Raw genomic sequence first — 55,246 nt, forward strand, 5'->3', positions numbered from 1 at the left:
TCTGCGACTTGGTGGCGGAGACCAGGACATTGTCCAGCTGGTCGCCCAGGGCGGCCTTCAGCGCGGTGTACTCGGGCTTGTCGCCTACCGGGGTGGAGGTGGCGTGCGCGTTCACGTGCACCACGTCCTCCGGCTGGATGCGGCCGTCGTACATGGCGGCCTTCAGCGCGCGGGTGGCGCCCAGGCCCTCCGGGTCCGGCGCGGTGATGTGGTAGGCATCGGCGGTGACCGACGAGCCTGCCAGCTCGGCGTAGATGCGGGCGCCGCGGGCCAGCGCGTGCTCCTCGGACTCCAGCACCAGTGCGCCGGCGCCTTCGCCCATCACGAAGCCGTCGCGGTCCACGTCGTACGGGCGCGAAGCCTTGGCCGGATCGTCGTTGCGGCGCGAGAGGGCGTGCATGGAAGAGAACGCTGCAATCGGCATCGGGTGGATGGCCGCTTCCGCGCCGCCGACCATGACCACGTCGGCCTTGCCGGCGCGGATCAGCTCCATGCCCACGTGCATGGCCTCGGTGCCCGATGCGCAGGCGGAGACGGGGGTGTGGGCGCCGCCGGCGGCTCCCAGGTCCAGCGACACCGCGGCGGCCGGCCCGTTGGGCATCAGCATCGGCACGGTCATCGGCAGCACGCGGCGCGGGCCCTTTTCCTTCAGGGTGTCCCAGGCGTTCAGCAGCGTCCAGACGCCGCCGATGCCGGTGGCGAAGGCCACGGCGAGCTTGTTGCGGTCGACGTCGTCCTTGGACAGGCCCGAGTCGGCCCAGGCCTCGCGGGCCGCCACCACGGCGAACTGCGTGGACGGGTCCATGCGCTTGGTCTCCGGGCGGGTCAGCACCTCGGAAGGCTGCACGGAGGCGCGGGCGGCGAAGGTCACCGGCAGGTCGTATTCCTCGACCCAGCTGTCTTCCATGGTTGCGGCGCCGGAAACACCCTTCAGGGCGTTCTCCCACAGGGTAGGGACGTCCCCGCCGATGGGGGTGGTGGCTCCGAGACCGGTGATCACTACTTTGCGCGCCATCATCAAACTCTCTACTGGGGTACAACTTTGCTGTCTAAAATTTGTGGGGGCCGGCTTGACGTACCGGCCGGTGTGCACGGCTTGCCCGCACAACGGTGTGCCAGCGAAAAGTTCGCTGGCGGAATGCTGCTAGGCCTGGGCGCCGGCGATGAAGTTCACGGCGTCGCCCACGGTCTTCAGGTTCTTGACTTCCTCGTCCGGAATCTTGACCTCGAACTTTTCCTCGGCCTCAACGACGATGGTCATCATCGAGATCGAGTCGATGTCCAGGTCCTCGGTGAAGGACTTGTCCAGCTGCACGTCTGCTTCGTCCAGGCCGGTCTCCGAGTTAACGATTTCGGCGAGGCCTGCCAGGATTTCTTCGTTGCTAGCCATGGATGGCTCCTTTTCTCATGATGCCGGAGGGATCCGGTCGTTGCTCTGGATTCATGCCCGCGGTAACGGGCCGTGATCCGACTGTTCGAAACCCTCTCCGCGTCCCGTGCGGGGCACGGACAGGGTTTCACCGCTTAAAGCTTAGGCCAGATGGCCCTCGCCGGTTGGGCGATGACGCGTCAAGCGGGCGAAAAATTTCAGCTGGCGCGGTGCGGCGCCTAGTTGGCGGTGTGCTCGGCGATGAACTCGCGGGCGGCGTCCAGGTCCGCGGGGGACTTCAGGGCCATGCCCTTCACGCCCTTCAGTCCGCGGCGGGCCAGGCCTACCAGGGTGCCGGCCGGAGCCAGCTCCAGGATGCCGGTGACGCCCTGGGCTGCGAGGGTCTGCATGCACAGGTCCCAGCGGACTGGGCGGGATACCTGGGCCACCAGGGATTCGAGGTTGGCCGCACCCGAGGCGACAGCCTGGCCGTCGTAGTTGGACAGCAAGGTGGTGGCCGGCTCGGCTGGAGCCAGGGTGTCTGCCAGTTTCTGCAGCACGCCGACGGCCGGGGCCATGTGCGCGGTGTGGAATGCGCCGGCGACCTTGAGCGGGATCACGCGGGCCTTGGCCGGAGGGTTCTCGCCCAGCGCCGCCAGCTGCTCCATGGTGCCTGCGGCGACGGTCTGTCCGCCGCCGTTGGCGTTGGCCGGGGTCAAATCCAGTTCGGCCAGGCGGTCAAGGACCTCCTGCGGGTCGCCTCCGAGCACGGCGGCCATGCCGGTCGGGGTTGCCGCGGCGGCTTCGGCCATGGCGTTGGCGCGCACGCGCACGAAGTTCATTGCGTCGTTCTCGCTCAGCGCGCCGGCCAGGGCCGAGGCGGTGATTTCGCCGACGGAGTGTCCGGCCAGCACGGAGTTGGCCGGAAGCTGCTCGCCGAACAGCGCGCGGGCGGTGATCAATCCGGCGGCCACGATCAGCGGCTGCGCCACTGCGGTGTCCTTGATGGTCTCCTCGTCGGAGACGGTGCCGTGCTCGATCAGGTCGCGGCCGGTGATTTCGCTCAGCGAGGCAAGATGCTCACGCACGCCGTCGACGTCGAGCCACTCGGAAAGAAAACCTGGGGTCTGGGAGCCCTGTCCCGGGCATACGATTGCTAACACTCTTACAGCTTTCCAAAGATTGCGGCCTCGTGGCGCGTGGTCACGCACCAAGCTCGCGGTCACGGATTGTAGGTTTCCTACAAAAGCCTAGCGCATGGGGGAGGCAAAAACCCATGTAACGCCGTTGCATGACGCTCCGGCAACTGTGCGGAACCGCCAAAAGTGCTACTGGCCCGAGTCAGCCAGGCGCCCCACCACCAGCGCGCTTTGCAGCACGAAGGCGTCGCGCGGGGACAGCGGATCCCAGCCGGTCACCTCGGAGACGCGCTTGAGCCGGTAGCGCACGGTGTTGGCGTGCACGAACAGCCCGCGCGCGGTGCCTTCGAGCGAATGGCCCAGTGCCAGGTAGCTGGACAGCGTTTCCAGCAACCCGTTGGAGGCCTGCTGCAGCGGCCGGTAGACGCGTTCGAGCAGCGCGGTGCGCGCCAGCTCGTCGCCGTTGAAGGCGCGTTCAGGCCACAGGTCATCGGCCCCCACCGGGTTCGGCGCCTGGGGCCAGGCGCAGGCGGCGGCGTAGCCCGCGATGGCTGCCTGCGCGGCCTGCGGCATGTCGGTGACCGTGGCGGCCAAGGGGGAGTAGACCAGCGGGCCGGGCCCGAAGAAGCGGGCGAGCCGGCCCAGGTCTGCCTCCTCGAACTTGGTGTCCGAGAGCATCAGCACCGAGCGGTCGCCCAGCACGCTGACCAGCGAGTCGCGAGCGTATCGGGTGGCCAGGCGCCGGATGGCGGAGACGAAGCTGACCGAGTTCGAGCCCGGGGTGGCGCCGACCAGGATCCGGATGTTGCTCTGCGACTTCCAGCCGATGGCGGCCAGCCGGGAGGAGAGTGAATCGTGGCCCTCGCCGTGGAGCACCGCATCCACCACGTGGGCCTCCAGCCGGGAGTCCCAGGCGCCGCGGGTTTCGGCCGCGCGGGCGTAGACGTCGGCGGCGGCGAAGGCGACCTCGCGGGAATAGCGCAGCACCGCTTCGCGCAGGGCCGCCTGTTCCTTCTCCGGGGCGATGTCCGGGACTTGGGATTCGACGACCTCCACGATGGTGCGCAGCAGGCCCAGCGCTTTCTGCAGCGAGATGGAGCGGGTCAGCTCGGTAGGGGCGGCGCCGAACACGTCGGTGACCACCCAGGACGGGGTGGAGGAGGGGTCCTCGTACCAGGTGACGAAGGTGGAGATGCCCTTCTGCGCGATCAGGCCCAGGGCCGCGCGCTCGTTCGGCTCCAGCGAGCGGTACCAGGGCAGCTGCTGGTCCAGGTACTTCAGCGCGGTCGTGGACAGCACGCCGATGTGGTTCTTGAGCCGCTTGACGGTTTCGGCGCTCGGCGCAGGGCGGGCTGCCCGGGTGCGCGCGGCGGCGATCGATTCGGTTTCTGGGGCCATGCCTTCAAGTTTAGCGTTGCGCCTTCGCCTCAGATCCAGCGGTGCCCGAGCCAGCGGTTAACGGCAAGCTGCCCTGCCCGAAACTTGTTCGGGCAGGGCAGCTCATTCGCGTTCGAGGTGGACGATTCCCGCTTAGGCGTCGCCGCCGGCGTTGCCGGACTTGCCGGCGTTCGGGTTGTTCAGATCGTACTTGGCGTGCGCCTTGATGGCCGAGTCGGCCGCGATCTCGCCGCGCTCAACCAGCGAGTGCAGGGTCTGCACCACCAGCGAGTGCGCGTCGATCTTGAAGAAGCGGCGCGCCGCCGAGCGGGTGTCCGAGAAGCCGAAGCCGTCGGCGCCCAGGGTGTGGTACTCGCCCGGGACGTACGGACGGATCTGCTCCGGCACCGCACGCATGTAGTCCGTGGTCGCGATGAACGGACCGGTGGCCGAGGACAGCTTCTGGGTCACGTACGGCACGCGGCGGGCCTTGGACGGATCAACCAGGACCTGCTCGTCGGCGTGCAGGCCGTCGCGGGTCAGCTCGTTCCACGAGGTCACGGACCAGACGTCTGCGGACACGCCCCATTCGTCGGCCAGGATCTTCTGGGCTTCCAGGGCCCACGGCACTGCCACGCCCGAAGCCAGCAGCTGCGCGCGCGGGCCGTCGGTGGTGGCTTCCTTGAGCAGGTAGATGCCCTTCTCGATCCCCTCGACGTCCACGTTCTCCGGCTCGGCCGGCTGGTGGATCGGCTCGTTGTACACGGTCAGGTAGTACATCACGTTCGGATCCTCGTGGGTTCCGCCGTACATGCGCTCCAGGCCGGAACGCATGATGTGGCCGATCTCGTAGCCGTAGGCCGGATCGTAGGTGATAACCGCCGGGTTGGTGCTGGTCAACACCGGCGAGTGGCCGTCGGCGTGCTGCAGGCCCTCACCGGTCAGGGTGGTGCGGCCGGCGGTGGCGCCGATGATGAAGCCGCGGGCCATCTGGTCGCCGGCGGCCCAGAACTGGTCGCCGGTGCGCTGGAAGCCGAACATCGAGTAGAACACGTAGATCGGGATCAGCGGCTCGTTGTGGGTCGAGTAGCTGGTGCCCGCCGCGGTGAACGCGCCGACGGCGCCGGCCTCGTTGATGCCCGGGTGGATCAGCTGGCCCTGCGGGGATTCCTTGTAGGCCAGCACCAGGTCGCGGTCCACGGACAGGTAGTTCTGGCCGCCCGGGTTGTAGATCTTGGCAGTCGGGAAGAACGCGTCCATGCCGAAGGTGCGGGACTCGTCGGGCACGATCGGCACGATGCGGTGGCCGAATTCCTTGTCGCGCATGAGGTCCTTGAGCAGGCGCACGAAGGCCATGGTGGTGGCCGCCTGCTGCTTGCCCGAACCGCGCTTGGCGATGGCGTAGGCCTTCTCGCCCGGCAGGGTCAGCTTGACGTCGGATTCCTGGCGGCGCGACGGCACGGAGCCGCCGAGCTTGGCACGGTGCTCCATCATGTACTTGTACTCGGCCGAATCCTCGGACGGGCGGTAGTACGGAGGCAGGTACGGATCGGCCTCGAGCTGCTCGTCGGTGATCGGGATGCGCAGGTGGTCGCGGAAGCCCTTGAGGTCCTCGAGGGTCAGCTTCTTCATCTGGTGCGTGGCGTTGCGGGCCTCGAAGTGCGAGCCCAGGCCGTAGCCCTTGACCGTCTTGGTCAGGATCACGGTCGGCTTGCCCTTGAACTCGGTGGCTGCCTTGTAGGCCGCGTACACCTTGTGGTAGTCGTGGCCGCCGCGCTTGAGGTTCCAGATCTCATCGTCGGTGTAGTCCGCGACCAGTTCCTTGGTCTCCGGGCGCTGTCCGAAGAAGTGCTCGCGCACGAACGCGCCGGACTCCGCCTTGTAGGTCTGGTAGTCGCCGTCCGGGGTCTGGTTCATGACGTCGACCAGGGCGTTGGTCTTGTCGGCTTCGAGCAGGGCATCCCACTCGCGGCCCCAGACGACCTTGATGACGTTCCAGCCGGCGCCGCGGAAGAAGGCTTCCAGTTCCTGGATGATCTTGCCGTTGCCGCGCACCGGGCCGTCAAGGCGCTGCAGGTTGCAGTTCACCACGAAGGTGAGGTTGTCCAGCTTCTCGTTGGCCGCCAGCTGCAGGAAGCCGCGCGACTCCGGCTCGTCCATTTCGCCGTCGCCCAGGAAGGCCCAGACGTGCTGCTCGGAGGTGTCCTTGATGCCGCGGTTGTGCAGGTAGCGGTTCAGCTGGGCCTGGTAGATCGCGTTGGCCGGGCCGATGCCCATCGACACGGTCGGGAATTCCCAGAAGTCCGGCAGCGAACGCGGGTGCGGGTAGGAAGGAAGCGCGTGGCCTTCCTTCGACTTCTCCTGGCGGAAGCCGTTCATGTCCTCTTCGGACAGGCGGCCTTCGAGGAATGCGCGGGCGTACATGCCCGGCGAGGCGTGGCCCTGGAAGAAGACCTGGTCGCCGCCGCCCGGGTGGTTCTTGCCACGGAAGAAGTGGTTGAAGCCCACTTCGTACAGGGTCGCGGCGCCTGCGTAGGTGGAGATGTGGCCGCCGACGCCGATGGAAGGCTCCTGGGCGCGGTGCACCATGATGGCGGCGTTCCAGCGCATGAACGCGCGGAAGCGGCGTTCGATCTGCTCGTCGCCGGGGAACTCGGGCTCCTGGTCGACGGGGATGGTGTTCACGTAGTCGGTGGTGGTCACCATAGGCACGCCAACGGACTTGGCGCCGGCACGCTGCAGGAGCGAGCGGATGATGAACTGGGCACGCTCGGTGCCCTGGGTTTCGACGAGTGCGTCGAACGAGTCCAACCATTCCTGGGTTTCCTCGGGATCCCGATCGGATAGCTGGTAAGTCAAACCACTACGGATCTGGGAGATGTGTTCCTCTACAGCCACTGAAGCTCCTTGATTGAAATTGCGGCTCCGCCGCGGTGCAGACATTTTTCTGCCGTGCAGCGGGATGGGACATCGGGTGCAGTAACACTGGAGTGGTGTGTCCTGCTCGGTTCACTGCCTACTCTAATGAATCGAAAGCCGAAAAATCGACGAGATTTTTGGGCAAAATAGCATTAAATAGGCTATTTTAGGTGACTTATGCAACAGTGTGCAGGAGTCAACGCTAGATTGACCCTGTCAAATTGGCCTGCATCACTTTTTGGCGGGCGATATTCGTTCGGCGTGTTATTGCCTTAGCGCTTGAATGGAGCGACGAAACGGTGTTTCGTTGGTAGTAACGCTTTGCACCATCAGGAGGAATGAAGTGAGCGACGCCGTATCGGCAAACCTGGAGTCCGTTAAAAAACTGGGCTTCAAGAATGAAGACCTTATCCAGGAACTGGGTTACGACGATGACGTGGACTACGATCTTCGCGACGCGATCGAGGACACTATTGGTTCAGAGCTGCTCACCGAAGAGGATCACGACGTCGTTGATGCAGTGATTTACTGGTGGCGTGATGGTGACGGAGACCTTGTCGACGCGCTGATGGACTCGCTGAGCAACCTTGGGGAGGGTGGCATCGTATGGCTGCTGACCCCGAAGCAGGGTCGCGAGGGACATGTGTCCCCATCGCTGATCCAGCAGGAAGCTCCGAGCGCCGGGCTGCACGTGACTACCACCGAGGGTGTCTCGGCCGACTGGTCGGCCATTCGTTTGGCACCGCGCAAGAAGAACTAAATGATCGAAACGGGTTCACGCCTGTTCGACTTCTCGCTGGAAAATCAGTACGGCGAAATGATCACCAGCACCGGGCTGTCCGACGGCCGGGTGCTGGTTGTCTTCTATCCGTGGGCATTTTCCCGCGTCTGCGGCTCGGAATTGGCGCAGCTCCAGGAGCATCTCGAGTACTTCGCCAACCGTTCGGTGCGGGTTGTCGCGATTTCGGTGGATCACAAGTTCGCGTTGCGAAATTATGCCGAGGCGTTGGGGATCCAGTTCGACCTGCTGGCCGATTTCTGGCCTCATGGTCGAGTGGCGCGGCTAGCCGGCGCGTTCGACGAGCGGCAGGGCGTGGCGACACGGCTGTCGATTTATCTTGAAGACGGGATAGTGCGTCGAACTTTCACCAGTGAAATGACCCAGCCGCGCAGCCTGGAGGACTATCGGAGCGCCATCGACAAAGCGTAGAAGCATTGCGGCGCGTTCGGGAAACGCCCCGATTTGCGCAGAGCTGGAAAGCTCTGTAAAGTAATTCCTCGTTGGCTTGCAAAAGCTGATGTGGTTAGGGCCTTTAGCTCAGCTGGTAGAGCGTCACGTTTACACCGTGAATGTCATCGGTTCGATCCCGGTAGGGCCCACCAAAGAATAACCCGCTCCCACTAGCCTGTTTAGGTTGTGGGGGCGGGTTTTTTCGTGTTTCATGGGTCGCTCAACTTAGGCCAGTTTGATACTGTTTAACACCATTTCAGACGGCTAAACACGTAAGAAAAACGTAAGCTACTCGTAAGTAAAACGTAAGGCTACGCCGCCGCCGGCAACTGCGGGTGAACAATCCGCTGCAATCTCACGGCCAAGTCGTCGAGATCCTGGTCGAATAATCCGGCGTACGTGTCCAGTGTGATGCTGGCCGTCGCGTGTCCCAGCTGGCGCTGCACCGCTTTCACCGAGGCACCCGACTGCACCAGCAACGAAGCCGCGGTATGGCGGAGATCATGCACCCACATGCTTGTCGGTATCGTCACCGGGTTCTTCGTGCCGCGCGCCCGGGCCGCTTTCGCCGCCTTGTTCACCGCTGCCACCGCATCATCGAACTGGCGCCGCTTGAAGTTGTTCGGGCGGATCTGGCAGCCGCGCACCGTCGTGAACACCAGATCATTCGGCCGCTTGTGCTCGATAAGGTCGCCCAGCATGCCGACCATGAACGGCGCAATGGACACGGTACGAGCCTTGCCGTTCTTCGGTGGGCCAACCACTGGCGGTCCACCTTTCACGAACACCACGGCACGTTCGATACGGATCCTGCCCCGGTCCAGCTGCAGGTCTTTGACCCGGAGCTCCGCAGCTTCCCCGATGCGGAGTCCACAAGTCGCCAGCAACCACACCAGCACCCGGTACAGTTCGTCCATTTCCTTCACCAGCGCAGTCACCTGCTTCACAGACAAGAACACGTGCTCCCGGGACAAGCCCTGCGGCAGGTTCACTTTCGACGCAGGGTTTTGCGCCAGAATCTTCTCGTCAACACACCATGTCAAGAACGACAGAAACCGGCCGTGGATGCTCGCAACCGTGCGCGGGGCAAGCTTCATCCCGGACACCCACGCTTGCACGTCACGCTTGCGCACAGCGCCGGCCGTGCAGTCGCCCCAGTATGGGCGCAGGTGCGCGCGCACATCTGATTCGGCCGCGTTGCGAGTCGACGCTTTCCAGTGCACAGTCGTCGCCAACCATTCATCGAGCAGGTCGGTGATGAACCTGTCCGCAGCGCGCCCGTTCACGTAGTTGCCGGTCATCTTGTCCGCGGTCACGTGGTCCAGGTGGGCCTGAGCTTGTTCCTGGGTGGCGAACTTCTTGGACCGGGCCACCCCGTCGGTATCGTCCCATAGCGCCATCCATCGGGCGCCGACACCGTAAGTGGACTTCCGAATGCGTTTCCCGTTGGCGTCTTTTTTCTTCGACAGCCACCGGTCTTCTACTCGGGCAACCATTGAAGGTCCTCCTGTTTTTGGGTACGCCGAATATGGCGTATGTAGGCTTGGACGTCGCGGGGGAGAACATCGAGTTCCGCGGCGATAGCGGTTGCGGTGTCGTGGATCTTGCAAGCCGCAACGAACAGCTCATGCCGTATCAGCCATGAAGCGCTGAGCTCTTCGGCTTTGCGCTCTTGGCGGGGGCTATGACCGGTGTGACCTAGGACCGCGTGTGCAGTCTCGTGAGAGAGCGTGGAGCGTTTCTGGATGGGCGCCAGCATGGGGCGCAGGTGGATGGTGTTTGTAGTTAGGTCGTAGGCTCCCCACCACCCGGGAGGGAGCTCACTTTCTTTGATCTGCGGCTTCAGCCGTGACAGCACTTCTTCGAACATGAGTCCGAATATAAGGTACGTCACCTACATTAACGGAATCCGACCGAGTAATTATGGAGTGTGTGGCAGGTCGTCGTGCTCGAATGTCCCACCCTCGCCCTGGCGGCCCGACGTGTCAGCTGCGAGGGTCACATCGGAACGCTTCGTCCCGGTGGCGGCCTGTAGGCGTTCGATGACTTCCTTGGAGATGGCGAGGTCCGACTCGATATGCTCCAGATCATGTTCGGTGCGGGCGAGCTTGTTCTCTGTCTCGGCGAGCTTGTCTTGTGCGCGGTCGATCTTCAGTTCGTACTGCTCATGCCACCAGAGCATCTGGGTCGCCATGTTGATAAGCATGTCCTGGGACTCTTTGGGTAGAGTCTTGCCGTTCTGGATGATGAGGTCCGAGGATCCGTAGGGGTTCGGGTCGAGTCCCACGCTGACGGCCGTTGCGGAGACTACGGCGCCGATGGAGACTTTGAGTCCGCGCGCTAGGCCTAGGAGTGTCTCTGTTGATGGGAAATCGACAGGGTCTTTAGTTGCGAGACGCTGCACCGTGGCGCGGTTGTTGAATCCACATTCGCGTGCGAGTTCGGCGTAGGTCCGGCCGTTGAGGTGGTCTCGGATGAGCGCCTGGAGGTTCTGGTTTTCTGGTTGGTTTGCCATGTCCCTAATGTGACTCCCGTGTCTCGCGGTAGCAACGTTCGTCAAATGTGACGTGTTTACTGTTAGATCTTACCTTTCCTAGCCTTTCTCTTTACTAACTTTTTCCCGTAATTCCGGGGCAGACCGCTAGTTCTAGGGAAAAGATGTAAGTTTGAGATTGACACTTGTTTACTTAGATGTGACACTGGTCCTACCGAAACAATCCACTCGTCATTACTGAAAGGCAAATCATGGGGTCGCCATTCCGAACACCAAACCCTTGGAAGGGGGTCGATTACATGCAGCTCCGATCCAAGGAAGCCTTCCGCACCTTCGTTTTCACCAAGGAAGACAAGGAAGCAATCCTCGCCGGCAAGCCGTTCGATGGAAAGAAGATGCGGCAATGTGTAGTCGCTGAACGCGCCGGAGTATCGCCGGCGTTCATTGCCCATCTCGCATCCGGTTACCGAACCTCATGCAAGCCTGAAACCGCTCAAGCAATCGCAGATGTTTTGGGCGTGAACCTCCTGGTTCTTTTTGAACCCAAGATGTCAATTTCAAAACAACAAGCGTCAGACCAAAAACAGCGCACCGGCCGTGCGCGTGTCCCGATGAAACTCGCAAGCTAGGAGCGTCATGCCAGATCTGACAGTCGAAGAGACCGCGCTGGAGCTCAAGCAGTCCACCACGATGGTCCGGAAACTCGCCAACCGAGGGAAGCTCCCCGGCGCATACAAGGGCGGTACCGGCGGACGGACCTCAGCTTGGCGCATCCCACACCGTGCACTGGACCTCTACAGGAAGTCCCAGCCCGGAGGGTACCGGCCATGAACAGGTGGGCCGCGCGCAACGGGTTGAAGCTCACCAAACGCTGGGAGCACGTCACCACCGCCATCGCCGGTGTCGCAGTCACATCATTCATCGTCCTCGCCTTCGTGCTGGACGCAGTCATCAAAACCAATCTTGGAGCCTGATCATGAGCCTCACATTCAAGGAATCCTCGCACCGCTACAAGCTGGACGGCCAGCACGTCACTGGCGTCACGACCATCCTCAAAGGCGGCATCCCCGCCCCGGCACTCGTTTGGTGGGCTGGCGGTGTAGTCGCCAAGTGGGCGATGGACCCGGCCAACGACGGCACCCTTGCCCGGCTCCGCGACGGCGACTACGACGAAGGCGTGAACTACCTGCAGCTGCTCCCGAACCGGGAGCGTGACGAAGCGGGGGAGAACGGCACCGCTGTGCACGACATGGCCGAACGCCTGATCCAGGACGGCACCGTCAAAATCCCAGCCGAGTTCGCCCACCTGACCAGCCACGTCGAAGGGTACGCAGACTTCCTCGACGCATGGCAGATCACCCCGGTGCTGGTGGAGCGGATCCTCGCGAACCGCACGCACTGGTACTCGGGCAAGTTCGACCTGTACGCCACGTCGCCGCTGCTCATGTCGCAGGCTGACATCGCCGCGGGGAAGGTCGTGCAGATCGACCTGAAAACGTCGAAGGGGGTCTACGGGGAGACCGCGCTGCAGACCGCGGCATACGCCCGGGCCGAGTTCTACATGGACGACTACGGCAACGAATCGCCACTGCCCGAGGTTGTGAAAACGTTCGTCGCACACGTCACCCCGAACGAGCGGGAGTCCGAGGTTGGGAAGCGGTACGACGGGTGGCCGCTCGGCACCAGCCTGTACCAGCTGGCCGGGTCCCCGGCGGAGATCGACCAGCACTTCGAAATGTTCTTGCATGCCAAGGCGGTCAAGGACGACGCGAAGGCCCGGGACAGCATCATCGGTGAACCGCTGCAGCTACCGGCCATCCAGGACGTGGCGGCATGAGCGCGCACACCGTCGACATTTACCCGCCGTACACGCCGTGCACGGACCTCCGATACACGCGGCGGGAGGTGAACAAAATGAACGGCCTCACCCCAGCGGAAGCCGCGAAAGCCGCCATCGCACTACTCAGCGATGCGACCCGCGACTGCGAAACCGGATACCCCGACGAGCACTACCGCAACGCAATCCTCGAACTCGAAACCCACCTAGACGACAACGCCTAGCAGACCCCAAAGGAGTCACCATGAGCAACACCCCAGCAGTACAAACCGACGGCTCGGACATCCAGCCGCTCAGCTTCGCCACCAGTGCCCCAGCCGTGCAAACCGCCGGCATGGTTCAACTCGAAGAATGGGCCGCGGAACTCGGATACGCCCACAAGATCGCCCAGGCGATGGCGCACTCGAACTTCCTGCCGAAGTCGCTCCGCGAGAAGGGCCGCGGAATTGTGAAGCCCATCGAGGAAATGGCCAACGACGCAGCAGTCGTGATCCTTGCCGGCAAGTCCGTCGGACTCGACCCGTTGCAGTCAGTGCAGAACATCTTCCCGGTGCACGGCCAGCCGTCCATGTACGCCCGCACTATGGGCGCACTGGTCGTGGCTCAGGGCCACGGTGTACGGCGTATGTCTGCCACCGAGGAGGCTGTGACCTACGCGGTTCGGCGCAAGGGCGACGACACCTGGGAGGAATTCACCTGGACGATCCAACGCGCACAGAAAGCCGGATACACCAGCAACAGCAAGTACGGGAGCGACCCCATCGCCATGCTCGGTGCCAAGGCCCTCGCCGAAGCTTGCCGCACCGTGTTCCCCGACGTGCTTCTCGGCATGGCATACAGCGTGGAGGACATGGAACTGGAAGACATGGGCGAAACCCCTGCCACTGCCGCTCCCGCCGCCGCGAAGACGATCACTCGGAAGCCGAAAGCGCAGGCCGCGGAGCGTCCGACGCGTCCCGCCCAGACGCCGGCGCCCGCCCCGGCCGAACCCGCAGCGCAGGATCCTGTCGCCAACACCGCCGACAGCGTGGACACGGCAACCGGGGAGATCATGCCCGAGGATGCGCCGGAAGCGCCAGTCGACTTCCTCGCCGAATGCGAAACCCGACTCGGCGACAAGAAAGCGCTCGGCGAACTCGGCAAGCAGGCCCGCGCCGCCGGCGCCAGCGAAGACATCATCGGCGTCATCACCGAAGCCTGGAAAGACGCAGCCTAACCCAACCCCGGCGGGGCGCAAGCCCCGTCACCACCAACACAGGAGTCACCATCATGAAGGTCACCAAGCTGATCAACAGCAACTACAAGAACGCCCGCCGCGTCGAAATCGTCCCCGACGCTGACGGAAAGCTCGTCATCATCGAAGGCAACAACGGCGCCGGCAAGTCCAGCGTCCTGGACAGCATCGCCGCAGCCCTCGGCGGAGTTGATTCGAAGTCCACCCCGAAGCCGATCCGCGACGGCCAGTCCAGCGCCGAGATCATCGTCGAAACTGAGGAGCTGACCGTCACCCGCCGGTTCACCCCGTCCGGGTCCACCTTGTCGGTCATGTCGAAGGACGGGGCGAAGTTCCCGAAGGGGCAGGCGAAGCTCGACGAGCTGGTCGGCAAGCTCAGCTTGGACCCGTTCGCGTTCACCCAGCTCGACGACAAGAAGCAGCTCGCCCAGCTTCTCGACCTAGTGGATCTGCCATTCGACCCGGCCCAGCTGGAAGCGGAACGCAAGGCTGTGTTCGACGAGCGTACCGCCGTGAACCGGGAAGTGAAAGAGCTCACCGCCCAGCTGCAGGCGTACGGCGACACCCCCGAAGGTTTGCCGGAGTCGGAGGTGTCCGTCGCCGAACTGCTGGGTGAATACCGTGCGGGCGAAGCCGAGAACGCGAGGATCCGTGAGGCGAAGAAGAAAACCGCCGAGTGGGCACGCCATATCGCGAAGCTCGAAGAGGAGCTGGAAACCGCACGCTCCTACTACGAGGACGCGGCCAACGACCCAGACAATAAGCGCGAGGAAACCGACCTCACCAGCATCCAGTCGAAGATCGACGGAGCGGAGGAAACGAACCGCCAGGTGCGTAAGGCGCAGGAGCGGGCGGCGCTGGCCGAACGCCACACTGCGACCGCTGACCGCGCCGCCCAGCTGACCGCGAAGATCGAAAAGATCGACACGGACAAAGCCGACATGCTCGCATCCGCCACCTTCCCAGTCCCCGGACTCGGCTTCGACGAGAACGGCGTCACTTACAACGGTGTCCCGTTCAAGCAGGCATCCACCGCCGAGCAGATCCGCGTCAGCATGGGCATGGCCATCGCACTGAACCCGAAGCTGCGCATCATCCGCATCGCCGACGGCTCCCTACTCGACCAAAACAGCCTCGCCCTCGTCGAAGAAATGGCCACCAAGCACGACTACCAAGTGTGGCTCGAATGCGTGGGAGAAGGTCGCGACGGCGCTTTCACCATCGTGGACGGAGAACTGGCATGAGCACCCCAGTCCACGACACCGAAACCACCATGGCCCTCGCCACCTACACGGTGGAAAAGATCAAGCCACTCGCAGACCGCATCCCCACCGGAACCGTCAGCATCCGAATGTTCCTGGGGGACTCGTTCTTCACCGTCCCCTGGTCCGTCGACGTCGTAGTGAACCGGCGCGACGTCCCACATGGATCGGAAGCCGGCACCGTCGCATACCGCACCTCCGCCACCAAGACAGAGGACATCGACGGGCTCGCCGCCGAACTCACCCAATACGTCAACAACCTAAGCCAGGCGAACGCAGCATGAGCACCCCAATCACCACTACCAGTGGAAGCAAGTTCTGGACCGACGAGCACAACGGAAAGAACGTCCTCAAGGGCGTCACCGTCGACGGCATCACCGCTGAAATCGGCACGTTCGACCTGTATCCCAGCGGCAACGTCTTCGCGTTCACCCCACGCCGAAGCGTCCTAGCATCGTTCACCGCATCCGCGCTGCGAGCCATCGCAGACCTCATCGACCAAACCACCAACGAACAGGAGAACCGATAACCATGGCCGGAGAGACAGTTATCACCGTCATTGGAAACCTGACCGCTGATCCCGAGCTCCGTTTCACCCCGTCCGGTTCTGCGGTAGCGAACTTCACCATCGCAAGCACCCCGCGGGTGTTCGACCGACAGACGAACGAGTGGAAGGAAGGCGAAGCACTATTCCTTCGGGCCAGCATCTGGAAGGAAGCCGCGGAGAACGTCGCCGAAACCCTGACCAAGGGAATGCGCGTTATCGCTCAAGGCCGGCTCCGGTCGCGTTCCTACGACACAAAGGAAGGCGAACGCCGCACCGTCATGGAGCTGGAGATTGACGAGATCGGCCCGTCGCTCCGGTTCGCTTCCGCCAAGGTCACTCGAACCCAGCGTTCCGGCGGTGGCGGTGCTGGTGGGTTCACGAACTCCGCACCGCAGAACACCCCGCAGCAGGGCGGTGGCTGGAACGCCCCAGCAACGGACCCGTGGAACACCGGGGGAGCGTCCAATGACGAACCTCCGTTCTAACCCGGCCGCGGTCTCTGAGCTCCGCCAGGCGCAGCAGCTCATCCACAAACTTGACCGGCTCCGCAACGACCAGAACCGGTCCAAGAAAGTCGGGTACGGCCCACGCACCCGCATCACCAGCACCGACCTCCGCCGGCGCGAACTCAACACCAAAATCATCTACCACCTTCACCAAGCGAAGGTCCTCAACGAACAGGAGACCCTACCGTGACCCGCAAAGTAACCGTCTACTCCAAGAACCCGTGCGGACAGTGCACCCTCACAAAGAACACCATGAACAAGCAGGGCGTGGAGTACGAAGAGATCCGCGCCGACCTGCCAGGCATGGAAGAACTCGCCGAATCGATCCGGGACCGCGCCAAGGAGCTCGGCGTCACCGGGACCATGCCCTACGTCACTGTGCACGACGCGAATAACCAGCTGATCGCCGACTGGTTCGGGTTCATCCCATCGAACATCACCGACCACGCCGCAGTCCGCGACGACGACGAAGCCGACGCAGCATGACCACCGCAATCCGAGACCCGCACCTCATCGAGTACCTGCAGGGCCGGCACCGGCGCCTGTCGGCACCAGCGAACCAGATCATCGCTGAAGCGCAAGGCGAAGCCCGCAGGATCCTAGCCGAAGCGTACGCACAACGCGACCAGGTCCTCGGTGACATGAATGCCACGTTCGAAGCCAAGAACCGCGAACTGAACAACCTCCGAGCCAACATCTCCAAAGCCCGCCGGGAACTCGCCGGGTGCAACGACAAGCTCACGGAGAAGGCGCGCCGCGAGGGCCACGCCAGGCTGCTGATCGTCACCGCTGAAGCCTGCAGGTACGACCGGACCGACAGGAAGGTGACGTCGTGAAAGGCGAAACCTGCCAGCGCGCATGTTGCTGGACGCCATTCTCAGTCTGCGCGCGTCAACACAAGTGCGGCTGCCACACAGACCGCAACGCAGCGCAACGAGCCGTCCGGCAACTCAACTGGAACATGGCCGAACTGCGACTCGCAGCACAACTCCAGAACAGGAAAACGAACACCAAATGACAACCATCACCGACATGTTCTGTGGAGCAGGCGGATCCTCCACCGGACTCTTGGAAATCCCGGGCGTGACCGTCCGCACCGCCATGAACCACTGGTCCCGGGCCATCGAAACCCACAACACCAACCACCCTGAAGTGGACCACGTCTGCGCAGACATCCAAGTCACTGACCCGCGCTATATCGCCACCTCCGATGTGCTGTGGGCCAGCCCCGAATGCACCAACCATTCGGTGGCGAAGGGCCGCAAGCGCATCACGAACCAGCCGGACCTGTTCGGTGACACCATCGCCGACGAGGCTGCCGAGAAGTCCCGCGCCACCATGTGGGACGTGCCCCGTTTCGCGGAGCACCACAAGTACAAGATCATCATGACGGAGAACGTCGTGGATGCCGCAAAGTGGGTGATGTTTGAAGCCTGGTTGCACGCCATGGAACTGCTCGGCTACGAGCACCACATCGTGTACCTGAACTCGATGCACGCGCAGCTCGGCGGGCTCCCCGCCCCGCAGTCCCGGGACCGCATGTACGTGGTGTTCTGGCTGAAGGGGAACCCGAAGCCGGACTTCGACAAGCTCCGCCCGGAAGCGTACTGCCCGACCTGCGACAAGACCGTGCGCGCGATCCAGCACTTCAAGAACGGGAAGCGGTGGGGACGCTACCGCGCCCAGTACGTCTACCGCTGCCCATCCACGAGCTGCCGCAACCAGATCGTCGAGCCCGGCTGGCTCCCTGCTGCGTACGCCATCGACTGGTCCATCCGTGGCCAGAAGATCGGGGACCGCACCCGCCCGCTGGCCGACAAGACCATGGCCCGCATCAGAGCCGGACTGGAGAAGTACGGCAATGCCAGGATCTCCATCGACGCAGTGCGCGGCGCCCCGATCCTGTCGGACGTGGACTCGGAGCCGTTCGCCACGCAGACCACAAGCTACACGCGTGGGCTGATGATTCCAGTGGAAGGTCGCGAGGGAAAAATGGCCCAGCAGATTAGCGATGTCATGCGAACACAGACCACCCGCAACGAAACCGGTTTGCTTGTTCCTGCCGGTGGCACCTGGCACGACGCTGCGCACTCTACGGATGATGCGTTGCGGACGCTGACCACACGTGAGGCTCATGGTCTGCTGACCACGCCAGGCCACCACATGCTGATGGAGTACTACGGCAACGGCGGCACACGTGGAGTAGACCAGGCGATCCCGACCATCCCCACCGTGGACCGGTTCGCCATGATCACCACCATGCGCGGCACCAGCGCCGGACACCTCGCCAGCAGTTCCAAGCCCGCCACCGACCCGCTCGGCACGCTCACCGCTGGCGGTAACCACCACGGCCTCACCGAATGGACTGCTGAGGACATCAACCAGTGCGAGTTCCGCATGTTGGAGCCACACGAAATCATGGCCGGCATGGCGTTCCCCAAGACCTACCAGATGACCGGGAACAAACGTGAGCAGGTCAAGCAGTCCGGCAACGCAGTGACCCCGCCCGCGGCCCGAGACATCGGAACCGTCGCCATCGCATCACTGGCCACAGCATGACCAGCCGATTCGAAGCACAGCACCCACGCTGTGGGCATTGCGGGGCGTGGGGCAAACGGTACGGCGACAAAGTGCAGTGCAACAACCCCAGTTGCGCCCGGGTCAGCACGTACACGGCACCAACCGAACCGCTCAGCTTCGCCACCGGGTACCGGCTACCGAAACCCAAGCGTCGACCCGTGCAGGTCAAAGACCATCCACCCATGCAAGACCAACTCGAACTGGAAGGAGACGAACCATGCGACGAGTAATCATCGAATCCCCATACGCGGGGGACATCGAACGCAACACCGTCTACGCGCGCCGCGCGGTCGCCGACTCGCTGGCCCGCGGCGAAGCGCCCATCGCTTCCCACCTGCTCTACACCCAGCCTGGCATCCTCGACGACACCGTGCCGGGGGAGCGCGCCAAAGGCATCGAAGCCGGACTCGCCTGGGGCGCTGCCGCCGAAGCCACCGTCGCCTACATCGACTACGGCTTCACCGACGGCATGCACTTGGGCCTCAACCGGGCACAAGCCGAAGGCCGCACCATCGAATTCAGGCACATCGGAGACAACCAGTGAAAACGTACCTCGATTTCATTCGCGCCAAAGCCGACTTCGAGAAGTCCTACGGACAGCCCGTCGAAGCTGGCGCCGTGAACCCGATCCTCAAAGAGCATCAGGCGGACATTGTCCGGTGGGCTGTGGAAGGCGGACGCCGCGCCATCTTCGCAGCATTCGGCCTTGGAAAATCAGTGATGCAGCTGGAAACCCTTCGCCTCACGCTCGCGCATGCTGGCGGGTCCGGGCTGATCATCGCACCCCTCGGAGTCCGCGGCGAATTCATCCGCGACGGCCGAATGCTCGGCATCGACGTGAAGTTCATCCGAACCATCGCCGACATGACCGGGCCCGGCATCTACGTCACCAACTACGAATCAGTGCGTGACGGGAAACTCGACGTCAACGAATTCACGGCCGTGTCACTGGATGAAGCTGGAGTACTGCGCAGCTTCGGATCCAAAACGTACCAGACGTTCCTCACCCTATTCCGTGAAGTACCGTACAGGTTCGTTGCCACCGCCACTCCATCCCCGAACCGGTACAAGGAACTGATCCACTACGCCGGGTTCCTCGGTGTTATGGACACCGGCCAGGCACTCACCCGGTTCTTCCAGAGGGACTCCACACAGGCGAACAACCTGACCCTGTACCCGCACAAACGGGACGAGTTCTTCATGTGGCTGAACTCGTGGTCGATCTTCCTCCAGTCGCCGGCCGACCTCGGCTACGACGCGACCGGGTACGTCCTCCCACCCCTGACGGTCGAATGGCATGAAGCGCCAGTCGACCACTCCACCGCAACGGTGGACAGGGACGGGCAAGCACACCTGTTCCGTGGTGGCGCGAAAGACCTGAAGAACATCGCAAAGGAGAAGCGTGACAGCCTAGGCTCACGCATCACCCAGATGATGTCCATCGTCGATAAGCACCACGCGCAAAACGACGGGCAGATCATCCTCTGGTGCGACCTGAACGCTGAACAGGACGAGATCGAACGGCAGCTGCGCATGCGCGGCCTGACCTACAGTTCCGTCCACGGTTCCCTGGACCCGGACGAAGCGGAACGACGCATCGACGAATGGCGCGACAAGGAAACGTACGCGCTCATCGGCAAACCAGTCCAGCTTGGGCAGGGCCTGAACTTCCAGCAGTGCAACACCGCAGTATTCGCGGGAGTCACCTACAAGTTCAATGACACGTTCCAAGCTTGGCACCGTATCCAACGCTTCGGCCAGCAACGACCCTGCACTATTCACATGGTCCACGCTGAATCCGAAACCGAGGTCGTCGCCGCACTCAAACACAAGTGGACCCAACATGAGGAGTTGACCAGCACGATGACCGACATCATCAAAGAGTACGGGCTCTCACGCAACAGCATCACCGACGCCCTCACCCGCAGCCTGGGTGTCGACCGCATCGAAGCCCGCGGAGAGAACTGGACCCTCGTGCACAACGACTGCGTGAACGAAGCGCAGCGCATGCCCGAGAACAGCATGGACCTGATCGTCACGTCCATCCCCTTCGCCAACCACTACGAATACACGCCCAGCTACAACGACTTCGGACACACCGACGACAACCGGCACTTCTGGGACCAGATGGACTACCTCACCCCGAACCTGCTGAAAGTGTTGAAGCCCGGCCGGATCTACGCCTGCCACGTGAAGGACCGCATCAACTTCGGTGCAGTCACCGGCGCCGGCATCCCCACCAGCTCGCCGTTCCACGCCGAAGCGATCTTCCACGCCATCAAGCACGGGTTCGACTACATGGGCATGATCACCGTCATCACCGACGTCGTCCGGGAGAACAACCAGACGTACCGGCTGGGCTGGTCGGAAATGGCGAAGGACGGCACCAAAATGGGGGCAGGCTCCCCAGAGTACGTCCTCCTGTTTCACAAGCCGCAGACCGACCGCTCCCGCGGCTACGCCGACACCCCCGTCACCAAGGACAAGGCCGACTACACGCGGGCCCGTTGGCAGGTCGACGCTCACGCGTTCTGGCGGTCCGATGGGAACCGTCCCCTCACCCCGGACGAGCTGGCCAGCCTGCCCGTGGAGCAGCGTTCCCGACTGTTCACCGAGCAGACCCTGCAGCAGGTGTACGACTACGAGTCGCACATCCAGATCGGGGAGCAGCTCGAAGGGAAGGGCGCGCTGCCGGCTACGTTCATGTCCCTCGCCCCGGGGTCCTGGCACCCTGACGTGTGGCATGACGTGAACCGCATGCACACGCTGAACGGAGAGCAGAAGCGCCGGAACGTGCAACTCCATTTGTGCCCTTTGCAATTTGATATCGTGGACCGGCTCATCGAACGGTATTCCAACCCGGGCGACACCGTCTACGACCCGTTCATGGGCTTGGGCACCGTCGCACTCCGCGCCCTGAAAAAGGGCCGCAAAGGGTACGGGTCCGAACTGAACCCAGGCTACTGGGCCGACTCGGTCAAGTACCTGGAAGCTGAGGAACGCGCGCAGGAAATGCCAACGCTGTTCGACCTCATCGGTGACGACGAGAACGCCGCGTGAGTTGCGATGCGACGGGGTGCACGTGTGCAGATCCAGTTGCCGAGGTGCCCGGACGAGTACTGCGACAAGGTATGGGCTGCTGACCGGCGAACAGCGAGCGAGCTGTATCGGGCGGTCGTGAACGCGACTGGCCATCAGAACCCGGTGCGCTTCTATGAGCATTCCGGTGGATGGCATTGGACCAGTGACGTTGACGGTTCTCGTCGTCCGACGGGCACCTGAGTAGATGTTGTGGGCGTGGGGATAACTGCGCCCACAACGTCAATCTGAATATGACACATGTAATTTCAAATAAGCTAGAATTGGGATAGGCAAGGAAAGGAAACCGCTGCCGTGTACGAATACCGACCAACACCAGTCCGGATCAAATACCAAGACCTCGCAGACCACATGAAAGACAACCCCGGCGTATGGGTCAAAGTCCGCACCGCCAACACCGAAGCCGCAGCCTGGGCCGCCGCCCAGCAAATCAAAACCGGCCGCCGCGCAGCCTTCCGCCCCGCCGGCGACTACGACGCATACACCCAAGGCTGCGACATCGTCGCCCGCTACACCGGAGGGCAGGAATCGTGAACAACTGGAAGCTGGGGGATCGGTGCACTTTCACCCACCGCCTCAACAAGCAGACCTGGGACCCGGAAACCTATCGGAAGTTCACCATCGACGGGAAGTACTCCGGCGCAACAGAAAAGCGATGGGTGCCCATCCCCGCACAGCATGAGGGTGTGATCGTCGGACAGCGCACTGTGCAAAACAACTGGGTCGACAGCGCCGGCGAATACCTGAACTATGCCGTCCCGACCAAATACATCAGGGCCTACCTCGTCGCTTACGACCTCCGCAAAAACCCCGTCTACGTCCTCCCCGAACACATGGAGCGCATCCCGTGACCATCCGATATGAACTGCACCCCAACCCGCCTACCAAAGAAGAGCTCGGTGCAGCTGTTGACCTCACCGACTATGTCACCACCGACGGCCTGCAAATCGACCCCGAATACGACACCGCAATCGAAGCATTCCGAACCGCGTTCCAGCACACCATCGACGTCACTGCCGACGACCTGCAGAAGCTCGTAGAGGAATTGGGCGCCCACGCTTTCACTGCACCACTCACCGCGCGCCGGGCCATGAACACCGACATGCGATACCCCACCAGCACCCCACCATGGAAACGAGGCCGAAAGTGAACACCATCATCTACCTCGACGTGGACGGCGTCATCAATGCGATCCGCAACGGCACCCCGTCGCAGAAGCGAACCGGGTTCAAAGACTTCCGGCGACAAGTAGTCCGCGGATACCAGATCCAATATGCGCAGGAACTCGTTGACTGGCTCAACACCCTGGCCATGCGCCCAGGCGTCACTATCAAATGGCTCACAACGTGGGAGCATGACGCCGCCGGAATGCTCGCACCGCAAATCGGGCTGAACGGACAACTGTGGGAAGTGCTCACCGGCGACCAGCACGCATGGCAAGGCCGCAACTGGTGGAAGCTCGGTGCGATCCGAGCCGACCACGAAAAGCACAAGCCAGGTCTAGCCATCTGGATCGATGACGACATCAAGCTCGAACGCGAAGCGCTCTACTGGGCCGCCGAAACCGAAAACGTCATGGCCATCAGCCCCGACCCACTCGACGGACTCACCCACGGCGACCTCGACCACATCACCCGCGCAATCACCGGAAAGGACGGCTAACCGTGGCGCGCAACTTCGCCAAAATTCAGACCGCGATCTGGACTGACGACGACTTCCTAGACCTCACCCTGACCGAACAATGGCTCTACCTCCACATCGTCACCCACGACGACCTCACCTTCGCAGGCTCCATGGACTGGCGCCCCAAAAAAGTAGTCCCCATGGCCCACGGGCTCACACTCGGAGAAATCACCGACGCCGCCGAAGTACTCCGCGCCAAGCGGTACTTCATCATCGACGACGACACCGAAGAAGTACTCGTACGCACCTACGTCCGCAACGACGAACTGCTCCGGCAACCCAACATGGGCATCCCCGTCGGCAAGGCGTACAGGTCCATGAGCTCACGAGTCCTGCGTGGCGTATTCATCCATGAGCTGCAGCGGCTCCACGCTAAAAACCCGGACTGGAAGTCATGGGCGCACCTCACCGAGGAGCTGCAAAAGAAAGCCATCGACCCGTGGGAAGGGTACGAAGTTCCGACCCTGAAACTGCCCGAAGCGTCACTGGCAAAAGGCATCGGTTTGGGTATCGGTGAACCCGTCGAAGAGCCACCCTTTTAGGTATCAAGAAAGGAATGCGGAAAGGCATCCATAAACCCATCTGGAAGGCATCCCGAAAGGTATCCCCAAACCCATTCAAAACAGATTCGGAACCCATCCGGAAAGGGATGCCGCACACCTTAACACCTTAACACCCTCCACCTTTCACCCTTCACCAGCCAATCGTTACGTAAGTAACGCGGGCGCGTTATTGAACAGCACACCCCAAAATCGGCCAGCCCCAACAACACCACCACGCAACGCCTGGCTGAGAAATTCACCAAGGAAAACCCATGCACGAACTCACCCACACCGAAGCCACCATCCTCGCCCAACTCCTCCACCACATCCGACCCGACTGGACCCCCAACAGCCTCATCACCATCCTCGGCAACAACCGCACCACCCCATCCCTCGCAGCACTCACCATCGCAGCCACCACCAAAGCCATGGACCCCACCTGCAAAACCCCAGCCCCCATCTTCCACCCCGGCAACCACTGGCCACCCACCACACGCCACCAAATCCCCACCGGCCCAGAATGCCCCGACCACACCGGCCACCGCGCCCACAACTGCGGTCCCTGCACCATCGACATCGAACTCGGAGACCGACCACCACACCTCCACGGCAAAGCACTCCACCCACACAAACGAACCCCACCCCCAGAAGGCTGGCGCAACAACCCAACCCCGTAGGGGTACCACACAACCGCGAAACTGCGAAACAGCATCAAACACCATCAAATGACATCAAACGTGCCCACCGTGCCGAACCGGCGTAAACAGCAAGACGTGCGTCTCGTTGAAAATACTCACAGGAGCGACAGGACCATGGCTGAAATCGACGTAAACCCCGATAGCGCCCACCAGTGCCACCCCGCATTTTCTGACCCCGCAAATCGGCGTACAGCGCTTCCGGGCCCAGTGTTGGTGTTCGACGTGGAGGGTACCCCGACGCCGCAGGGCAGCAAGAAGGCTTTCGCCAGGACGAACAAGACCACCGGGAAAACGACCGTCACCCTTGTCGAGTCCGCGGGGGATCGGCTGAAAGCGTGGCGGGCGGAGATCGTCGCTGCGGCCATGGTTGCCAAGGTCAAGGCGGGATGGGCGCCGGCGAATGGGCCTGTGGTCGTGGACCTGGTGTTCTACTTGCCGCGGCCGAAAGCCCATTATGGTTCGGGTCGGAATGCTGGGGTGTTGAAGGATTCGGCTCCGTTGGTGCCGACCACGAAACCGGACGGGGACAAGCTAACCAGGGCCGCGTTGGATGCGTTGACGACGGCGGCGGTGTACCGGGATGATTCGCAGGTTGTGGATTTCCGGGCGCGGAAGGTGTTTGCGGATGGCCGGCGTCCTGGCGCGCTCATCGAGGTTACCGCGTGGTAAAAATTTCGTAGCATTGTCTTTTCAAAAACACTTGTCGTCATCTTCAACGTGACGTAAGCTATTCGCAAGCAGTAGGAAACCCCGCCGGGCGGTCAGGCCCACCGGGTTCATCACAAGGGAGGGCCGCTGTAATGGCTTGGTACCACATCGTAGGAATCGCAGTAGTTGCATGGGTCGGCTTGAGCGTCCTGCTCGCCGGCGCCTGGTCACGGTTCGCATCCCGTCGCACGACACGCGAACAGCAGATCCTCCGCAGCATGAACGATCACCCAGCCGGCACCCGCCGCACCACCAAGATTTGAGGCACCCGAAATGACTACCACCCCAGCCGAAGTCACCATCCACACGATCCTGCGCACGCCGGACATGGCCGCGGAACTCGCGCTTCCCGAACAGCTGATCCTCGCAGACCGGTGCGACCGGTGCGGCGCCCAAGCACTCCACGCGTTCGCCCACACCATGACGGACGGCGGGTACGTGATCCTCCTGTTCTGCAACCACCACGCAAGGTCACACCACAACGCAACCTGCACCTGGGCCGCACACCACGACTACCGGATGCCTATGGACGTGTGGGAGAAGGAAGCCGCCGCCCAGAAGCAGAAAGCCATCCGCGACAACTCGGGCAAAACCGACCCAAACCCACCAACCCCACCACACCTGTCCCAGTGGGACCTCGACCGCTGGGCCTAACACCCACTCGAACATCTTGGAGAACACCATGCCGAAGAAACCAGGCACGCGACGCGCCGCCAAACGCCGCGCCGCCCGCGACCGCAGCAAGAACGACATCTGCCCTACCCACGGCGACAAAGCCAGCCGGAACTACCAGTTCTACCGGTGCGGCTGCCAACGCCAGCAGGTGACAGCATGACCATCAACCTGGACACCCTACGTAAGACCGCGGAAGCCGCAACCCCCGGACCGTGGGATCTTTACTCGACGCAGGACTACGAAGTGTTCTGTGCAGCGAATTTCACGGATTCCAACTACGATCCGCCTGCGGTAACTTACGGGTCGGACCGGTCAGAGGACGCCGAGTTCATCGCCACGTTCAACCCTGAAACCGTGCTCGCCCTCCTGTCCCGCCTCGAACAGGCTGAACAGGCCGTCCAACGAGTGCGGGAGGTTATCCGCCAGTACGACCCGGATCACCTGACCTGCATGTGCAACTCGGACGGCGACTGCTGCAAGTGCACCGTAGCCGACTTCCAAGAAGCCCTGGAGGGTGACGACAATGGCTGATCTGTACGAGTTCGAAATGCAGTACACCCAAGCCGATAAGACCGGGTACTACCACTCCCGCTGGGATCAGGGTGGCGTTGCCGAAGTCATCGCATCGACCCGCGAAGAAGCTCACCAGAAGCTATTGACGCTACTGGGCAGCTGCCCCCGCGGATTCGGATGGGGCTGGGCAGTCAAAATCCTATCCATCCGCGACCACCGAATCGTAGCCGAGGAGAAAACCGATGGCTAAGCAAACCTGCAAAGCATGCACGGGGACTGGCAAGGACTTCACGGTTCTTAAGGGAGGAACTGCTGATTTTCTTGGTTGCTTCACCTGCGACGGAACCGGAACCATACACCGCACCGGCCCGTACCGGCTGACGGACGGCACCTGGTCAGACGGCATAGACCGGACGCACCAGGTGCGTGCGTATGGGTTCAACAAGGCCAACCCCACCCGCTGGACAGTGAACAGGATTGGCGAGAGCTGGGAAGCCTACCAGTACGACTCAGAACGGGAAAGCTCGAACGGCCACTTCGGAACCCACGCCGAAGCCATCCGTTACGCCGACCATCACGCCCGCACCACCAAGAACGGAGACGCGTGATGCAGGTTATCGAATCGGCTACTGGTGCGCGTGTCCTCCCTTTCATGGGTGATCAAAACGCGACGGTATCGGAATGGGCGGCACACAGTGTTCGACGCCGACCTGCGAACCAAATCATCTGTGCATAGGCAGCTAGCCAGCAAGCTACACATTCAAGGAGACAACAATGACTAGCAAGACTTTCAAGAGCGCATACCCGGGGCGCAGCAACCAATCGTTGGAGATCCTTCGAGCGGATAACCGCGTTCGGGTGTCCGTGGATCACGCATCGGACGGTGCCCGGGGAATCATCATCGCCCCGTCTGATGCTCCTGCCCTTGCCCTCGCAATCCTCGAAGCGGCGGGGTACAAGGAGCACTCGAAGGCGAACCTAGGCTCGTCTGAACTTCTCGCATCCTATGGGATGACCAAGTTACGTCAGGCTGTGCAGGCCCAAGTGCGCGAGGAATCCGAAACCAAATCCCAGGCGGAGTTGGAAGCCGAAGCGCTGATGCTGGCGAACTCTGCGGTTCTAGCGGTAGGGAATCCGCCTTACCCGTCAATTGAGCACATGAGTGATACGTCCCTACGCAAGTGGCTCGCTGTTGCCCGTAAAGCACGCGAGCTTGGCGGGAGTGCAGAGAAGTGAGCATCGAGAACCTGCAAGTCCACCCAGGCACAGTGAATCCGAAAGCCCAGATGGAGCACAAGTACAAGACCATCGGCCCCGGCATCCCAGCGTGCACCTGCGGGAGCACGTTCGAATGGCGCTACGAATTCGACGACCACCAGCGATACTACGAAAGGGCCACTAGATGAACCAGACCAAGCTAAACCCGGTCAACTTTTTTATCGCTAAATTACGCTGATGGAATTGCTTGACGAATACCGGTCTATCGGAGGCAACGTGGGCCCTGATGTCGAACTAGCCGGCGGAGATGTCGGTAACTGTCATACCGCTAACGTCAACGATATCTGGAAAGGGGGTGCCCTGTTTCTTCAGACGGTACACAGCTTCATTCCTTGCACTGTTATTCATACTGAACCACAATTTGCTTAGTCTGTTGTTGATCGCTTTGATTTCCGAAACGTCGTAGTCGTCCCGGTCCTTAGTCATCATGTGGACGCGACTAGCAAGCGAGACAAACTTCAACATGGGTTCATCGGTTTGATCCAGTTCGCGCAGGCGCCTCATCTCCATGTTGGGTCTCTTGGTGGATCGTTCTCTAATTGATTCTTCGATCGCGGAGAGCCGACTCAAGATCTGGAGATTCATCTCGGCCTGAGCAGATTCCGGATCCGCAGAACCGGTGACTGTCTCGAATGCCTCGTATTGCGTCAAAGGGGTGACGGGCTTGTAGTTGTCTCTCATGGCCTCAATTGACATCCCACGGATTGTTGTGATCGTTTCATCAACAGAGGCTGGATCAGACAAATCGTAAGCTACTACCCGCAAATCCGAAATGTCGAAGGGGATTGATTGGCCACGTTCAATCATGTGGATAACAGGTTTTTTCCAACCGTGGGCTATCGCGAGTTCGTAGAAAACGTTGGCGTTGTGATCAGTAAGGTCAGCGACGATCAGCTGGGCGTCATTTATGCGTTTGATGATGTCATGACCGATGGAATCGAGTGAAAGCGACCCGTCGCCTCGCGTGACTTCCCAGGCATCGTCCGGCAGCGCCTTCTTGATGATGTAGTCAAGTGCCAGTGTGGCCTTCCGGTGCTTTTCGGTACCAGGCGATCCGATAGGTGAAATTACAAAAACCTTCTTGAGGTCGTCGAGATTATCCGATGGTTCTGCCGGATCTTGTTTCTTATTCAATGTTTCCAATTTCTATAAAGGTGTTGCAATGAACCTTGAGCATAAACCAAATGCCTCCACGTCATATGCATTGATGACCGGGGGAAACCAAACACGGGTCGGCTCCGAATGAACAATTACCTCCGCCTGGCCGGCGCTGTTACCGCTGCAGTTGTTGTCACGTTCCCCTACTGGGCACGCAGGATCCTAACCCACATCGAAACCAGACTCTTTTAGGAATGAACCATCATGGAAACCAAACCGCACCGCGCACGAGTGTTCAAAGACCCCGACCACTGGCCCTGCTGGCAGGTCTACTACGGGGACACTTGGGTGGGGTCCGCGCATAGCAGGGTCATCGCGCATGCTGTTGCCCGGGTCGTCGTCACCACCGCCTGTGACACCGCAGAGCACAACCTCACCGGCTGGCACATCATCCGCACCGTGAACCGCGTGTTCGAGGACCTCAGAATCCCCACCATGTGGGTTCCAGGTTCCCCAGCAATCACGCATACCGCGCATCGCGAGTACATGCGGGACCATGGCCGTCGGCACCAGATCCAACACCAAGACGGGAAAGTGATCTACCAATGGGCAGCGTAACCGCGGACCTGACCCGCGCCGAACAAGCACACCTGTGCAAAACGTGTGGAAAACCATACGTCGTCCCATCCCTCGCCCGAGACTGCGAAAGAAAACACCATGGCAACTAACCCGCTCCACGACGTCCTCGTCGAACACATCGGCACCCGACCCACCGAAGGAAACCCACGCGGACGTGCCCTAACCACCCAAGAATCACACCGCCACACCGGCGCCTTCAAACCGTACGTCTACAAAGGCACCGGGCAAGACGTGCTCACCGGCCCAAAACAGCGCGCCAGGAAGGGGGAGAACACCGCACCCGCCGCCACCTAAACGCACGCCAATAATGTCTTTCTCAAAGCGACATGCGTAACACGTAGAATTACACACAAGGGCCAGCGGCCCACCAAACGTCCACGCAGTAGGGTCAGGAGGTCCCGGTGACCAACAAACAGCAACCAGGCGACAGGTGCCAAGTCGTCACAGCTCACGGCCAACGGCTAGACGCCACAATAATCAGCACCCGGGAAGGCCACGGCGGCGCACTCGTCCGCGTAGACGGATGGGTCACAGACGTCTGGGCGAAACCATCCGAGATCCGCGACAACCCCGTCAACCCAACCAGCCAGAAGCGCGGCGACTACACGCCAAACCAACTAGTAGAAGTCCAGTACACGCAAGGCCGCTGGGTCGACGGGAATTTCAGCCACTGGGAGGACGACACCCACGAACGGGCGTACGTTGCCACCGACCAGTCCGGCTTCGGATCCGACCGGTTCCACTACACCAACATCCGGCCAGCCCGTGTGGCACCAGACCCGCACTCCACCGCCTACCAAGGCGAAGTCGGCGACCACCAACCCCGCACCACCGAAACCGTTGCAAAGTATGGCCACGTCGCAACGGATGACGCTGTCGGCGTTTTCGCTGGTGGGCACATTCACCCAACCTACGCCGCCAGCGTTACCCCACACTTCACCATCCACAACGATGGCCGCGTGCAACAGAATCTCGCCATCCGCGACGACTTCAGCGAAGTAACCCTGCTTGCAGACAAACTCGCACCCCTCGGCGTCAGCTACGACGAGCAACGCAAGTTCATCGACGCCATGGCAGAGTTCGCGAAATGCGGGGTCACACCCGAACAGGTCATGGAATACGTGGACGCGTTCGCCCGCCTCATCGTCACCGGCGCTACGCCCGAAGAGGTGGAACGGTTCGCCCGCCAAACCCTGCTCGACCGAGCCAGCAACCCCGACGCGGGCCTGCACCACATCACCCGCGAGTACCGGGGTGCACGGTGAACCCCTATGACTGGAAAACCCTCGATCGACTATTCAGCTATAGCTTCTGCTATCAAGCGCTACAAGGGTCCCGCGGAGTTCGCGCCCGGGCAAACCAACGCCCAAGGCCAACTGATCTGCGGAGCCAAAAAACGCGGACGAAAAAACCAAGGCCCCGGAACGCCCTGCCAGGCAAGCCCCGTACGCGGCGGAACCCGATGCGGAAACCACGGCGGCAAATCACCCAAAGCGGCCAACGCCGCAACTAACCGAATCATGGAAGCAGAAGCCGTGGAAATCCTAGGACGCATCGACCCCGCCGCCGAGGTGAAACACCCCGTCGAACACCTGTTGAACCTGATCAACAACAAAGCCGCCGAGGTGACTTGGCTGCGCTCACTAGTCAAAGACCTCAACGAGGGCGAACTGTTCTACGGGCTCACCAAAGAAGAACGAGGCGAAGAAAAAGGCGAACCCACCGACCTCAAAACCTACGAGGCCGGCATGCACATCAAATGGCAAGCCCTCCGCCAAGCGGAAGAACAACTCGCCAAATGGACCACCATGGCCCTCCGCGCCGGCATCGAAGAACGCAAGGTCCGCCTCGCTGAAGAACAAGGCGCCCTCGTTGTCGGAGCCATCCAGCAAATCCTCGACGGCCTCAACCTCACCAAAGACCAACTGCAGCTCGTCCCCAACATCGTGCCCGCCGCGCTCCGCCAACTCACCCAGGACCCCGCATGACCGCCACCGCAACCGACGAGTTCACCGAACTCATGGAAGCGTACGACGACGCACCAGCTTGCGAGGGGACCGAACACGGAAACGGCACCTACGGGCACGTCCCCGACACCCCCGCAGAATACGCGCTCACGTGGGCCTGCCAACATTGCGACTACACCGCAACCGTCCTGAACTGTTCCGGCCGGGCCCAACACATCGTCGCAGTACTAGCCATCGTCGAACTATCCTGCGGGCACAAATCCATCAAAGAACTAGCACTCGTGCAGGTGCGGCCAATATGAGCACCCAAACCCTCGACCTCACCGAACTGCTCGCCAACTGGGATGCGAACCCTGCATGCGAAGCTGGCGGCCACCCGCAAGAAACCAACGTCCACGAAGGCGACGCGGTATGGCGGGCCCAAATGGCTGCACCCTGTTGCAAGGCCCGGTTCCCGCGCCTGTACTGCGACAAGTTCAAGCAGTGGATGATCACCACCTTGAACGGAACCATCCGGTGCCCGTACTGCAACAGGGTCACCCGGGCGATCCTCTGGCACGCGTCAGCCGTCTGGAACCCGCTATGAGCACGGCCGCCGGAACCATCGAACTCACCGACCTGCAAGCCATGCTGGACGGCACCCCACAATGCGACCACTCCGAACACACCACCAACAAGTACTCCCACGCCGGCGATGCTGCCTGGGAAACCACCACCACCTGCCCGCACTGCGACTACGTAGTGACCGGCCTGCGCTGCGACCAATGGCGGACCTACTGCCTCACCGTCCGCGGCCAAATCATCTGCACCCGCTGCAACGGATACCAACTCACCTACGACTACTACCGCAACACCCACTGGAGGAAACTGTGACCCCGCTTCAGGTATCCCTCGTGTTCCTCTCCGTCGGCTTCGTAGGCATCATCATCCTCAGCGCCACCGGCGCCTGGTGCCGCATCTTCGGCCACAACTGGCGGCGGGTCAGCGCATGGCGGCGCGACTACCAATGCCGGACCTGCCTGGAATACCGGCGATGATCTTCGACCTCGCCTGCCGCATCCTCTACCGTGCCGCAGCCATCGCCCTCACCATCCGCCACCACATCAACAACAGGAGAACCCAGTGAACGAAGAAACCCAACCCAAGACCATCAACATCGACGGTGTCGAAGTACCCGTGGCCATCCCCGAAGGTCACATCGTCACCGGGGCCGTCCTCATGGTCACCACCGCCGGCATGGACGACCTCGGCACCAGCGAAGGGTTCCTGTGCACCAGCAGCGCCATGTCGCAGGTGCAGCTCGTCGGCATGCTCCGCACCGCCACCATCGAGGTGGAGAGCGGTGTCGCGTACGGCGAATGCGACTGCGAGGAGTAGGGCGATGACTGAACTGCTGTACAACATCCTGCCGGCCGTGTGCGTGTTCGCGGGCCTGCTCGTTGGTATCTGGATCACAGGTGGATTCCGCCGCGGCGCCATCTACCTGCCGCCCCTGGTCACCGACCCGAAGCCACCCAGCCTCACAGAGCTAGAACCTTGTGAACCCGACTACAAGCCCGGCGACATGGTGCTCGTCAAAAGCCCCAGCGCCACCGAAACACTCGAACTCACCGAAACACACCCATGGTTCATGTCCGGCAAACAGCGAATCAACCCCGACCACATCATCGGCGGATACCGGCCATGACCAACCAAACCTGTAACTCCGAACCAGAAATGGTGGATCATCCGGCCCACTACGGCGGAGACGGCACCTATGAGGTGTTCAAAGTCGCCGAAGCGTGGGGACTCGACCGTGACGCGTACCTGTTCACCGTCCTGAAATACATTGCCCGAGCCGGGAAGAAAGACCCCACCAAACTCGACGAAGACCTCCGCAAGGCCCGGAACTTCCTCACCCGCCGCATCGACCACCCCAAGGAGCCGTAGTGCCTGTCCGCATCGAAGCCCGCCGGCTCTCCGGTATCGACACCGGCAAAACCGTGTCCATGTACTGCCGGGACACCCGCCGCTCCTGCACCGTCGAGATCCTCGCCATTGAGCAATGGCCAGACGAAACGATCATTCACCTACCCACCGACATCAACCAAGACCCCTACCACCTGGACCCCACGCAGACTGTCCTCATCGAAGGACAGCCAACCCCCTGAACCCCTTGGAGGAACGCCCCGTGACCGAAACCCGAGACTGCACCAGCTGCGGCCACACCATCCCCGCCAGCCTGTACCTGTGCGACAAGTGCCACACCCACCTCTGCGCCCTACTCGACCGCGTCCCCGACACCCTCGACACCGCGCAAGACACGCTCTCCAACATGAGCGTGACACCCCGGGTCGGCTCCGCAGGATCCAACCCGCCATCCGCGCCGGTGAACCTCGACATGTCCGACAAGCTCGGGAAGTACATCAAACGGCTCGTCGAGCTCGCAGTGTGGGTCAACAACACCGAAGAACCAGACCGCCTGCACATCTTCACCACACCTGAAACCGCCGGCCAGTACCTGCGCCGCATGACCAACCTCATGCGGCAACGCGACTATGTCGGCGACCTCCACCAGGAACTCCGGACACTCGAACGGCAGGTGCTCTCCACCGCGGACCGGCAGTTGGTGAAACGACCACTGGGGGAGTGCGGGGCGCTGCACCTCGACGAAGAAGGCAACATCATCAAATGCGCTGGCGTCGTCTACGGGCACGAAACCGCCACCACCGGCCGATGCAAAGCATGCAAGCGGGAGCACGACCTCACCGACCGCATCACCAGTCGTCTGGCTGAAGCCACCAACTATCGGGCGCCACTGCAGCGCATCGTGAAAGTCCTGAATGTCGCCGGTTTTCCGGTCAACTATGAGCGGGCGAAGAAATGGGCGCAGCGAGGGAAGCTCGCACCGTCCTGCGACGTGGAAACCCGGCGGGAGGGGCACACGCCGGCGGAAGTCCTCAAAGTTTTGCAAGAAATGTCAAACTAAACATGTCAACCGTCAATTCAGTATTGACAGCGTGGCGGTTTGTCCCGTACCTTGGAATCAAGATGGTTTTTCTGTATTGATTACCCGTCTGCGCGCGAGATAGTGGGCCCGTTCCTACTGCGTGGAAGGCTGAGAGCGAGCCGCATACTGACGCTGTGCGAGCCGACGCCATGACCGGCCCGGCCCACACCGCCGCACAACCGTATAGCCCTCAGGAACACGAGCTTGGGGGAGCCGGAACGCCGCACTCTTACGGAACCGGCAGCGCTGTAGCTCAACGGCAGAGCATTCGCTAAACCTCAACCCTGGCGGAAGACCCACGTTCGATTCGTGGCAGCGCACGCATTACCCGACAAGCAATGCGCTAGATGGTCTGTAGGAGGTCATCATCTCTGTTCCAGCAGCACTGGACCCGTCCTGCATATAGCGGCAGGCGGCGACCACCGCGGAGACGCGAAGGGCAACACGGCCACCCGGTGCCGAACTGAAACCGGGCAACTGGATGTAGGCCAATTGGCAGGCCGCCTGATTTGGGATCAGGAGAATGTAGGTTCGAGTCCTATCATCCGGACGGCGAAAGCCCCTGCGTACTTGTTCGGCAACGGCAAGGGCAGGCAATCCCTGCTGGTGTAACCGGCAGCACGACGGCCTTTGGAGCCGCCAGACCACGTTCGAATCGTGGGCGGGGAACTAAGCGTCTGGTCCTGACTGAAACCCAGCCAGACGCTCGGGGTGCAAGGTCAACGTCACCACCGTGCTACCAAGACACGGACCAATGGAACGAAGGTTCCGCCACGCGCGCATAGACGCAGAGAACCTGCCAACCACCCCAACCACCTTTGGTGGCGGAAGATCCGACAACACATCAGGACCCCGTGCACTACGAACCGGCCCCGACGACGGGAACCCGCCGGTCACGGCATCAGGGAAACCAACGCGGACACCGCCACCACCGACTGGCGCGACGACCGCCTAGCCATCGCCTGGGTACACCAATTGCGTCAAGATTCCACCCAGCACGGCCATAACGAGGGCACCCGCTATTCCCAGAATCCAGTAAAGTGCCTTCGACCTTCCCCGCGGCGCATCAGTAATTTCGAAGTCTGCGACGAAAGATGCTCTTACGGGCCAGAAGGTAGCTCCTCCAAGCGAAACTGCATAGAAGAAGACGCTCAGAGGCTCAACCTTCAACAGGACTAGAGGTATCGATAGGATCGCGGACCAGATGACGAAGTATACGAGGGTCATAGGTTTGCTGCGCAACCAAGCCCAAGGTGGTCTCAGTCGCCCGAGTTCTTGTTTAAACTTTGCCACTGTCGAGTGAAACCATTGTTCATTGTTGCTTTTGATTATGGCTGATAGACCCCCGTTCCATGACAGTTCCACCCGAATGGAGCTTCCTTGAGTCAAGCGGGCTACATCGATCTTGATCTTTCGCGCTCGGTGAACGTCGGGGTGGTTGAAAAGATCCTGGGGGTCGCCCGTAATGTCGATGAACATGCCTTTCGGCAACTCTAGTTGGGCCCGCATCTCTGTGTGATGCGTGGCCCGTTCAACGGATTCGCTTAGGGATCGCTTTCTCGATTCAATCTCGGCTTCGAGCTCTGGCTTGACCTTCTCAAAATTAGGATGATTCGCCCATTTATCGCGTGACGCTATTGCTGCCTGGAGCATCTCTCGATCCATTTTGGTGTCTTCATCGATCGTGCGCGTTATTTCTTCGGCTAATAGCTTGCGTAGGCTCTGGATAAAACGCGTGTATTCGTCGCGTGATGCTGAGACGAATACGGGCCGCTGATTCTGAGTTATTTCCATTCTCCCCATGAGCGAATCGTATCTGATGCGGAGGTGCAAAGTGGGTTCCGCTTTTGATTGGGCGGAATACGCCGCGCGCGCCTTCGAGAAGAAGGACACCGACTGGGCCACCCCGGGAGCTCTCGCGAAAGCGATCGAGCCGTCCACCCTGCAAACCCCAGCACTGGACCTCATCGACGAATACCTGGTGAAAGTCGAATCCGGGGAAATTGACCGGCTGATCATCAACCTTCCACCCCAGGAAGGCAAGTCCACCCGCGTCACCACCATCGGGCCGCTCTGGTTCCTCACCAAGAACCCGGACCGACGCATCGCCATCGTCTCCTACGCCCAAGACCTCGCAGACGAGTTCGGACGAAACATCCGAAACCACATCATCAGCAACGACGGTGAGGATGAAACCCTCGACCTCGGCCTGCGTGTAGCGAAAGACAACGGTGCAGCGCGGCGCTGGAAGCTCGACGGCACCCGGAGCGTCACCAGCACTAGCGGTGAGACAAAACAGGTCCCCATCAAGGGCGGTGTCCGCTCCGTCGGTATCCGTGGTGGCCTGACTGGTCGCGCCGTTGACGCACTGTTCATCGACGACCCCATCAGCAACCTCGAACAGGCCTACTCGAAAACCTACCGCGAACAAGCGTGGGGGTTCTGGCAGTCCGTCGGCCTCACCCGCCTGGCACCCGGCGCCCCAGTAGTGCTAGTGCTGACCCGGTGGCACGCCGACGACCTCGCCGGCCGCCTGCTCGCCGGTGAAGATGCCGATCGCTGGACCGTCCTCAACATTCCAGCCGAAGCAGGGGAGGACGACCCACTCGGCCGCAAACCCGGGCAGTTCCTCGAATCAGCCCGCCAACGCACCACCAAGCAGTGGGAACAGATCAAAGTCGCAGTCGGCCCCAAAGTCTGGCAGTCCCTCTACCAAGGAAACCCAACCTTGGACGACGGCGGAGTACTGCCCACCGAATGGGCGCGCTACACCCAACCAATATGGATCGACAACGGCGACGGCACCATGCACGTCCCCGGCCTCGAACGAGACGACCACGAACTCATCCAATCCTGGGACCTTGCCTTCAAGGGCGAAGACACCAGCGACTACGTAGTGGGTCAAGTCTGGTTGCGTATCGGCAACGCCACCTACCTGCTCGACCAGGTGCGGCGCCGCATGAACTTCAACGAGTCCTGCGAAGCGGTCAAAGCGATGTCCGCGAAATGGCCGCAAGCCGTCGCGAAACTCGTTGAGGACAAAGCAAACGGGCCAGCCCTGATCACGTCGCTGAAGCAGCAGATCATCGGGCTGATCCCCGTGGAGCCTATCGGGTCGAAGTACGCTCGCGTGTCCGCGGTGTCGCCGCTGGCGTTCGCCGGCAACATCATCCTGCCGACCACGGAACTGTGCCCCTGGGTGGAATACCTCACCCAAGAAGCATTGTCGTTCCCGGCCGGCGCAAACGATGACCAGCTGGACGCGCTCGCGCAAGCGAACAACTACCTACTGCTGCACGCACTGGAAGATACCGACCAGTACGTCGAACCGGACGTTTACGACGACCGGGATGACCGCGGGTGGAGCGTTTCACCTTACTGACCATTTGAAGGGGGTCTCCATTGGGCAAAATTATGGACCGGATCCTCGGCAAGGAATCAGCGGAACACCGAGCAGCTATCGCCAACGCAGAATACCGGTACGAGAAGCTGCAGGAGTCCCTCGGGTCGCTGGAGCTCGCATTGGAAGACCGAGGCTGGGAGCGGCTCAGCGCGAACGCGCAAGGCGAATTCTCCCGCGAAGGACTCCGCAAAGCCGCGGAACTGTGCCGGGTCATGTTCATCGCCAACCCGGTCATCAAGCGGGGCCTGAACGTGCGCGCCGCCTACGTGCACGGCCAAGACGTGGGCATCACTGCCCGCTCCGACGGTACCGATGATACCCAGGACGTCAACGAGGTTGTGCAGCAGTTCCTGGATGATGATTCGAACCGTGCGAACCTGACCGGCTCCAACGCGCGCATCCGGTTGGAGAACGCGCTCGGCACCGACGGCAACGTGTTCATCACCCTGTTCACGGACCCGATGACCGGCAAGGTGCAGGCCCGCACCCTCCCATTCGACGAGATCGCCGACAAGATCCTGAAGCCAGGCGACCGCGGCACCACCCACTACTACCACCGCCGGTGGACCGAGGGTGCGACGGAGATGCAGGAGCTGTACCCGGACATCCGGTACCGGCCGCTGATCCGCCCGTCGAAGGTGAAGATCGGCGACGACCTGCTACAGGTGAACTGGGATTCCCCGGTCTACCACCTGCACGACAACGGCCTAGAAAGTTGGAAGTTCGGCATCGGTGACGCGTACGCGTCCCTGCCGTGGGCTCGCGCGTACAAGGAGTTCCTCGAAGACTGGATCCTGCTGATCAAAGCTTTGTCGAAGATCGCGTTCACGATGACGAAGGACAAGAAAGCGTCACCGTCGCAGCAGGCCCGCGCTCGTGTGAACATCAACCCTGCCACTCCTGCCGGTTCTTCGGTGGAAATGTCGGGGGATCAGAAGATCGAAGCGGTCCCGAAGTCCGGCGCGACCATCGACTCGGAGTCTGGGCGGCCTGTGCTGGCCATGGTTGCTGCTGGTCTGGGCTTGCCTGTCACCACGTTGTCGGCTGACCCGGGGCAGACCGGGGCACGTGCTGTCGCCGAGACTTTGAACCAGCCGACCCGGTTGGAGTTCCAGTTGCGGCAGAAGCTTTGGTCGGAAATGTACCGGGCGGTACTGGGGTACGTCATCGACCAAGCGGTGATCGCGCCGCGCGGCCCGCTGAAGGGCACGGTGCGCCGTGAGGACGACCGGCTCGTTGTTGATCTCCGCAACGGCGACGACCGCACGCTGGAGATCGTCTGGCCAGACCTAGACGAGATCCCAATTGAAGCACTCATGGAAGCGATCAGCAAGGCGAACGACCTGGGTGTCATCCCGCAGCTGGAGATCCTGCAGCTCGCATTGCGTGCACTGCGTGTGCGCGACGTGGACGAGATCATCGAGTCCGTGAAGGACAAGGACGGGAACTTCATCGACCCGTTCGCGGAAGCAGGCCAGAAAGCAGCGGACGCGTTCCGGCGCGGTTTGAACCCGGCGACGGCTTCGGACGAGGACAGTGACGAATGATCGCAGGAATCCTGTTCCTGACCGTGTTCCTGGTGGGCCTGATCATTGGATCGATCATGGCCCGCCGGAAACATCCGCCCGTTGATTCGGCCCGGTTCGGCGCCGCAGTCCAACACCTCTATGGCCAACGCTCCCCGGACATCACCGTGAAAGTCCACTCAACCAGCAAACGGCCCATGCCAGTAAAGTGAGGTGGTTCGGTGGCTGTCACAGATGAAACACTCCGTGCAGCCGCCGACGCCCGCCGGCAACTCCGCCAGCTCACCGACAAGCAAGCCGTCGCCCTCGCCCAAGCGTGGGTAGACGCATGGGACACCCTCGCACCCATGTTCGCCGAAGCCGTCAGCGAGCTCGTCGCCCACGGCGAACGCGTGCCCCGCGCGGTGGCGGCCCGCAACGTGAAGCTGAAAGCCGCGCTCGAACAAGCGAGGGCCACGCTGGACGAGATCATCCCGTTCGCTGACTCTACCGTCACCAACGACCTCATGACCGCGGTACTCGACGCGGTATCCAGCCACCAAGCGATGGTCGGCACTCAGCTGCCGCCGAATACGGCCGGGCTTACCCTCAACGTGAACGCGCCCGCCCCGGACGCACTCAACGCGATTGTCGCCCGCACTACCGAGCAGATCCACGCGGCCACGAAACCGCTGGCGGCGTGGACGGTTCGCAAAATGAAGCAGGAACTCGTGAAGGGCATCGTCGTGGGGCAGAACCCGCGTAAGGTCGCCCGCAACCTGCTGAAAGCGACCGAGGGGCAATTCAACGGGGGACTGGCCCGCGCGATGACCCTTGCCCGCACCGAGATGCTCGACGCTCACCGGGCCGGATCATTGGCCGCGGCGAAAGCGAACGAAGACCTACTGACCGGGTGGGTGTGGATGTGCACGCTCGACCGCCGCGTCTGCCCGTCCTGCCTTGCCAAGCACGGCACCCTCCACCCTGTTGACGAGTTCGGACCCGAGGATCACCAGAACGGCCGGTGCGCCCGTATCGACAAAACCAAAACGTGGAAAGAGCTCGGCTTCGACATCGAAGAACCCGCCGACAGCATCCCCGACGCGAAAGCCTGGTTCGACAACCTCGAAGAGGAATCGCAGCTCGCCATCATGGGGCCAACCCGGTTGCAGCTGCTGAACGACGGCAAAATCCAGTGGGACGACCTCGCCACCCGGCGCAGTACTCCCGGATGGCGCGACAGCATGACCGTCACCCCCGTCCGCGACCTGCTGGCCATTGCCGGTTAGGTGCCGTCCGAAAGTGACGGCGAATAGTCCACGGCGCCACACCACCGGCACACCAGCACTAGTGACCCGCCCGTGTGTCTGAGTAGCGCCTGCCTCGGCACCCAAGAGTGCCCCGGGCACGCACCAGGTTCACTGGGCGCGTCGTTGCTGTCGTCGTATCCCATCAGACCATTTTAGGAGGGCCGTCGTGCCAACACTGATCACAGAAGCTGCCAAGGTCGCACGTAGCGGCCCCGGCAAGATCATGCTCACCATCATCACCCCCGGGCAGGGGTCGTCCGGCTACTACTCGGCGGAGACCATCAAGAAGGCCGCGGAACAACGCGCCTTCCCTGCCGGGACGCTGGGCATGGTGAATCACGCGAGCGAAGCGGAACGCATCGAACGACCAGAAGGTGACCTGCGGAATCTCGTTCTCGCCACCAACGAGGACGCATACGTCAACGCAGAAGGCGCGCTAGTCGCCGAAGCGCGGGTAGCGTCCGCTTGGGCTGATTTCGTCAACGAGTTCCACGACGTGATCGGTGCCAGCATTAGCGCATCGGCGCAGGTTCGTGACACGAAGGAAGGCCGCATTGTTGAGCGCCTTATCCCCAACCCTTTCAACACCGTTGACCTCGTGACCGTCGCCGGCCGCGGCGGCAAGCCGTCGGCACTGCTCGAATCTGCCAAGGTGATCGAGTCGCGCTCACTGATCGCCAACGAGGTCACCGCGTCCGACGTCGAAATGTACTTGGGTCGGGCAGTGCGAGACACGCACGCGGACCGGGAGAACGACTCATGGGCATGGATGCGTGACCACGACGACGCGTACGTGTACTTCGACACGGGCGGGAAGTCCTGGCGGCAGACGTACACCCGGGACGGCGTGAACGTGACCCTGACCGGCGAACCCGAAGAAGTGCTCCGCCGCACCGAATACGACCCCGTCGCCACCGAGTCCATCGAAGCCCTCGCTACCAAGCTCGAAGCCACCGGCATGGAAGCACTCAACGAGCGAACCCAAGAACCACCCGCCGCTGAAGCGGGGCAAGATTCCTCTCCGAAACTGGCCGAGGAAAACCACCAGATCCGAAAGGACACCACCATGGCAGAAATTGCCGAAGAGCGCCTCGCAGTGCTCGAAGAGTCCCACGGCCAGCTGCAAGCCATCAAGGCACGCGAAACCGAGCTGGTCGCCGAAAATACCGGGCTGAAGGAGTCGCTGGCCAAGGCCCGCGCATTCAACCGTGCCCAGGACTTCGCCAAGAGCATCATCGAAGGCGTGAACTCGGAGCTGTCCGAATCCGTCGTGGCCCGCATCGTCTCCGCATCCGTGCGTGAAGCCGACCTGCCGCTGACCGAGAACCTGCAGCTCGACACCGACGCACTCACCGAGACCGTCAACAAGGCCCGCGAAGCCGAGGAAACCTACCTCGCCAAGCTCGCCAAGGAAAACGGACTCGGCCAAGTCCGCGGCGTCGGCGACACCACCGCTACCGACGTGGCCGAAGCGTCCAACGACGACATCCGCAACGCCCTGAAGGGAGCCTACCGTGGCTAAGAACCGTCGCCTTCCCAAGGCCCTCCACATTGACCTCGCCGTCCCATCCGGCGTGAAGTCCGGCGAACCAGTCGCAGTCGGCGCATTCCGAGGCCTGGCCATCACCGACCGCGGCGCAGACGGCCGCGCCACCGTGTGGCTGGACGGCTCCGCCGAATTCACCGTCACCGGCGCCGTCGCCTCCGAAGGCCTCCCGATCTACATCACCAGCGCCCGTGCGCTGAACACCACCGCAACCGACAACAAGCTGTTCGGGTACTCCCTCGGCACCAAGGCAGCCGCCGCGGGCCCACTGGAAGTGGCCCTGCTCAACGGCCCGGCCCACGACTAGGAGACAACCACAGTGAACATTGATCTCAAAGAGATGATGGCGCACGAAGCATTCCGCACCGCGCCACACCTGCCGAACCGCATCGCCGAAGCTGCCAGCCTGTTCTACGCAGGCTGCAGCGGAAACGACGTGCTCGCCTACGCGCGCATGCACGAAGCCATGTCCACCTCGGACTTCCCGCTCCTGCTCGGCGCAGCCTTCCAGGTGACCGCCCGCGACGCGTACGAAGAAACCGTGCCGGAGTGGCAGTCCATCGCCGCCATCCGCCGCGTCAACGACTTCCGTCCCGCCAAGGACATCGACCTGTTCGGCGGCCGTGAAGCCTTCGACCGTGTCAAGGAAGGCGAAGAGTACAAGGCTCGCACCCTCGGCGAAGACAGCTTCGAATTCTCCGTGCTCAAGTACGGTAACACCTTCGGGCTGACCTGGGAGCTACGCAAGAACAACCAGTACCACCAGCTGCTGGACTTCCCCGGCCGTCTCGGTACCGCTGCTCGCGCCACCGAGGACGAGCAGGTGTTCAAGCAGTTCATCGCTGACGGCGGCCCGGTCGCTTCCTTCTTCTCCGAGCAGGGCTCCATCCCGGCCACCGCGCTGTCCCACGCTGCTCTGGTCGCCGCTTACAAGGACATCGTGTCCCGCAAGACCAAGGACAAGAAGCTGATCCGCCTCGGCGGCAAGCCTCTGAACCTCATCGTGCCGGCGCACCTGGCCATGGAAGCGGAAGAGTTCGTCAACGAGGACAAGATCCCGAACGGCTCCGGCGCGACCAAGACCAACCCGCTGAAGGGCAAGTTCAACATCGTCGTGTCGGAAGTCGCGGCAGAACTGAACTCCACCAACGGCGACACCGCCTGGTACATCCTGCCATCGAAGGACTCCAAGCATGCAGCCGTGGGCAAGGTGACCATGACTGGCGAGGAAACCCTCGACATCCGTGTTCGCCGCGACCAGGGCGAGCGCGTTGGCGGCGGCGCTATCGGGCTGGAAGACGGCTCGTACAAGGACGACACCATCGACTACCGCGGCCGACTGGTCACCGGTGGCGCGAAGCTGGACACTCTCGGCGTGTACGCGTCGAAGGGCGCCTAGCCCAACTGTGGGGGTCGCGTCTAAACGGCGCGACCCTCACCCGCAACAACAACACTGAGGGGGCCACCTGTGAACCTATCTGACGAACAGAAGCAAATCGGGCAGGTGCGCCACCTCATCGCCGACCTGGACACCAACAACCAGATCTTCACCGACGAGCAGCTGCAGACGTACCTCGAACTGAACGACTGGGACACCGGCAACAAGCCGGGCATCTACCGGGCGGCCGCTGACGCGCTCGACGCCATCGCGACCACGGAAGTACTCCTGTCCAAGAAGATCCGGACCCAGGATGTTTCCACGGACGGGCCAGCAGTCGCAGCTGATCTGAGTAAGCGGGCTGCCGCGTTCCGGGCCCGCGCAGATAAGGCCGAAGCGAAAGCTGACGCCGAAGCCGAAGCCTCCGACTCATTCTTCGACGTCGTTCCGTTTGCCTGCGATAACCCTGCCGAGGGTGCCGAACAACGCGGGTGGGGCTGGTAATGCCGCTCCCTGGATACAAGGTCATCCCTGAAGGATGGGCCGAACACCATCGGCCCGCGGCGGCGTCCACCATGACCTCTGAGTGTACTGTCACCCGGGCTACCGACGGTCCCGCGCCGTTCCCGCTGCCACCCGGGTGGACCGGTTCGCAAACCGTCTGGACTGGCAACTGCCGTTTGCAGCAGCATAACCGTGAATCAGCGGTCGACGCCGCCGGGCAAGGCGTGGAGTTGCGCCGTCACCTCATCGCGTTTCCCTACGGCCTGTCGAACCCTCTCCCAGTACTACGGGTCGGGGACTCTGGCGACGTTGTGCACATCAACGGGAACGCGTACATCCTGCGGCAACGCTTGGACGCGTCCGAGGAGTTCCAGCACGACTTCATTGCCGAGGAAAACCAGACGCAGAACAACCCGTAGGCGGTGCCCAATGATGGAATTCGACGCATCAGGACTCCGAACCCTCGGAACAGAGTTCAACCAACTGCCCAAGAAAGCGGCCCAGCTGGCGAAAGTCGTCGTGAAGAAAACCGCGAAGGACATCGAAGCATCAGCCAAGGCCATCGCCCCAGTTGACACCGGGTTCCACCGTGGCGCCATCAAGACAAGTGACCTGCGTGGGGTGTCCCAGTCGAGTCCATCGGCCGAGGTGCGGGCCAGCGCGGAATACGCCGGGTACCTCGAATTTGGTACCAGTCGCATGGCTGCCCGCCCTGCCCTGAACCCGGCAGCAGACAAGCACGAGCCGGCGTTCCTCGCAGCCATGGAACAGATCCTCAACCTCTAGGAGGCCCGAGTGTCCACGAACTATCACGAGCAGGTGGACACGCTCCTGAAGGCGGTCCCCGAGCTTGGTGGCCGCATCCATGACACCTACGTTGAGGGTCCGCTCGCGATGGAGCCTGGCGGTGTTCGCCCGCTCCCGTACGTGTTGCTCGCGTCCGGTGTCGCCAACCCTTTGGACGATGACTCGTTAGGCGGGCGCACCGACCTCACCGCCTTGGACTGGCGGGCACAAACCAACTGCGTCGGCCCCACACCCTCCCACGCCCGGGCGGTCGCTCAGGTAGTCATCCGCGCGCTCACCGACGCCCGGGTCGGCAACCACTGGTTGACCCGCGACCCCGACACGATGCGTCCCGACGTGCCAATCAAAGACGCCGACGTGACCCCGCCTCGCTATTTCATGCCCCTGTTCTGGCGGCTAACCACAACCACCTAGGAGAACCCCGTGTCCGAAAAACCACGGCAAGTCAACGAACCCGCGGTGCCCACGCCGCCAGCCCCCATCGTCGTCCACGTCACCGAACCGGCACCCAAGCCGGCCCGCGTGTACTCCAACACCAAACGCGTCTACGTCAAAGACACCATCACCGGGCAGCACTTGCCCGACGCGGTACCGGAGACGTGGCTGCAGGAGTTCCCGCACCTGCAAGAAATCCCGAAACCAGCAGTAAAGGAAGGTAACAGCAATGGCTAACGGCCCAAAGATGCTCAATACCGCAAACCGCAAGCTCGCGTGGGTCCCCACCATTGCGAACCCCAACGCCCCGACCGTCGCAGAGCTGACCGCCGGCAAGGACATCACCATGCTGGTGACCCGCGCCGACTACCAGTTCGGCGTGACCGGCAACGAAGCGATCGTTGAACCCGCGTTGGGTGACGACATCGACGCTGGCGTGCCAGGTAACGCGACCGTTGAAGCGGCGATGAACTTCTACCGGTTCCGTAACACCGCCGACGACACCGCCTGGACCACGTTCACCCAGCGTGGCCTGTACGGCTACCTGGTGGAGCGCATCGGACAGATCGAAGACGGCGAACGGCAGGACGAAACCCCGTTCGCCGCGGCGGATCAGGTGCAGGTCTTGTACGCGATCACCAACGACCCGCAGAACCAGACCCCAGCGAACGCCGGGTTCGAGAAGTTCCGCATGACGTTCTCGCCGCAGCGCCACTACCCGCGCGCTGTGGTCGCTGCCACCGGCGGCTAACCAGTAAGACCAGTCTGGGCGGGGTGCGTGGTGACTCCCGCCCCGCCCGGACTATAAACCCACCGAGTCACAACAGAGTCACCCCCAAACCTGTAGGAGTCACCCACATGTCTGAGAACCAGACCCCCAGCCCCGCCGCCGAATTCGACTTCGACGGTTGGCTTGCCGACGGCGAACGCGTCACCCAAACCGTCCACCTGTGGAAGCGCATCGACCTCTGGGACGAAATCCAGAAACTCGAAGCCAAACTCGAAGACGTGCCAGAAGTGCCCGAGGGCGACGAGCCGATGGGCGGCGCAGAGGACCCGAACGCGGACCTCAACGCCCAGATCGACGCACTGTACGAACGCCTCGACGAATCCAAGCTGTCCTTCCGCGTCGTCGGACGCACCAGCGACGAGATCGACGAGCTCCGCAAGGAAACCCTCACCGAGTGCCGCGAAGAGATGGACAAGGCCGCAGCAGACGGCCGCGCCGAAGCAAAGCGGGCCGCCGCCCGCGCCGGTGTCACCATCGCCAAGGACATCAACAGTCTCGTCCAGATGGGCGGCACCGAATGGTCGAACAAGGTCCTGAACCGCGAGATGAACTACCGCATCGTCGCCGCATCCACCCACATCATCACCCCGAGCGGGTCCTTCCAGCCGCTCACCGTGACCCAGGTACGTGCCCTGCACAAGGCACTCGGCGAACAGATGATCGGCCGTCTCGTTGACGCCGCCTACACGGCGAAGGACGACATGCCGGAGGTCACCGTCCCAAAATCGTAGAGGCTATGGCCACCAAACGGTGGCGCCACCTCGTCACCCAAACCCGAGCAGCCCGCGACTGGCGACTACCAGTCACGGTGATGCTCGGGTACAGGGACGACAACAACCGGTGGAACGACCAAGACAAGATCATGGCCGTGGCCTTACGCCAATACGAAGACAGCATCCACTCTTGCGGCGTACCCGGGTCCGTCGCATTCGGCGACCACAACGTTGGGCGTGTCGAATGGGAAGAAGGACAGTGCCACGCCTGCGCATCCAAAGAGGGCGCAGCGGAGAGCAACAAGAACAACAACTACCCCGGCAAGATCCTCCTACCCGTCTGGGACGACTAAGACCTTCCTGTACAAGTAGCTATGGCGTAATCGCCCGAAGATGAGTTCTTGCTAATCAGGACCTCGTCTACATAGATGCGACAAGTTACCGTCCCATAGTTGTCATCCTTCTGTGCCGACATGTAGAGGAACTGGCCCGCCCGGAAGTTCATTCGGAGACCTTCCGCGCCTGTGCTCTTGGCCGTCAAAGGAAGGCTCACAGACTGTTGCTGCGTCCCGGTGGGAGTTTCAAAAGTAATGTCGGCGGACGGTGTGCCGCGCACCAACCTGGGAAGCGTCGTTTCGAAGTCGACTTCATATCGAACCTCGACCGTGGACACCACCGGAGCAGCTGGTGCGCTGACTGCAGCTGACTCTGAACTGCACCCTGTGAGGACGCCTATCCCGGCCACTGCCAGGAGCCCCCAAATCTTATGTCTCATTTTTCCCCATTCGTTGGACTCATTGTAAGTCAGCGGACGGACATAACTGAATAGGCGGTGCCACTTTGGCTAATCGTGACCTCGTCGTCCGCGTCCGGGCTGAGATCGGCGCTTTCCAGCGTGACATGGCCGCCGCCGCGCAAGCCGCGAAGCAGGCCGCGGACGCCACGGAAGCCGCCGGTCGAAAATCGAGCAAGGCTGGCAAGGAATACGACACGGCCGGCAAGCAAGCGGAATCCGGTATCGGCCGGATGGCGCAGACCGCGCAGAAGCACCAGCAAGCCTGGGACTCCGTGTCCACGACGCTCATGGTCGGTGGCGCCGCGGTAGCTGGCGGGCTGGCCCTGTCCACGAAGGCGGCGATTAGCTGGGAATCCGCGTTCGCTGGCGTGAAGAAAACCGTCGACGACTCCCCGGCCGGTTACCGGCAGCTGTCTGACGAGCTCCGCGGGCTGGCACGCACCCTCCCGGCAACCCACACTGAGATCGCTGGTGTCGCTGAAGCTGCTGGCCAGCTCGGTGTCGCCCGTAAGGACATCACCGGGTTCACCAAGACGATGATCGACTTGGGGGAGTCCACGAACTTGACCGCTGAGGAAGCGGCAACCAACATCGCCCAAATCAGCAACGTGATGGGAACCATGAGCCGGGAGGGTTCCAAGGGTGTTCAGCGGTTCGGTTCCGCCTTGGTCGCTCTCGGCAACGACGGCGCGAGCACTGAAGCGGAAATCCTTTCCATGTCGCAGCGCATCGCTGGTGCAGGTGCGACCATCGGAGCGTCCGAAGCTGACGTGCTGGCCCTGTCCAACACTTTGGCTTCCATGGGCGTCAAGGCCGAGCTTGGTGGCGGCGTCACCACGCGAGTCCTGCTCAAGATGCGCACCGCCGTCGATGAGGGCGGCGAATCGCTGCAGTCGTTCGCGAAGGTCGCCGGTGTCTCTGCCGACGAATTCGCCAACAAGTTCCGCACCGCCCCAATGGAAGCCCTCGACCTCGTGTCGAAGGGCATCAACCGTGTGAACGAAGCAGGCGGCAACGTGACCGCCACGCTGAAGGACATGGGCATCAAGGGCACCGAGGAAACCCAGGTCATGCTCGCCCTCGCGAACTCTGGTGAGCTGCTCGCAGACTCGCTGAAGTTGGGTGCGCAAGCTTGGGACGAAAACCTTGCCCTCGTCGCTGAAGCCGAGCAACGGTACAACACGACCGAGTCGAAGATCCGCATCGCTTGGAACAACATCAAGGACGCTGGTATCTCGGCGGGGGCCGCACTGCTCCCGGCTGTCTCCGGCGTGTCGGATGTGGTTGCGAAGCTGGCGGGCGCGTTCTCCGACCTACCCGGCCCAGTGCAGACCGCATTCACTGCCCTTGCCGGCATCGGCGGCGTCTCCGCCCTGGCCGTCGGCGGCGGCATGAAAGTCATCGGCATGCTCGGCGACCTGGTCCCGAAGATGCAAGCCCTCGGCATCGACACCCCGCGCTCCACCCGCGCGCTGGGCCTATTCGCCAAGACCCTCGGCGGCATCACCGCTGTCGGCGCTGGCATTGTCGTAGGCAAGCTTGCCATCGAAGGTATCAACCAAGCCGTACGCTCCGGCCGGCCCGACGTTGAAGCCTACTTCAACCTGCTCGCTACCGGCGGCGACGTCGTCGGCGCCATGGACTTGGACCTGGGCGGCAACAACTTCACGTTCCCGAACTCCTACATCAAGACCGTGAAGGACTACTACGGCGCCCACACCGAGGGTGCCGCGGCCGCGAAGCAAGCCATCGTCGCTGGAGACCAAAACGGGTTCATCACGTGGATGTCACAGAACCTCGGCATGGGCGACGTACGCCGCGCTGCCGAGGACTGGTTGCAGCTTGCGGAGGCGGGCAAGTCCATTGCTCGCGCGTTCGACATGGGCGAGAACGACCTCGGCGTCGAAGCATTGAAGACCATGCAGAAGGATCTGGAGCTAACTGACCAAGAGGTCGGGAAGCTGATCAACAACGTCCCTGAACTGAAGTCGGCGCTGACTACGCTGGCCACCGAGCAGGGTATCCAGATCGACCCGAACAATGAACTCGGGTTGGTTGATCTGGCATTGGGTCGCATCAAGCTGTCCGCGCCTGAAGCTGGCGATGCTGTGAAGGGCACTGCTGACGGGTTCGAGATGGCTGCTGAAGCCGCCCAGAACGCCAAGGAAAAAGTTGACGACTTCTACGAGTCACTGGTCAACGCTGGACTGGTCGTGCTGGGGGAGCGTGACGCGCTCCGAGGTCTGGAAGAGTCGTTCGCCGCCGCTGCAGCCGCCGCGGATAAGAACGGCAAAACGCTGGACACGACTACCGCGAAGGGCCGCGAGAACGAAGCGGCTCTCGACGGTATCGCCCAGGCGACGTTCCGGGCGATGGAAGCGCAACGAAGCGCGGGAGCGAGCACCGCTGAGCTTGGCGCGACTATCGCTGACGGTCGTGAAGGGTTCATCGCTGCAGCGCAGTCCATGGGATTGTCGGAGAAAGCAGCTGCCAAACTGGCAGACAGCTTGAACCTGATCCCGGGCGCCGTGTACATCCAGTTTGATTCGAACACCGACGACCTCGCGGGCAAGCTCACGGAGATCCACGAGCTGGTGCAATCCACCCCGGACGGCAGCGTCACCATCGAAGAGAACTCCCCGCTGGTGATCGACGCTCTACGCGATCTCGGGTACATCGTCACTACGTTGCCGGATGGCACCATCAAGGTATCCGAAACCGGCACGGACTCGACCGGCAAGAAGATCGATGAGACCGCGGGCAAGAAGCGTACCTCGAAGATCGACACTAAGGCGATCACCGGGGCCGCGGATAAGGCGCTAAACGGAACCGCCCGCCAGCGCCAGTCCACGATCCTCGCAACTGCGTCGACAGCTACAGCTGAAGGACAGCTGAACACTGCCGCCCGCGACCGCTACTCGGTCATCCGCACTCGCGTGGTCACCTCCCATGAGTCGTACGAGTCCACAGGGCGCGGCGGTTCCGGTGGCGTGACTCGCGCGTCGGGCGGTTCCGTGTTCGGTCCCGGTTCGGAAACATCCGACTCGATCCCGGCGATGCTCTCCAACAACGAGCACGTCTGGTCGGCCCGTGAAGTCCGCGGCGCCGGCGGCCACGGCCAGATCGAACGCATGCGAGCCATGGCCCGCGCCGGCACCCTGCCAGCGTTCAAGACTGGCGGCCGTGTCGGATGGTCGCAGGAACAGGACCGGATTTTCGCACGGCAATCAGCCAACGTGACCGAGGACCGGAAGCGGGCTGAACGCCGAGTCAAGAACGAGCAGAAGCAATACAACGCGATCAGCTCGAAGAAAGCCGACTCCGCGCGGAAGAAAGCCGCCAAGCGGCAGCTTGACGAAGCGAAACGGGACCTCGACCGAATCAAGAAGGTCGAAGAACGCGCCAAGGACACGCTGCGCGAATCGAAGGAACGCACAGCCCGCCTGACCGACCAAACGTTCGACATCAAACGAGACCTGAAACGCGGGTCCATCGTCGACTCGTTCACCAGCGGTTCGGGCCCGTCGGTCGTGGATCAGATGTTCGAGCAGTCGAAGAACAAGGACCTCTCCAAGACCCAACGCTCCCGGCTCCGGTCGACTGCGTACGGCATGGAGACCCAGCTGATCCAACTGGAGAAGCGTTCCGAGAAGCTCACCACGCAACTGGACAAAGCCACCGAAGCTCGCGACCGCCTGCTGGACGCGAAGAATTCGGCAGCATCGTCTCTGCGCAGCGAATGGTCGCTCGAATCAGTGATGCAGTGGGACACGTTGAAGAACGGCCCCCTGACAGCTGGTGACATCAAGACCCAAGCCCGGGCGAAGGTCTCCCAATACAAGACGTTCGCGAAAAAGATCGACGACCTCCGCAAGAAGGGCTACAGCGCCGCTGTCATCCAGGACGTCATCGAACTCGGCGTGAACGAGGGAACCTACGCAGCCGAAGCGCTGCTTGGCGGTTCGAAGTCCGACATGCAGGACATCAACAAGGCGTATAAGGACATGGACACTTACACGTCCAAGACCGGAACACACCTGACCGAAGCGATGTCTAAGGGTGGCATCAACGCCGCCGAAAGCCTGGTGTCGGGGCTTGAATCGCAGTCCAAGAAAGTGGACGACGCCTTCTACAAGCTGGGCAAGCAAGCGGAAGCAGCGTTCAAACGTGCCTTGGGCATCAAGTCCCCATCCAGGGTGTTCAAGGGAGCGGCCAAGGACACCATTGACGGCGGCATCGTCGGACTCGACGAGAACAAGAACCGCCTGTTCGGCGCGTACGAAGACCTCGGCCAAGGGGTCGCGGAAGCGTATAAGCCGAACCAGTTGCGCACCGCGCTGATGCCAAGCGCACCGGGGCACAACACCATGGGCCAAGCCACCCCAGGCAACGTCCAAAACAACTATTTCTACTACCCGAAGGCAGATCACATGTCCAAGGGAGTGGAACGAGCCAACCAGCTGGCGCAACTCTAGGAGGACACCGTGTACACCTTGGACGGAATCCCGCCCGTCGACCCGGCCGGCGTGTACAAGCTCCTGACAGGCACGACGGTCCGCGGTTTCGCTGGCCGTCGTGCCAACATGCTGGAGCTGCCCGGTGTGGACGGCGCTATCCCCGATGTGGGGGCGCCGTTCATGCCAGGCAGTATCAATCTTCAGTATCGGTTCTTTGCGGCCACTCACGGGGCGATGATGGCCGCGTTGGAACGATTCAATGGTGTCGTCGGGCAGCGGAAGCTGTTGACCATCGTGCACGACTACGGCAACGGGCAGACTCGCACGAACCAAGGGTTCGTCACCTCGCCCATCGTCACCGAAATGCCAATCAACCGATACGTCCGATACCCGGTCGCCCTGCAGCTGCCGAACCCGCTGTGGCGGGGCTCCGCACTACTTACCGCAGACTCCGGGACGCTGACCGCGACGTTCGCGAACCACACACTGGCAGGGTTCTCGTCAACGGCACCGATCACGGATGCCCTCATCAGGGTGCGCGGCGGATTCTCCACCGCCTACATCGGGTGCCCGGTCAGCGGAGACGAGATCCTCATCAACACCCCCATCGGCGCGACTGAATACGCAGTCATCGACACGAAGACCTGGTCGGCCCGCAAAGTCACCACCGACACATGGTCGGGCGGCACCGACATCAGCGCCAGCGTCTCATCCAACAAAGGCCGCGGCCACATGCTGTCCCTCGAACCCGACCAGATCGGAGCGACCGGGGGACGCTACCGGGTCCGCGCCCGAGCAACCAACCCGACCGGCACACCCATCGTGCAAGTCCGGGCGCAGCTCGCATATCACTAACACCATTGGAGGGCTCACCTTTGGAAACCCGCATTCGTATCGCCACCCCGTTCGGCACGGACTTCCAAATCGTCCCTCACTTCCTCTCCGCCCAACCCGTATGGCCATTCCGCGACAAATCCACAATGAGCCTGCACTACCCGCGCGCCGGCGTGAACGACGCACTGCTGAACTCGGAATGCGAAGCCGTCTTCGAATACCATGACGGAACCCAATGGGTGGAACCCCTCGACTCCCGTTACAAGCTGGCCGGCCGCGACAACGACCGACTCGAAGACGTACCCACCCGCCGGTTCGACTTCATCGCGCTGCTCCCCGAAATGCTGGAGCACGCGAAGGTTTGGGAACCGGCCGGACTGCAAACCGACACGGACGGGAACATCCTTTTCGCCGCCGTCACCCCAGGCGTCATCATCAAGACCCTCTTCGACAACGCGCGCGGCCGCGGCTGGGGTCCACAGCTGAACCTCGGGTTCTCCACCACCCACGACTCCAATGGACAGCCATGGGCTGGTGTCGTGAACCTTGCCCTGGATCCTGCGCAGTCGATCTTCGAAGTGCTGTCCGCGCTCGGCAATCAGGGCATCGTGGACTGGGCCGGGCAAGGTCGAACCTTGCAGATGTACAACCCGGACACATATCTGGGCCGGGACCTGCAGTCTGTTCGTCTACTCGCCTACGACGGGGAAACGTCGGCACCAACGCAGGTGTCCTACCGCGACCGTGCCACCGTCCTCCGTGTGGTTGGCGACGGCGGCAACACCTGGGACCGCGTCAACGGCACCTCCCCGTGGGGTCGCCTGGAATCCATCATGTCCGCCGGCGGCGTGTCCGACGAGGGCACCGCATTCCTCATGTCCGATGAGGAATTGCTGAAGTCTTCCGCGGCCCGCGTCTCCCGCACCCGCGAGTTCGACGGCGTGTCATCGTTCCTCCCTCACCGGGACTTCCGGGGCGGCGACCACGTCCGCTACCAGACGGAAAACGGTGTGGAGAAGATGCGTGTCTTCTCCATGTCGCTGACTATCGAAGAACGGCTCTCCGGGTACGCGGTACTGGGTGACCGGTTCGAGGACGCACTGATCGCGGCGGCCCGCAAGCAGCAGCGCATCACCGTCGGCAAGGTCAACGGCGGCAACGGCAAGCCACCGACGCAGCCGACCGACGACGTGCGCACCCCAGCGAACCCTATCGGGTTCATCATGTCCTCCTCGGTGTACCTCAACCCAGAGGATGGCACGGAAGTCGGACGTGTGCACGCGGGCTGGACCCATACGGGCAAGGGCACCGATGGCACGGCCATGGACATTGACCGGTTCGAATTCCGGATCCGCGAGTCGCTTGACAAGTCCGGGAAGTGGCAGTCCTTCCGTTCCGTGGAGGGTTCCGACCGGGACGCGACGTTCTCACCGGTGCGTGTGCGTCGGGAGGACGGGGCAGCAGAGACGTACGACTTCCAGATTCGTGCCGTGGGCGCGAATTCGCGGTACTCCTCCTGGGTGACGTACCGGTACCTGACCATGGAAACGGACACCACCCCGCCGCCAGTGCCATCCGCACCAGTCGGCGAAGCCGTGTACGGTGCTGTGTCGATCCAGTGGGACGGGTTCGGGGCCGGCGGTGAACTCATGCCGCCAGACTTCCTGCACGCTGAAGCGGAGATCGGCACCAGCCCGGAAGGTCCGTGGCAGTTCGCCGGCAACATGGAACGCGCCGGGAACATGTTCGTGCCATTCGCCCTGGAGTACGGGACGTACTGGTTGCGCCTGCGCTCGGTCGACCGCTCCGCGAACAAGTCCGAATGGTCCGCCCTCGCAGAAGTCACCACGACTCCGCTGGTGGAGCTCCCGGACATCGCTGACCTGATCGACGACGTGAACACACAGATCGAAGGTGTCCGGCAATCCGCGAACGGCGCGAACACTCGCACCGATGCGATCACCGACCCGGTCACCAACGGCACCGAGCAAGAGGGTGATTCATGGTTCAAATGGACCGAGGGTGAGCATGTTCTAGACCCGAAGATCCTGTTGGGTCAGTGGGTGTGGAACAACGGCGGCTGGCAGAAGTACGAGATGGGCCATCAGATCATCGCGACCGTCGACATTGGCAAGGGTGTCATCGGCATGCTGGACGGCATCCACATCAAGTCCCGCACCCTGCACATCGGTGATCAGATCATCGTCGCCGACATGAACAACCTGGCCACGATCAACGCGCAGCTGGGAGTGAACGTCACCTACCCGGCGTCGTGGTCAACGGAAGCCATCGAAGGGTACACCTACAAGGCACCCGGCGGATCCGACTACCTGATGTTCATGGACCGCGGTGGCCCCGTCCCGGTGGAAACCGGCGACTGGTTG

The 55,246-nt window shown here is 62.2% G+C and carries 72 protein-coding genes and 3 tRNA genes (2 of these 75 only partly in view); 65 read left to right on the forward strand and 10 right to left on the reverse strand.

Going from position 1 to position 55,246, the window contains the following annotated elements:
- The 5 genes from fabF to aceE form a co-directional block, all read right to left on the reverse strand.
- Positions 1-1,015: the 5' portion of a beta-ketoacyl-ACP synthase II gene (gene fabF / locus DFO58_RS10520; RefSeq protein ID WP_047118981.1), read on the reverse strand. It extends 233 nt beyond the left edge of the window; the window shows 1,015 of its 1,248 coding nt (coding positions 1-1,015); its start codon is at positions 1,013-1,015; its stop codon lies beyond the left edge, outside the window.
- A gap of 129 nt (positions 1,016-1,144) precedes the next feature.
- A complete protein-coding gene (locus DFO58_RS10525) occupies positions 1,145-1,390 on the reverse strand; it encodes an acyl carrier protein (protein WP_047118982.1) in 246 nt (81 codons plus the stop codon).
- A gap of 218 nt (positions 1,391-1,608) precedes the next feature.
- Positions 1,609-2,532 carry an ACP S-malonyltransferase gene (locus tag DFO58_RS10530; RefSeq protein ID WP_120990634.1) on the reverse strand — a complete coding sequence of 308 codons (924 nt, stop codon included), beginning with the start codon at positions 2,530-2,532 and terminating at the stop codon, positions 1,609-1,611.
- Positions 2,533-2,697: 165 nt separating this feature from the next.
- On the reverse strand, positions 2,698-3,906 hold the full coding sequence (locus DFO58_RS10535; RefSeq protein WP_120990636.1) for a helix-turn-helix domain-containing protein: 1,209 nt from the start codon (positions 3,904-3,906) through the stop codon (positions 2,698-2,700).
- A 132-nt stretch (positions 3,907-4,038) separates the two neighbouring features.
- Positions 4,039-6,783 (reverse strand): pyruvate dehydrogenase (acetyl-transferring), homodimeric type, encoded by a 2,745-nt coding sequence (gene aceE, locus DFO58_RS10540; protein WP_047118984.1) that lies wholly within the window; start codon positions 6,781-6,783, stop codon positions 4,039-4,041.
- A 364-nt stretch (positions 6,784-7,147) separates the two neighbouring features.
- On the opposite strand from aceE, the gene DFO58_RS10545 reads away from it, so the two are divergent.
- The 3 genes from DFO58_RS10545 (at position 7,148) to DFO58_RS10555 (ending at position 8,187) form a co-directional block, all read left to right on the forward strand.
- Positions 7,148-7,564 carry a DUF3052 domain-containing protein gene (locus tag DFO58_RS10545; RefSeq protein WP_231735959.1) on the forward strand — a complete coding sequence of 139 codons (417 nt, stop codon included), beginning with the start codon at positions 7,148-7,150 and terminating at the stop codon, positions 7,562-7,564.
- Positions 7,565-8,014 (forward strand): redoxin domain-containing protein, encoded by a 450-nt coding sequence (locus DFO58_RS10550; protein WP_053798012.1) that lies wholly within the window; start codon positions 7,565-7,567, stop codon positions 8,012-8,014.
- Positions 8,015-8,111: 97 nt separating this feature from the next.
- Positions 8,112-8,187 (forward strand) — tRNA-Val (locus DFO58_RS10555).
- 159 nt (positions 8,188-8,346) lie between these two features.
- Here DFO58_RS10555 and DFO58_RS10560 read toward each other — a convergent pair.
- Genes DFO58_RS10560 through DFO58_RS10570 form a run of 3 tightly spaced genes read right to left on the reverse strand, consistent with a single transcriptional unit; the run spans position 8,347 to position 10,550 of the window.
- Positions 8,347-9,531, reverse strand: a complete 1,185-nt coding sequence (locus DFO58_RS10560) for a site-specific integrase (RefSeq protein ID WP_120990638.1) — start codon at positions 9,529-9,531, stop codon at positions 8,347-8,349.
- A complete protein-coding gene (locus DFO58_RS10565) occupies positions 9,516-9,905 on the reverse strand; it encodes an ImmA/IrrE family metallo-endopeptidase (protein ID WP_147407251.1) in 390 nt (129 codons plus the stop codon). Before DFO58_RS10565 ends, DFO58_RS10560 begins: the two co-directional genes overlap by 16 nt.
- A 51-nt stretch (positions 9,906-9,956) precedes the next feature.
- Positions 9,957-10,550, reverse strand: a complete 594-nt coding sequence (locus tag DFO58_RS10570; protein ID WP_147407252.1) for a helix-turn-helix transcriptional regulator — start codon at positions 10,548-10,550, stop codon at positions 9,957-9,959.
- A 278-nt stretch (positions 10,551-10,828) separates the two neighbouring features.
- Between DFO58_RS10570 and DFO58_RS10575 the strand changes: the two genes are divergently transcribed.
- The 29 genes from DFO58_RS10575 (at position 10,829) to DFO58_RS10700 (ending at position 27,649) form a co-directional block, all read left to right on the forward strand.
- Complete coding sequence (locus DFO58_RS10575; RefSeq protein ID WP_183043162.1) at positions 10,829-11,158, forward strand: helix-turn-helix transcriptional regulator; 330 nt, start codon at positions 10,829-10,831, stop codon at positions 11,156-11,158.
- Between the two features lie 7 nt (positions 11,159-11,165).
- A complete protein-coding gene (locus DFO58_RS10580) occupies positions 11,166-11,360 on the forward strand; it encodes a helix-turn-helix domain-containing protein (RefSeq protein WP_120990646.1) in 195 nt (64 codons plus the stop codon).
- Complete coding sequence (locus DFO58_RS18470; RefSeq protein WP_183043163.1) at positions 11,357-11,503, forward strand: hypothetical protein; 147 nt, start codon at positions 11,357-11,359, stop codon at positions 11,501-11,503. Before DFO58_RS10580 ends, DFO58_RS18470 begins: the two co-directional genes overlap by 4 nt.
- A 2-nt stretch (positions 11,504-11,505) precedes the next feature.
- Positions 11,506-12,366: a hypothetical protein gene (locus DFO58_RS10585; RefSeq protein ID WP_120990648.1), complete on the forward strand. Its 861-nt coding sequence runs from the start codon at positions 11,506-11,508 to the stop codon at positions 12,364-12,366.
- A gap of 77 nt (positions 12,367-12,443) precedes the next feature.
- Entirely contained in the window at positions 12,444-12,590 is a 147-nt protein-coding gene (locus tag DFO58_RS18475) for a hypothetical protein (protein ID WP_183043164.1), read from the forward strand.
- Between the two features lie 20 nt (positions 12,591-12,610).
- The gene (locus tag DFO58_RS18480) at positions 12,611-13,582 is read left to right on the forward strand and encodes a hypothetical protein (protein ID WP_183043165.1); all 972 of its coding nucleotides are present in this window, start codon (positions 12,611-12,613) and stop codon (positions 13,580-13,582) included.
- Between the two features lie 53 nt (positions 13,583-13,635).
- The gene (locus DFO58_RS18485; RefSeq protein ID WP_183043166.1) at positions 13,636-14,844 is read left to right on the forward strand and encodes an ATP-binding protein; all 1,209 of its coding nucleotides are present in this window, start codon (positions 13,636-13,638) and stop codon (positions 14,842-14,844) included.
- Positions 14,841-15,146 carry a hypothetical protein gene (locus DFO58_RS10600; RefSeq protein ID WP_120990653.1) on the forward strand — a complete coding sequence of 102 codons (306 nt, stop codon included), beginning with the start codon at positions 14,841-14,843 and terminating at the stop codon, positions 15,144-15,146. The genes DFO58_RS18485 and DFO58_RS10600 overlap by 4 nt, the downstream gene beginning before the upstream one ends.
- Positions 15,143-15,391: a hypothetical protein gene (locus DFO58_RS10605; RefSeq protein ID WP_120990655.1), complete on the forward strand. Its 249-nt coding sequence runs from the start codon at positions 15,143-15,145 to the stop codon at positions 15,389-15,391. The genes DFO58_RS10600 and DFO58_RS10605 overlap by 4 nt, the downstream gene beginning before the upstream one ends.
- Before the next feature lie 2 nt (positions 15,392-15,393).
- Complete coding sequence (locus DFO58_RS10610; protein WP_120990657.1) at positions 15,394-15,894, forward strand: single-stranded DNA-binding protein; 501 nt, start codon at positions 15,394-15,396, stop codon at positions 15,892-15,894.
- Positions 15,875-16,105, forward strand: a complete 231-nt coding sequence (locus DFO58_RS10615; protein WP_120990659.1) for a hypothetical protein — start codon at positions 15,875-15,877, stop codon at positions 16,103-16,105. Before DFO58_RS10610 ends, DFO58_RS10615 begins: the two co-directional genes overlap by 20 nt.
- A complete protein-coding gene (locus DFO58_RS10620; RefSeq protein ID WP_120990661.1) occupies positions 16,102-16,401 on the forward strand; it encodes a glutaredoxin domain-containing protein in 300 nt (99 codons plus the stop codon). The genes DFO58_RS10615 and DFO58_RS10620 overlap by 4 nt, the downstream gene beginning before the upstream one ends.
- Positions 16,398-16,751, forward strand: coding sequence for a hypothetical protein (locus tag DFO58_RS10625; protein ID WP_120990662.1), 354 nt, complete (start codon positions 16,398-16,400; stop codon positions 16,749-16,751). Before DFO58_RS10620 ends, DFO58_RS10625 begins: the two co-directional genes overlap by 4 nt.
- A 178-nt stretch (positions 16,752-16,929) precedes the next feature.
- Positions 16,930-18,474, forward strand: a complete 1,545-nt coding sequence (locus tag DFO58_RS10630; RefSeq protein WP_120990664.1) for a DNA cytosine methyltransferase — start codon at positions 16,930-16,932, stop codon at positions 18,472-18,474.
- A gap of 238 nt (positions 18,475-18,712) precedes the next feature.
- Positions 18,713-19,039, forward strand: coding sequence for a hypothetical protein (locus DFO58_RS10635; RefSeq protein ID WP_120990667.1), 327 nt, complete (start codon positions 18,713-18,715; stop codon positions 19,037-19,039).
- On the forward strand, positions 19,036-21,555 hold the full coding sequence (locus DFO58_RS10640; protein WP_120990669.1) for a DNA methyltransferase: 2,520 nt from the start codon (positions 19,036-19,038) through the stop codon (positions 21,553-21,555). Before DFO58_RS10635 ends, DFO58_RS10640 begins: the two co-directional genes overlap by 4 nt.
- Positions 21,556-21,945: 390 nt before the next feature.
- A complete protein-coding gene (locus tag DFO58_RS10645) occupies positions 21,946-22,128 on the forward strand; it encodes a hypothetical protein (protein ID WP_120990671.1) in 183 nt (60 codons plus the stop codon).
- A complete protein-coding gene (locus tag DFO58_RS10650) occupies positions 22,125-22,445 on the forward strand; it encodes a hypothetical protein (protein ID WP_120990673.1) in 321 nt (106 codons plus the stop codon). Before DFO58_RS10645 ends, DFO58_RS10650 begins: the two co-directional genes overlap by 4 nt.
- A complete protein-coding gene (locus tag DFO58_RS10655; RefSeq protein WP_120990675.1) occupies positions 22,442-22,744 on the forward strand; it encodes a hypothetical protein in 303 nt (100 codons plus the stop codon). Before DFO58_RS10650 ends, DFO58_RS10655 begins: the two co-directional genes overlap by 4 nt.
- Entirely contained in the window at positions 22,741-23,256 is a 516-nt protein-coding gene (locus tag DFO58_RS10660; protein ID WP_120990677.1) for an HAD domain-containing protein, read from the forward strand. Before DFO58_RS10655 ends, DFO58_RS10660 begins: the two co-directional genes overlap by 4 nt.
- Positions 23,257-23,258: 2 nt before the next feature.
- The gene (locus tag DFO58_RS10665; RefSeq protein WP_120990679.1) at positions 23,259-23,819 is read left to right on the forward strand and encodes a hypothetical protein; all 561 of its coding nucleotides are present in this window, start codon (positions 23,259-23,261) and stop codon (positions 23,817-23,819) included.
- A gap of 272 nt (positions 23,820-24,091) precedes the next feature.
- Complete coding sequence (locus tag DFO58_RS10670; RefSeq protein WP_120990682.1) at positions 24,092-24,496, forward strand: hypothetical protein; 405 nt, start codon at positions 24,092-24,094, stop codon at positions 24,494-24,496.
- A gap of 135 nt (positions 24,497-24,631) precedes the next feature.
- Positions 24,632-25,186, forward strand: a complete 555-nt coding sequence (locus DFO58_RS10675; protein WP_183043167.1) for a RusA family crossover junction endodeoxyribonuclease — start codon at positions 24,632-24,634, stop codon at positions 25,184-25,186.
- Between the two features lie 312 nt (positions 25,187-25,498).
- Positions 25,499-25,879, forward strand: coding sequence for a hypothetical protein (locus DFO58_RS10680; RefSeq protein WP_120990686.1), 381 nt, complete (start codon positions 25,499-25,501; stop codon positions 25,877-25,879).
- Positions 25,880-25,907: 28 nt separating this feature from the next.
- Positions 25,908-26,060 carry a hypothetical protein gene (locus DFO58_RS18490; protein ID WP_183043168.1) on the forward strand — a complete coding sequence of 51 codons (153 nt, stop codon included), beginning with the start codon at positions 25,908-25,910 and terminating at the stop codon, positions 26,058-26,060.
- Positions 26,057-26,431, forward strand: coding sequence for an ead/Ea22-like family protein (locus tag DFO58_RS10685; protein ID WP_120990688.1), 375 nt, complete (start codon positions 26,057-26,059; stop codon positions 26,429-26,431). The genes DFO58_RS18490 and DFO58_RS10685 overlap by 4 nt, the downstream gene beginning before the upstream one ends.
- Entirely contained in the window at positions 26,424-26,663 is a 240-nt protein-coding gene (locus DFO58_RS10690) for a hypothetical protein (protein ID WP_120990690.1), read from the forward strand. Before DFO58_RS10685 ends, DFO58_RS10690 begins: the two co-directional genes overlap by 8 nt.
- Complete coding sequence (locus DFO58_RS10695) at positions 26,656-27,021, forward strand: hypothetical protein (protein ID WP_120990692.1); 366 nt, start codon at positions 26,656-26,658, stop codon at positions 27,019-27,021. Before DFO58_RS10690 ends, DFO58_RS10695 begins: the two co-directional genes overlap by 8 nt.
- Before the next feature lie 166 nt (positions 27,022-27,187).
- A complete protein-coding gene (locus DFO58_RS10700; protein WP_120990694.1) occupies positions 27,188-27,649 on the forward strand; it encodes a hypothetical protein in 462 nt (153 codons plus the stop codon).
- A gap of 276 nt (positions 27,650-27,925) precedes the next feature.
- Here the strand turns inward: DFO58_RS10700 and DFO58_RS10705 are convergent, their stop codons facing one another.
- Complete coding sequence (locus DFO58_RS10705) at positions 27,926-28,825, reverse strand: hypothetical protein (protein WP_120990696.1); 900 nt, start codon at positions 28,823-28,825, stop codon at positions 27,926-27,928.
- A 228-nt stretch (positions 28,826-29,053) separates the two neighbouring features.
- Here DFO58_RS10705 and DFO58_RS10710 point away from each other — a divergent pair, with 228 nt between their 5' ends.
- The 15 genes from DFO58_RS10710 (at position 29,054) to DFO58_RS10765 (ending at position 34,934) form a co-directional block, all read left to right on the forward strand.
- On the forward strand, positions 29,054-29,407 hold the full coding sequence (locus DFO58_RS10710; RefSeq protein WP_147407253.1) for a hypothetical protein: 354 nt from the start codon (positions 29,054-29,056) through the stop codon (positions 29,405-29,407).
- 99 nt (positions 29,408-29,506) lie between these two features.
- Positions 29,507-29,722 carry a hypothetical protein gene (locus tag DFO58_RS10715; protein WP_120990700.1) on the forward strand — a complete coding sequence of 72 codons (216 nt, stop codon included), beginning with the start codon at positions 29,507-29,509 and terminating at the stop codon, positions 29,720-29,722.
- A 107-nt stretch (positions 29,723-29,829) separates the two neighbouring features.
- Positions 29,830-30,693 carry a hypothetical protein gene (locus DFO58_RS10720; RefSeq protein ID WP_120990702.1) on the forward strand — a complete coding sequence of 288 codons (864 nt, stop codon included), beginning with the start codon at positions 29,830-29,832 and terminating at the stop codon, positions 30,691-30,693.
- A gap of 6 nt (positions 30,694-30,699) precedes the next feature.
- A complete protein-coding gene (locus DFO58_RS18235) occupies positions 30,700-31,416 on the forward strand; it encodes a hypothetical protein (RefSeq protein WP_147407254.1) in 717 nt (238 codons plus the stop codon).
- A complete protein-coding gene (locus DFO58_RS10730; RefSeq protein WP_120990706.1) occupies positions 31,413-31,697 on the forward strand; it encodes a hypothetical protein in 285 nt (94 codons plus the stop codon). Before DFO58_RS18235 ends, DFO58_RS10730 begins: the two co-directional genes overlap by 4 nt.
- Positions 31,694-31,981 carry a hypothetical protein gene (locus tag DFO58_RS10735; protein WP_120990708.1) on the forward strand — a complete coding sequence of 96 codons (288 nt, stop codon included), beginning with the start codon at positions 31,694-31,696 and terminating at the stop codon, positions 31,979-31,981. Before DFO58_RS10730 ends, DFO58_RS10735 begins: the two co-directional genes overlap by 4 nt.
- Positions 31,978-32,268: a hypothetical protein gene (locus DFO58_RS10740; protein ID WP_120990710.1), complete on the forward strand. Its 291-nt coding sequence runs from the start codon at positions 31,978-31,980 to the stop codon at positions 32,266-32,268. The genes DFO58_RS10735 and DFO58_RS10740 overlap by 4 nt, the downstream gene beginning before the upstream one ends.
- Positions 32,265-32,432 carry a hypothetical protein gene (locus tag DFO58_RS18495; protein ID WP_183043169.1) on the forward strand — a complete coding sequence of 56 codons (168 nt, stop codon included), beginning with the start codon at positions 32,265-32,267 and terminating at the stop codon, positions 32,430-32,432. Before DFO58_RS10740 ends, DFO58_RS18495 begins: the two co-directional genes overlap by 4 nt.
- Before the next feature lie 85 nt (positions 32,433-32,517).
- Positions 32,518-32,772 carry a hypothetical protein gene (locus DFO58_RS10745; RefSeq protein WP_120990712.1) on the forward strand — a complete coding sequence of 85 codons (255 nt, stop codon included), beginning with the start codon at positions 32,518-32,520 and terminating at the stop codon, positions 32,770-32,772.
- A gap of 4 nt (positions 32,773-32,776) precedes the next feature.
- Entirely contained in the window at positions 32,777-33,082 is a 306-nt protein-coding gene (locus DFO58_RS18240) for a hypothetical protein (RefSeq protein WP_147407255.1), read from the forward strand.
- Positions 33,079-33,324, forward strand: a complete 246-nt coding sequence (locus tag DFO58_RS10750; protein ID WP_183043170.1) for a DUF3310 domain-containing protein — start codon at positions 33,079-33,081, stop codon at positions 33,322-33,324. Before DFO58_RS18240 ends, DFO58_RS10750 begins: the two co-directional genes overlap by 4 nt.
- Positions 33,324-33,545 carry a hypothetical protein gene (locus tag DFO58_RS10755; RefSeq protein ID WP_120990716.1) on the forward strand — a complete coding sequence of 74 codons (222 nt, stop codon included), beginning with the start codon at positions 33,324-33,326 and terminating at the stop codon, positions 33,543-33,545. The genes DFO58_RS10750 and DFO58_RS10755 overlap by 1 nt, the downstream gene beginning before the upstream one ends.
- Before the next feature lie 20 nt (positions 33,546-33,565).
- Complete coding sequence (locus DFO58_RS10760) at positions 33,566-34,363, forward strand: hypothetical protein (RefSeq protein ID WP_120990718.1); 798 nt, start codon at positions 33,566-33,568, stop codon at positions 34,361-34,363.
- A gap of 263 nt (positions 34,364-34,626) precedes the next feature.
- A tRNA-Phe gene (locus DFO58_RS18500) sits at positions 34,627-34,705 on the forward strand.
- Positions 34,706-34,861: 156 nt separating this feature from the next.
- A tRNA-Pro gene (locus DFO58_RS10765) sits at positions 34,862-34,934 on the forward strand.
- A gap of 401 nt (positions 34,935-35,335) precedes the next feature.
- Here the strand turns inward: DFO58_RS10765 and DFO58_RS10770 are convergent.
- Positions 35,336-36,187, reverse strand: coding sequence for an MFS transporter (locus DFO58_RS10770; protein WP_147407256.1), 852 nt, complete (start codon positions 36,185-36,187; stop codon positions 35,336-35,338).
- Here DFO58_RS10770 and terL point away from each other — a divergent pair.
- From terL to DFO58_RS10865, 18 genes are all read left to right on the forward strand, one after another.
- Positions 36,186-37,766, forward strand: coding sequence for a phage terminase large subunit (gene terL, locus DFO58_RS10775; RefSeq protein ID WP_286163557.1), 1,581 nt, complete (start codon positions 36,186-36,188; stop codon positions 37,764-37,766). The genes DFO58_RS10770 and terL overlap by 2 nt on opposite strands.
- 20 nt (positions 37,767-37,786) lie before the next feature.
- Entirely contained in the window at positions 37,787-39,334 is a 1,548-nt protein-coding gene (locus DFO58_RS10780) for a hypothetical protein (protein WP_147407257.1), read from the forward strand.
- Positions 39,331-39,525: a hypothetical protein gene (locus DFO58_RS10785; RefSeq protein ID WP_120990726.1), complete on the forward strand. Its 195-nt coding sequence runs from the start codon at positions 39,331-39,333 to the stop codon at positions 39,523-39,525. Before DFO58_RS10780 ends, DFO58_RS10785 begins: the two co-directional genes overlap by 4 nt.
- 9 nt (positions 39,526-39,534) lie before the next feature.
- On the forward strand, positions 39,535-40,581 hold the full coding sequence (locus DFO58_RS10790) for a phage minor head protein (protein ID WP_120990728.1): 1,047 nt from the start codon (positions 39,535-39,537) through the stop codon (positions 40,579-40,581).
- Between the two features lie 187 nt (positions 40,582-40,768).
- Positions 40,769-42,124 carry a hypothetical protein gene (locus DFO58_RS10795; protein ID WP_120990731.1) on the forward strand — a complete coding sequence of 452 codons (1,356 nt, stop codon included), beginning with the start codon at positions 40,769-40,771 and terminating at the stop codon, positions 42,122-42,124.
- Positions 42,117-42,455 (forward strand): DUF2190 family protein, encoded by a 339-nt coding sequence (locus tag DFO58_RS10800; protein ID WP_120990733.1) that lies wholly within the window; start codon positions 42,117-42,119, stop codon positions 42,453-42,455. Before DFO58_RS10795 ends, DFO58_RS10800 begins: the two co-directional genes overlap by 8 nt.
- Positions 42,456-42,467: 12 nt before the next feature.
- The gene (locus tag DFO58_RS10805; protein ID WP_147407258.1) at positions 42,468-43,547 is read left to right on the forward strand and encodes a hypothetical protein; all 1,080 of its coding nucleotides are present in this window, start codon (positions 42,468-42,470) and stop codon (positions 43,545-43,547) included.
- Positions 43,548-43,616: 69 nt separating this feature from the next.
- Positions 43,617-44,030, forward strand: coding sequence for a hypothetical protein (locus DFO58_RS10810; RefSeq protein ID WP_120990737.1), 414 nt, complete (start codon positions 43,617-43,619; stop codon positions 44,028-44,030).
- The gene (locus DFO58_RS10815) at positions 44,030-44,449 is read left to right on the forward strand and encodes a DUF6093 family protein (RefSeq protein ID WP_286163558.1); all 420 of its coding nucleotides are present in this window, start codon (positions 44,030-44,032) and stop codon (positions 44,447-44,449) included. Before DFO58_RS10810 ends, DFO58_RS10815 begins: the two co-directional genes overlap by 1 nt.
- A gap of 10 nt (positions 44,450-44,459) precedes the next feature.
- Positions 44,460-44,816 carry an HK97-gp10 family putative phage morphogenesis protein gene (locus tag DFO58_RS10820; RefSeq protein ID WP_286163559.1) on the forward strand — a complete coding sequence of 119 codons (357 nt, stop codon included), beginning with the start codon at positions 44,460-44,462 and terminating at the stop codon, positions 44,814-44,816.
- Positions 44,817-44,825: 9 nt separating this feature from the next.
- The gene (locus DFO58_RS10825; protein ID WP_120990741.1) at positions 44,826-45,251 is read left to right on the forward strand and encodes a hypothetical protein; all 426 of its coding nucleotides are present in this window, start codon (positions 44,826-44,828) and stop codon (positions 45,249-45,251) included.
- 9 nt (positions 45,252-45,260) lie between these two features.
- Positions 45,261-45,509, forward strand: a complete 249-nt coding sequence (locus tag DFO58_RS10830; RefSeq protein WP_120990743.1) for a hypothetical protein — start codon at positions 45,261-45,263, stop codon at positions 45,507-45,509.
- Positions 45,502-46,023, forward strand: a complete 522-nt coding sequence (locus DFO58_RS10835; RefSeq protein WP_147407259.1) for a hypothetical protein — start codon at positions 45,502-45,504, stop codon at positions 46,021-46,023. The genes DFO58_RS10830 and DFO58_RS10835 overlap by 8 nt, the downstream gene beginning before the upstream one ends.
- A gap of 107 nt (positions 46,024-46,130) precedes the next feature.
- Positions 46,131-46,793, forward strand: a complete 663-nt coding sequence (locus tag DFO58_RS10840) for a hypothetical protein (RefSeq protein ID WP_120990747.1) — start codon at positions 46,131-46,133, stop codon at positions 46,791-46,793.
- A 5-nt stretch (positions 46,794-46,798) separates the two neighbouring features.
- Entirely contained in the window at positions 46,799-47,128 is a 330-nt protein-coding gene (locus DFO58_RS10845; protein ID WP_120990749.1) for a hypothetical protein, read from the forward strand.
- Positions 47,129-47,615: 487 nt separating this feature from the next.
- On the forward strand, positions 47,616-52,046 hold the full coding sequence (locus tag DFO58_RS10855) for a phage tail tape measure protein (RefSeq protein ID WP_147407260.1): 4,431 nt from the start codon (positions 47,616-47,618) through the stop codon (positions 52,044-52,046).
- A 9-nt stretch (positions 52,047-52,055) separates the two neighbouring features.
- Positions 52,056-52,883, forward strand: coding sequence for a hypothetical protein (locus DFO58_RS10860; protein WP_120990755.1), 828 nt, complete (start codon positions 52,056-52,058; stop codon positions 52,881-52,883).
- A 125-nt stretch (positions 52,884-53,008) separates the two neighbouring features.
- A protein-coding gene (locus DFO58_RS10865) for a hypothetical protein (RefSeq protein WP_147407261.1) crosses the window boundary here: on the forward strand, positions 53,009-55,246 show its 5' portion. The gene runs 1,551 nt beyond the window's last position; 2,238 of the gene's 3,789 nt are visible here — the first part of the coding sequence; it begins with the start codon at positions 53,009-53,011; its stop codon lies beyond the right edge, outside the window.

The sequence above is a fragment of the Arthrobacter sp. AG1021 genome (genome assembly GCF_003633665.1).
Taxonomy (GTDB): Bacteria; Actinomycetota; Actinomycetes; order Actinomycetales; family Micrococcaceae; genus Glutamicibacter; species Glutamicibacter soli.

Coding starts and splice junctions, on each gene's coding strand:
- DFO58_RS10525 (WP_047118982.1), bottom strand. CDS start 1,390: ATGGCTAGCAACGAAGAAATCCTGGCAGGCCTCGCCGAAATCGTTAAC.
- DFO58_RS10535 (WP_120990636.1), bottom strand. CDS start 3,906: ATGGCCCCAGAAACCGAATCGATCGCCGCCGCGCGCACCCGGGCAGCC.
- DFO58_RS10550 (WP_053798012.1), top strand. CDS start 7,565: ATGATCGAAACGGGTTCACGCCTGTTCGACTTCTCGCTGGAAAATCAG.
- DFO58_RS10560 (WP_120990638.1), bottom strand. CDS start 9,531: ATGGTTGCCCGAGTAGAAGACCGGTGGCTGTCGAAGAAAAAAGACGCC.
- DFO58_RS10565 (WP_147407251.1), bottom strand. CDS start 9,905: ATGTTCGAAGAAGTGCTGTCACGGCTGAAGCCGCAGATCAAAGAAAGT.
- DFO58_RS10570 (WP_147407252.1), bottom strand. CDS start 10,550: ATGGCAAACCAACCAGAAAACCAGAACCTCCAGGCGCTCATCCGAGAC.
- DFO58_RS10575 (WP_183043162.1), top strand. CDS start 10,829: ATGCAGCTCCGATCCAAGGAAGCCTTCCGCACCTTCGTTTTCACCAAG.
- DFO58_RS10580 (WP_120990646.1), top strand. CDS start 11,166: ATGCCAGATCTGACAGTCGAAGAGACCGCGCTGGAGCTCAAGCAGTCC.
- DFO58_RS18470 (WP_183043163.1), top strand. CDS start 11,357: ATGAACAGGTGGGCCGCGCGCAACGGGTTGAAGCTCACCAAACGCTGG.
- DFO58_RS10585 (WP_120990648.1), top strand. CDS start 11,506: ATGAGCCTCACATTCAAGGAATCCTCGCACCGCTACAAGCTGGACGGC.
- DFO58_RS18475 (WP_183043164.1), top strand. CDS start 12,444: ATGAACGGCCTCACCCCAGCGGAAGCCGCGAAAGCCGCCATCGCACTA.
- DFO58_RS18480 (WP_183043165.1), top strand. CDS start 12,611: ATGAGCAACACCCCAGCAGTACAAACCGACGGCTCGGACATCCAGCCG.
- DFO58_RS18485 (WP_183043166.1), top strand. CDS start 13,636: ATGAAGGTCACCAAGCTGATCAACAGCAACTACAAGAACGCCCGCCGC.
- DFO58_RS10600 (WP_120990653.1), top strand. CDS start 14,841: ATGAGCACCCCAGTCCACGACACCGAAACCACCATGGCCCTCGCCACC.
- DFO58_RS10605 (WP_120990655.1), top strand. CDS start 15,143: ATGAGCACCCCAATCACCACTACCAGTGGAAGCAAGTTCTGGACCGAC.
- DFO58_RS10610 (WP_120990657.1), top strand. CDS start 15,394: ATGGCCGGAGAGACAGTTATCACCGTCATTGGAAACCTGACCGCTGAT.
- DFO58_RS10615 (WP_120990659.1), top strand. CDS start 15,875: ATGACGAACCTCCGTTCTAACCCGGCCGCGGTCTCTGAGCTCCGCCAG.
- DFO58_RS10625 (WP_120990662.1), top strand. CDS start 16,398: ATGACCACCGCAATCCGAGACCCGCACCTCATCGAGTACCTGCAGGGC.
- DFO58_RS10630 (WP_120990664.1), top strand. CDS start 16,930: ATGACAACCATCACCGACATGTTCTGTGGAGCAGGCGGATCCTCCACC.
- DFO58_RS10635 (WP_120990667.1), top strand. CDS start 18,713: ATGCGACGAGTAATCATCGAATCCCCATACGCGGGGGACATCGAACGC.
- DFO58_RS10645 (WP_120990671.1), top strand. CDS start 21,946: ATGAAAGACAACCCCGGCGTATGGGTCAAAGTCCGCACCGCCAACACC.
- DFO58_RS10670 (WP_120990682.1), top strand. CDS start 24,092: ATGCACGAACTCACCCACACCGAAGCCACCATCCTCGCCCAACTCCTC.
- DFO58_RS10675 (WP_183043167.1), top strand. CDS start 24,632: ATGGCTGAAATCGACGTAAACCCCGATAGCGCCCACCAGTGCCACCCC.
- DFO58_RS10680 (WP_120990686.1), top strand. CDS start 25,499: ATGACTACCACCCCAGCCGAAGTCACCATCCACACGATCCTGCGCACG.
- DFO58_RS18490 (WP_183043168.1), top strand. CDS start 25,908: ATGCCGAAGAAACCAGGCACGCGACGCGCCGCCAAACGCCGCGCCGCC.
- DFO58_RS10685 (WP_120990688.1), top strand. CDS start 26,057: ATGACCATCAACCTGGACACCCTACGTAAGACCGCGGAAGCCGCAACC.
- DFO58_RS10690 (WP_120990690.1), top strand. CDS start 26,424: ATGGCTGATCTGTACGAGTTCGAAATGCAGTACACCCAAGCCGATAAG.
- DFO58_RS10695 (WP_120990692.1), top strand. CDS start 26,656: ATGGCTAAGCAAACCTGCAAAGCATGCACGGGGACTGGCAAGGACTTC.
- DFO58_RS10700 (WP_120990694.1), top strand. CDS start 27,188: ATGACTAGCAAGACTTTCAAGAGCGCATACCCGGGGCGCAGCAACCAA.
- DFO58_RS10710 (WP_147407253.1), top strand. CDS start 29,054: ATGGAAACCAAACCGCACCGCGCACGAGTGTTCAAAGACCCCGACCAC.
- DFO58_RS10715 (WP_120990700.1), top strand. CDS start 29,507: ATGGCAACTAACCCGCTCCACGACGTCCTCGTCGAACACATCGGCACC.
- DFO58_RS18235 (WP_147407254.1), top strand. CDS start 30,700: ATGACTGGAAAACCCTCGATCGACTATTCAGCTATAGCTTCTGCTATC.
- DFO58_RS10730 (WP_120990706.1), top strand. CDS start 31,413: ATGACCGCCACCGCAACCGACGAGTTCACCGAACTCATGGAAGCGTAC.
- DFO58_RS10735 (WP_120990708.1), top strand. CDS start 31,694: ATGAGCACCCAAACCCTCGACCTCACCGAACTGCTCGCCAACTGGGAT.
- DFO58_RS10740 (WP_120990710.1), top strand. CDS start 31,978: ATGAGCACGGCCGCCGGAACCATCGAACTCACCGACCTGCAAGCCATG.
- DFO58_RS18240 (WP_147407255.1), top strand. CDS start 32,777: ATGACTGAACTGCTGTACAACATCCTGCCGGCCGTGTGCGTGTTCGCG.
- DFO58_RS10750 (WP_183043170.1), top strand. CDS start 33,079: ATGACCAACCAAACCTGTAACTCCGAACCAGAAATGGTGGATCATCCG.
- terL (WP_286163557.1), top strand. CDS start 36,186: ATGAGCGAATCGTATCTGATGCGGAGGTGCAAAGTGGGTTCCGCTTTT.
- DFO58_RS10770 (WP_147407256.1), bottom strand. CDS start 36,187: ATGGGGAGAATGGAAATAACTCAGAATCAGCGGCCCGTATTCGTCTCA.
- DFO58_RS10785 (WP_120990726.1), top strand. CDS start 39,331: ATGATCGCAGGAATCCTGTTCCTGACCGTGTTCCTGGTGGGCCTGATC.
- DFO58_RS10815 (WP_286163558.1), top strand. CDS start 44,030: ATGCCGCTCCCTGGATACAAGGTCATCCCTGAAGGATGGGCCGAACAC.
- DFO58_RS10820 (WP_286163559.1), top strand. CDS start 44,460: ATGATGGAATTCGACGCATCAGGACTCCGAACCCTCGGAACAGAGTTC.
- DFO58_RS10835 (WP_147407259.1), top strand. CDS start 45,502: ATGGCTAACGGCCCAAAGATGCTCAATACCGCAAACCGCAAGCTCGCG.
- DFO58_RS10840 (WP_120990747.1), top strand. CDS start 46,131: ATGTCTGAGAACCAGACCCCCAGCCCCGCCGCCGAATTCGACTTCGAC.
- DFO58_RS10845 (WP_120990749.1), top strand. CDS start 46,799: ATGGCCACCAAACGGTGGCGCCACCTCGTCACCCAAACCCGAGCAGCC.